Annotated in this window: 57 protein-coding genes and 1 pseudogene (2 of these 58 running past the window's edge); 27 read left to right on the top strand and 31 right to left on the bottom strand. The window is 70.4% G+C overall.

All coding sequences use genetic code 11. From position 1 onward, the window contains the following. Positions 1-625, bottom strand: partial view of an NAD(P)/FAD-dependent oxidoreductase gene (locus tag JOF40_RS09765; RefSeq protein WP_129185731.1) — the 5' portion only. It extends 560 nt beyond the left edge of the window; the window shows 625 of its 1185 coding nt (coding positions 1-625); the start codon lies at positions 623-625; the stop codon falls past the left edge of the window. A gap of 73 nt (positions 626-698) precedes the next feature. Between JOF40_RS09765 and zwf (JOF40_RS09770) the strand changes: the two genes are divergently transcribed. Both zwf (JOF40_RS09770) and JOF40_RS09775 read left to right on the top strand, forming a co-directional pair. Further along, complete coding sequence (gene zwf / locus JOF40_RS09770) at positions 699-2120, top strand: glucose-6-phosphate dehydrogenase (RefSeq protein ID WP_129185732.1); 1422 nt, start codon at positions 699-701, stop codon at positions 2118-2120. Continuing rightward, a complete protein-coding gene (locus JOF40_RS09775) occupies positions 2113-3927 on the top strand; it encodes a glycoside hydrolase family 15 protein (RefSeq protein ID WP_129185733.1) in 1815 nt (604 codons plus the stop codon). The genes zwf (JOF40_RS09770) and JOF40_RS09775 overlap by 8 nt, the downstream gene beginning before the upstream one ends. Positions 3928-3930: 3 nt before the next feature. On the opposite strand, the gene JOF40_RS09780 is transcribed toward JOF40_RS09775, so the two are convergent. After that, positions 3931-4638, bottom strand: a complete 708-nt coding sequence (locus JOF40_RS09780; protein ID WP_188111872.1) for a GAF and ANTAR domain-containing protein — start codon at positions 4636-4638, stop codon at positions 3931-3933. 103 nt (positions 4639-4741) lie between these two features. Here JOF40_RS09780 and JOF40_RS09785 point away from each other — a divergent pair, with 103 nt between their 5' ends. Both JOF40_RS09785 and JOF40_RS09790 read left to right on the top strand, forming a co-directional pair. After that, positions 4742-6259 (top strand): gamma-glutamyltransferase, encoded by a 1518-nt coding sequence (locus JOF40_RS09785; RefSeq protein WP_129185735.1) that lies wholly within the window; start codon positions 4742-4744, stop codon positions 6257-6259. Between the two features lie 7 nt (positions 6260-6266). Further along, positions 6267-7289: a glycerophosphodiester phosphodiesterase gene (locus JOF40_RS09790; RefSeq protein ID WP_246152884.1), complete on the top strand. Its 1023-nt coding sequence runs from the start codon at positions 6267-6269 to the stop codon at positions 7287-7289. On the opposite strand, the gene JOF40_RS09795 is transcribed toward JOF40_RS09790, so the two are convergent. The 3 genes from JOF40_RS09795 to JOF40_RS09805 are packed head-to-tail and all read right to left on the bottom strand — an operon-like array spanning position 7246 to position 8943. Beyond that, positions 7246-7500 carry a PspC domain-containing protein gene (locus tag JOF40_RS09795; RefSeq protein WP_129185737.1) on the bottom strand — a complete coding sequence of 85 codons (255 nt, stop codon included), beginning with the start codon at positions 7498-7500 and terminating at the stop codon, positions 7246-7248. The genes JOF40_RS09790 and JOF40_RS09795 overlap by 44 nt on opposite strands. Next, entirely contained in the window at positions 7472-7756 is a 285-nt protein-coding gene (locus JOF40_RS09800; protein ID WP_129185738.1) for a hypothetical protein, read from the bottom strand. The genes JOF40_RS09795 and JOF40_RS09800 overlap by 29 nt, the downstream gene beginning before the upstream one ends. After that, positions 7753-8943 carry a PspC domain-containing protein gene (locus JOF40_RS09805; RefSeq protein ID WP_188111871.1) on the bottom strand — a complete coding sequence of 397 codons (1191 nt, stop codon included), beginning with the start codon at positions 8941-8943 and terminating at the stop codon, positions 7753-7755. Before JOF40_RS09805 ends, JOF40_RS09800 begins: the two co-directional genes overlap by 4 nt. A gap of 140 nt (positions 8944-9083) precedes the next feature. On the opposite strand from JOF40_RS09805, the gene JOF40_RS09810 reads away from it, so the two are divergent. The 6 genes from JOF40_RS09810 to JOF40_RS09835 all read left to right on the top strand — a co-directional run bounded on the left by JOF40_RS09810 (position 9084) and on the right by JOF40_RS09835 (position 15825). Next, positions 9084-10394: an ATP-binding protein gene (locus tag JOF40_RS09810; protein WP_209674488.1), complete on the top strand. Its 1311-nt coding sequence runs from the start codon at positions 9084-9086 to the stop codon at positions 10392-10394. Continuing rightward, complete coding sequence (locus JOF40_RS09815) at positions 10391-11032, top strand: response regulator (RefSeq protein WP_129185741.1); 642 nt, start codon at positions 10391-10393, stop codon at positions 11030-11032. Before JOF40_RS09810 ends, JOF40_RS09815 begins: the two co-directional genes overlap by 4 nt. Before the next feature lie 230 nt (positions 11033-11262). Next, complete coding sequence (locus JOF40_RS09820) at positions 11263-12003, top strand: DUF2817 domain-containing protein (protein WP_129185742.1); 741 nt, start codon at positions 11263-11265, stop codon at positions 12001-12003. A gap of 63 nt (positions 12004-12066) precedes the next feature. Beyond that, entirely contained in the window at positions 12067-13770 is a 1704-nt protein-coding gene (locus JOF40_RS09825) for a cation:proton antiporter (RefSeq protein WP_129185743.1), read from the top strand. 58 nt (positions 13771-13828) lie between these two features. Next, positions 13829-15265: a glucose-6-phosphate dehydrogenase gene (gene zwf, locus JOF40_RS09830; protein ID WP_129185744.1), complete on the top strand. Its 1437-nt coding sequence runs from the start codon at positions 13829-13831 to the stop codon at positions 15263-15265. 41 nt (positions 15266-15306) lie between these two features. Continuing rightward, a complete protein-coding gene (locus JOF40_RS09835) occupies positions 15307-15825 on the top strand; it encodes a hypothetical protein (RefSeq protein WP_129185745.1) in 519 nt (172 codons plus the stop codon). A 6-nt stretch (positions 15826-15831) separates the two neighbouring features. Here the strand turns inward: JOF40_RS09835 and JOF40_RS09840 are convergent, their stop codons facing one another. From JOF40_RS09840 to JOF40_RS09850, 3 genes are read right to left on the bottom strand one after another with little or no spacing between them, the layout of a single operon-like run. Continuing rightward, positions 15832-15996 carry a hypothetical protein gene (locus tag JOF40_RS09840; RefSeq protein WP_188111870.1) on the bottom strand — a complete coding sequence of 55 codons (165 nt, stop codon included), beginning with the start codon at positions 15994-15996 and terminating at the stop codon, positions 15832-15834. A 41-nt stretch (positions 15997-16037) separates the two neighbouring features. Beyond that, positions 16038-16388 (bottom strand): GntR family transcriptional regulator, encoded by a 351-nt coding sequence (locus JOF40_RS09845; RefSeq protein ID WP_129185746.1) that lies wholly within the window; start codon positions 16386-16388, stop codon positions 16038-16040. Continuing rightward, on the bottom strand, positions 16385-16822 hold the full coding sequence (locus JOF40_RS09850; protein ID WP_129185747.1) for a GNAT family N-acetyltransferase: 438 nt from the start codon (positions 16820-16822) through the stop codon (positions 16385-16387). The genes JOF40_RS09845 and JOF40_RS09850 overlap by 4 nt, the downstream gene beginning before the upstream one ends. 72 nt (positions 16823-16894) lie before the next feature. Between JOF40_RS09850 and pcrA the strand changes: the two genes are divergently transcribed. Beyond that, the gene (gene pcrA / locus JOF40_RS09855; protein ID WP_129185748.1) at positions 16895-19264 is read left to right on the top strand and encodes a DNA helicase PcrA; all 2370 of its coding nucleotides are present in this window, start codon (positions 16895-16897) and stop codon (positions 19262-19264) included. 74 nt (positions 19265-19338) lie between these two features. Here the strand turns inward: pcrA and JOF40_RS09860 are convergent, their stop codons facing one another. Further along, positions 19339-20268, bottom strand: coding sequence for a putative endonuclease domain-containing protein (locus JOF40_RS09860; protein ID WP_129185749.1), 930 nt, complete (start codon positions 20266-20268; stop codon positions 19339-19341). 150 nt (positions 20269-20418) lie between these two features. Beyond that, positions 20419-21216, bottom strand: a complete 798-nt coding sequence (locus tag JOF40_RS20250; RefSeq protein ID WP_129185750.1) for a M23 family metallopeptidase — start codon at positions 21214-21216, stop codon at positions 20419-20421. A gap of 160 nt (positions 21217-21376) precedes the next feature. Here JOF40_RS20250 and JOF40_RS09870 point away from each other — a divergent pair, with 160 nt between their 5' ends. The 3 genes from JOF40_RS09870 (at position 21377) to sucD (ending at position 23830) form a co-directional block, all read left to right on the top strand. Then, on the top strand, positions 21377-21661 hold the full coding sequence (locus JOF40_RS09870) for a hypothetical protein (protein ID WP_129185751.1): 285 nt from the start codon (positions 21377-21379) through the stop codon (positions 21659-21661). Between the two features lie 96 nt (positions 21662-21757). Further along, positions 21758-22924, top strand: a complete 1167-nt coding sequence (gene sucC / locus JOF40_RS09875; RefSeq protein WP_129185752.1) for an ADP-forming succinate--CoA ligase subunit beta — start codon at positions 21758-21760, stop codon at positions 22922-22924. Positions 22925-22936: 12 nt separating this feature from the next. Further along, a complete protein-coding gene (gene sucD, locus JOF40_RS09880; protein ID WP_129185753.1) occupies positions 22937-23830 on the top strand; it encodes a succinate--CoA ligase subunit alpha in 894 nt (297 codons plus the stop codon). Positions 23831-24023: 193 nt separating this feature from the next. Here sucD and JOF40_RS09885 read toward each other — a convergent pair whose 3' ends face one another. After that, positions 24024-25838: a SigE family RNA polymerase sigma factor gene (locus tag JOF40_RS09885; protein WP_129185754.1), complete on the bottom strand. Its 1815-nt coding sequence runs from the start codon at positions 25836-25838 to the stop codon at positions 24024-24026. Between the two features lie 67 nt (positions 25839-25905). Here JOF40_RS09885 and JOF40_RS09890 point away from each other — a divergent pair, with 67 nt between their 5' ends. The 3 genes from JOF40_RS09890 to purH are packed head-to-tail and all read left to right on the top strand — an operon-like array spanning position 25906 to position 29228. Continuing rightward, entirely contained in the window at positions 25906-27120 is a 1215-nt protein-coding gene (locus tag JOF40_RS09890; RefSeq protein WP_129185755.1) for a cell division protein PerM, read from the top strand. Continuing rightward, a complete protein-coding gene (purN, locus tag JOF40_RS09895) occupies positions 27023-27676 on the top strand; it encodes a phosphoribosylglycinamide formyltransferase (protein WP_129185756.1) in 654 nt (217 codons plus the stop codon). Before JOF40_RS09890 ends, purN begins: the two co-directional genes overlap by 98 nt. After that, on the top strand, positions 27669-29228 hold the full coding sequence (gene purH / locus JOF40_RS09900) for a bifunctional phosphoribosylaminoimidazolecarboxamide formyltransferase/IMP cyclohydrolase (protein ID WP_129185757.1): 1560 nt from the start codon (positions 27669-27671) through the stop codon (positions 29226-29228). Before purN ends, purH begins: the two co-directional genes overlap by 8 nt. Positions 29229-29268: 40 nt before the next feature. On the opposite strand, the pseudogene JOF40_RS09905 reads toward purH, so the two are convergent. Both JOF40_RS09905 and JOF40_RS09910 read right to left on the bottom strand, forming a co-directional pair. Then, positions 29269-29508 (bottom strand): annotated as a pseudogene (locus JOF40_RS09905) (YbaK/EbsC family protein); the annotation flags it as partial. A gap of 22 nt (positions 29509-29530) precedes the next feature. Beyond that, positions 29531-30178: a TetR/AcrR family transcriptional regulator gene (locus JOF40_RS09910; protein WP_129185758.1), complete on the bottom strand. Its 648-nt coding sequence runs from the start codon at positions 30176-30178 to the stop codon at positions 29531-29533. Positions 30179-30293: 115 nt separating this feature from the next. On the opposite strand from JOF40_RS09910, the gene JOF40_RS09915 reads away from it, so the two are divergent. Together JOF40_RS09915 and JOF40_RS09920 are read left to right on the top strand one after the other, a co-directional pair. Then, the gene (locus JOF40_RS09915; protein WP_129185759.1) at positions 30294-31145 is read left to right on the top strand and encodes a bifunctional methylenetetrahydrofolate dehydrogenase/methenyltetrahydrofolate cyclohydrolase; all 852 of its coding nucleotides are present in this window, start codon (positions 30294-30296) and stop codon (positions 31143-31145) included. A gap of 16 nt (positions 31146-31161) precedes the next feature. Beyond that, entirely contained in the window at positions 31162-31431 is a 270-nt protein-coding gene (locus tag JOF40_RS09920; RefSeq protein WP_129185827.1) for a DUF3017 domain-containing protein, read from the top strand. A gap of 97 nt (positions 31432-31528) precedes the next feature. On the opposite strand, the gene JOF40_RS09925 is transcribed toward JOF40_RS09920, so the two are convergent. From JOF40_RS09925 to JOF40_RS09945, 5 genes are all read right to left on the bottom strand, one after another. Continuing rightward, positions 31529-32518 carry a malate dehydrogenase gene (locus JOF40_RS09925; RefSeq protein WP_129185760.1) on the bottom strand — a complete coding sequence of 330 codons (990 nt, stop codon included), beginning with the start codon at positions 32516-32518 and terminating at the stop codon, positions 31529-31531. Between the two features lie 42 nt (positions 32519-32560). Next, the gene (locus tag JOF40_RS09930; protein ID WP_129185761.1) at positions 32561-33016 is read right to left on the bottom strand and encodes an SCO6045 C-terminal-like domain-containing protein; all 456 of its coding nucleotides are present in this window, start codon (positions 33014-33016) and stop codon (positions 32561-32563) included. Further along, positions 33013-33891: an MbnB/TglH/ChrH family RiPP precursor modification enzyme gene (locus tag JOF40_RS09935; protein WP_129185762.1), complete on the bottom strand. Its 879-nt coding sequence runs from the start codon at positions 33889-33891 to the stop codon at positions 33013-33015. The genes JOF40_RS09930 and JOF40_RS09935 overlap by 4 nt, the downstream gene beginning before the upstream one ends. After that, on the bottom strand, positions 33891-34160 hold the full coding sequence (locus JOF40_RS09940) for a hypothetical protein (protein WP_129185763.1): 270 nt from the start codon (positions 34158-34160) through the stop codon (positions 33891-33893). Before JOF40_RS09940 ends, JOF40_RS09935 begins: the two co-directional genes overlap by 1 nt. A 99-nt stretch (positions 34161-34259) precedes the next feature. Beyond that, complete coding sequence (locus tag JOF40_RS09945) at positions 34260-34901, bottom strand: hypothetical protein (RefSeq protein ID WP_129185764.1); 642 nt, start codon at positions 34899-34901, stop codon at positions 34260-34262. Between the two features lie 187 nt (positions 34902-35088). Here JOF40_RS09945 and JOF40_RS09950 point away from each other — a divergent pair, with 187 nt between their 5' ends. The 3 genes from JOF40_RS09950 to JOF40_RS09960 all read left to right on the top strand — a co-directional run bounded on the left by JOF40_RS09950 (position 35089) and on the right by JOF40_RS09960 (position 39380). Further along, positions 35089-37314: an NADP-dependent isocitrate dehydrogenase gene (locus JOF40_RS09950; protein ID WP_129185765.1), complete on the top strand. Its 2226-nt coding sequence runs from the start codon at positions 35089-35091 to the stop codon at positions 37312-37314. A 106-nt stretch (positions 37315-37420) separates the two neighbouring features. Continuing rightward, positions 37421-38083 (top strand): hypothetical protein, encoded by a 663-nt coding sequence (locus tag JOF40_RS09955; RefSeq protein ID WP_129185766.1) that lies wholly within the window; start codon positions 37421-37423, stop codon positions 38081-38083. A gap of 76 nt (positions 38084-38159) precedes the next feature. After that, complete coding sequence (locus JOF40_RS09960) at positions 38160-39380, top strand: MFS transporter (RefSeq protein ID WP_246152876.1); 1221 nt, start codon at positions 38160-38162, stop codon at positions 39378-39380. Positions 39381-39503: 123 nt separating this feature from the next. On the opposite strand, the gene JOF40_RS09965 is transcribed toward JOF40_RS09960, so the two are convergent. The 5 genes from JOF40_RS09965 to JOF40_RS09985 form a co-directional block, all read right to left on the bottom strand. After that, entirely contained in the window at positions 39504-40475 is a 972-nt protein-coding gene (locus JOF40_RS09965) for a sulfate/molybdate ABC transporter ATP-binding protein (protein WP_129185767.1), read from the bottom strand. Positions 40476-40499: 24 nt separating this feature from the next. Beyond that, on the bottom strand, positions 40500-41330 hold the full coding sequence (locus tag JOF40_RS09970) for a sulfate ABC transporter permease (RefSeq protein ID WP_129185768.1): 831 nt from the start codon (positions 41328-41330) through the stop codon (positions 40500-40502). Continuing rightward, entirely contained in the window at positions 41323-42177 is an 855-nt protein-coding gene (cysT, locus tag JOF40_RS09975) for a sulfate ABC transporter permease subunit CysT (RefSeq protein ID WP_372440727.1), read from the bottom strand. Before cysT ends, JOF40_RS09970 begins: the two co-directional genes overlap by 8 nt. After that, positions 42174-43208, bottom strand: a complete 1035-nt coding sequence (locus tag JOF40_RS09980; protein ID WP_129185769.1) for a sulfate ABC transporter substrate-binding protein — start codon at positions 43206-43208, stop codon at positions 42174-42176. The genes cysT and JOF40_RS09980 overlap by 4 nt, the downstream gene beginning before the upstream one ends. Before the next feature lie 128 nt (positions 43209-43336). Beyond that, positions 43337-43948, bottom strand: coding sequence for a DedA family protein (locus JOF40_RS09985; RefSeq protein ID WP_245343118.1), 612 nt, complete (start codon positions 43946-43948; stop codon positions 43337-43339). Positions 43949-44083: 135 nt separating this feature from the next. On the opposite strand from JOF40_RS09985, the gene ppk2 reads away from it, so the two are divergent. Beyond that, entirely contained in the window at positions 44084-44989 is a 906-nt protein-coding gene (gene ppk2 / locus JOF40_RS09990; RefSeq protein ID WP_246152874.1) for a polyphosphate kinase 2, read from the top strand. Here the strand turns inward: ppk2 and purU are convergent. From purU to JOF40_RS10025, 7 genes are all read right to left on the bottom strand, one after another. Beyond that, positions 44986-45846 (bottom strand): formyltetrahydrofolate deformylase, encoded by an 861-nt coding sequence (gene purU / locus JOF40_RS09995; protein ID WP_129185770.1) that lies wholly within the window; start codon positions 45844-45846, stop codon positions 44986-44988. The two genes, ppk2 and purU, sit on opposite strands and share 4 nt — an antisense overlap. A 48-nt stretch (positions 45847-45894) precedes the next feature. Continuing rightward, complete coding sequence (locus JOF40_RS10000; RefSeq protein ID WP_245343119.1) at positions 45895-47451, bottom strand: MFS transporter; 1557 nt, start codon at positions 47449-47451, stop codon at positions 45895-45897. Next, positions 47430-47996, bottom strand: a complete 567-nt coding sequence (locus tag JOF40_RS10005) for a PadR family transcriptional regulator (protein ID WP_129185772.1) — start codon at positions 47994-47996, stop codon at positions 47430-47432. The genes JOF40_RS10000 and JOF40_RS10005 overlap by 22 nt, the downstream gene beginning before the upstream one ends. A 144-nt stretch (positions 47997-48140) precedes the next feature. Beyond that, complete coding sequence (locus tag JOF40_RS10010; RefSeq protein ID WP_129185773.1) at positions 48141-49250, bottom strand: GNAT family N-acetyltransferase; 1110 nt, start codon at positions 49248-49250, stop codon at positions 48141-48143. Continuing rightward, positions 49247-50092 carry a prephenate dehydratase gene (locus JOF40_RS10015; protein WP_129185774.1) on the bottom strand — a complete coding sequence of 282 codons (846 nt, stop codon included), beginning with the start codon at positions 50090-50092 and terminating at the stop codon, positions 49247-49249. Before JOF40_RS10015 ends, JOF40_RS10010 begins: the two co-directional genes overlap by 4 nt. Then, positions 50089-51210 (bottom strand): galactokinase, encoded by a 1122-nt coding sequence (gene galK / locus JOF40_RS10020; RefSeq protein WP_129185775.1) that lies wholly within the window; start codon positions 51208-51210, stop codon positions 50089-50091. Before galK ends, JOF40_RS10015 begins: the two co-directional genes overlap by 4 nt. Positions 51211-51220: 10 nt before the next feature. Further along, positions 51221-52069, bottom strand: a complete 849-nt coding sequence (locus JOF40_RS10025; RefSeq protein ID WP_129185776.1) for a DUF3592 domain-containing protein — start codon at positions 52067-52069, stop codon at positions 51221-51223. Positions 52070-52111: 42 nt separating this feature from the next. Here JOF40_RS10025 and trpS point away from each other — a divergent pair, with 42 nt between their 5' ends. Both trpS and JOF40_RS10035 read left to right on the top strand, forming a co-directional pair. Further along, positions 52112-53131 carry a tryptophan--tRNA ligase gene (gene trpS, locus JOF40_RS10030; protein ID WP_129185777.1) on the top strand — a complete coding sequence of 340 codons (1020 nt, stop codon included), beginning with the start codon at positions 52112-52114 and terminating at the stop codon, positions 53129-53131. Beyond that, complete coding sequence (locus JOF40_RS10035) at positions 53128-53640, top strand: 2'-5' RNA ligase family protein (RefSeq protein ID WP_129185778.1); 513 nt, start codon at positions 53128-53130, stop codon at positions 53638-53640. Before trpS ends, JOF40_RS10035 begins: the two co-directional genes overlap by 4 nt. Here JOF40_RS10035 and JOF40_RS10040 read toward each other — a convergent pair. Beyond that, complete coding sequence (locus JOF40_RS10040) at positions 53637-54542, bottom strand: LysR family transcriptional regulator (protein WP_129185779.1); 906 nt, start codon at positions 54540-54542, stop codon at positions 53637-53639. The genes JOF40_RS10035 and JOF40_RS10040 overlap by 4 nt on opposite strands. An 86-nt stretch (positions 54543-54628) precedes the next feature. Between JOF40_RS10040 and JOF40_RS10045 the strand changes: the two genes are divergently transcribed. Both JOF40_RS10045 and JOF40_RS10050 read left to right on the top strand, forming a co-directional pair. Further along, positions 54629-55351 (top strand): succinate dehydrogenase cytochrome b subunit, encoded by a 723-nt coding sequence (locus tag JOF40_RS10045; protein WP_281286528.1) that lies wholly within the window; start codon positions 54629-54631, stop codon positions 55349-55351. Further along, positions 55348-56016: the start of a fumarate reductase/succinate dehydrogenase flavoprotein subunit gene (locus tag JOF40_RS10050; RefSeq protein WP_129185780.1), read on the top strand. The gene runs 1296 nt beyond the window's last position; only the first 669 of its 1965 coding nucleotides appear in the window; it begins with the start codon at positions 55348-55350; its stop codon lies beyond the right edge, outside the window. Before JOF40_RS10045 ends, JOF40_RS10050 begins: the two co-directional genes overlap by 4 nt.

Consider the following 56016-nt stretch of genomic DNA (forward strand, 5'->3'; position numbering starts at 1 on the left):
CGACCTTCGCGCCGCCGTGCACCGTCACGCCGGCGTCGACGAACATCGCGTCGATCTCGTCGGCGATGGCGGCGGGGAAGGTGCGCGACCCCAGGACGTCGTCGGGGTGGATCAGCGTCACCTGGCTGCCGTTCTGCACCAGCGCCGCCGCGATCTCGGTGCCGATGTAGCCGCCGCCGACCACCGCGACGTGCGGGTGGTCGCCCACAGCCGCCCGCAGGCGGTGGTAGTGCTCGAGCGTGCGGTAGTAGATGACCCGGTCACTGGGTGCGAGGCCGGAGATCTGGCGCGGGTGGCCGCCCGTCGCGATCAGCAGCTTGCCGTAGCCGTACGCGTCGCCCGTGCTGGTCGTGACCCGCTTGGCCTCGCGGTCGATCGTGTCCACCCGTGAATCCAGGTGCAGCGTGGCACCCGTCTCGTCCGCGGTGTCGAGGGCCGCGTCGTCCTCGGTGAACTCGTCGTCGGTCCACAGCTTCTTCGACAGCGCCGGACGCGGGAACGGCGCGGTCGATTCCTCGCCGAGGATGCCGATCGTGCCGTCGGCGTCCTTCTCGCGGATGCCCTTGGCGGCGGTGTCGGCGGTCATGCCGCCGCCGATGATCAGGTAGTCGTAGTCAGCGCTCATCTTCGGCGAGTACCCCCGCGACGGGCCGACAATCTCCCGTTGCGGCTCAGGCGCAGGTGCCTACGCTGGCAACGTGTCCACAGACTCCACGACCACCACCCCCGCCCCGCACGTCTTCGTCCTCTTCGGCGCCACCGGCGATCTGGCCAAGCGCAAGCTGTTCCCGGGCATCTACCGCCTTGCCGCGGCGTCGCGCCTGCCCGAGGACTACGCGATCATCGGGTCGGGTCGCCACTCACCGGGCTCCGACGACGAGTTCCGGCAGAAGATCCGCTCCTCGCTCGAGGAGTTCGTCGACGACCTTGATGACGCCGTCGCCGATGACGTGCTCGGCCGTCTGACCTTCCAGACGTCGGACGCCGACGACGGCAAGGATCTCGCGGCGGCGGTCGAGAAGGCGCTGAAGGACCTCGGCGACGACGCGGAGAAGCTCATCTACCTGTCGGTGCCCCCGTCGGCGATGGAGCCCATGATCGGGATGCTGGGCCGCGAGGGGCTGGCCGACGGTGCCCGCATCGTCATCGAGAAGCCGTTCGGCACCGACCTCGAGACGTCCCGCGAGCTCGACGCGACGCTCAAGGACGTCGTCAGCGAGGACCAGGTCTTCCGCATCGACCACTTCCTCGGCAAGGAGGCGGTGCAGAACATCCTCGCGCTGCGCTTCGCCAACGGCCTGATCGAGCCCGCGTGGAACCGCGACCACATCTGCTCGGTGCAGATCGACGTCCCCGAGGAGCTGACGGTCGAGGGACGCGGCAGCTTCTACGAGTCGACGGGCTGCTTCCGCGACATGATCTCGACCCACCTGTGCCAAGTGCTGGGCTTCGTCGCGATGGAGCCGCCCGTGCACCTCGACGCGCTCGCGCTGCGCAACGAGAAGTCGAAGGTGTTCGCGGCGATGCGACCGCTCGACCCCGAGCGCGTCGTGTTCGGCCAGTACGAGGGCTACCGCGACGAGGAGGACGTCGCCGACGACTCCGAGGTCGAGACGTACGTGGCCCTGGAGGCGTACGTCGACACCGAGCGCTGGCAGGGCGTGCCGTTCTACCTGCGCACCGGCAAGGCCCTCGGCGCGACCCGCCGCACGATCACGCTGACGTTCCGCACGCCGCCCATGGGCCGCTTCGGCGACAACGGCTACGGGCCCAACGAGCTCGTGCTCGAGCTCACCGACTCCCCGAAGATCACGGTCGACCTGCACGCCAAGCGTCCCGGCCCGACGATGGAGCTGATGGACTCGTCGCTGCACCTCGACCTGTCCGAGGACGACCCCGACGACAAGCCGCTCGAGGCCTACGAGCGCCTGCTGCTCGACGTCATGCGCGGCGACCAGACGCTGTTCACGCGCTCCGACGAGGTCGACCGCCTGTGGCAGATCTGCCAGCCCGTGCTCGACGCGCCGCCGACGACGCAGCCGTACGAGAAGGGGTCGTGGGGCCCCGACGACGCCCTCGAGCTGCCCGGCGAGCGCGGCTGGCGGCTCCCGGATGCCTGATGCTGATGGCTGGCCCGCGATCGCCGATCACGGGTTGATCGGCGATCTGCGCACCGCGGCGCTGGTCGGCACCGACGGGACGATCGACTGGTTCTGCGCCCCGCGGTTCGACTCTCCGAGCGTGTTCGCGTCGATCCTCGACCGTGAGCGCGGCGGGGCGTGGAAGATCTCTCCCGTCGGCGAGACCGTCCGCACCCAGCAGTTCTACTTCCCGGAGTCGGCGGTGCTGGCCACGCGGTTCCTCACCCAGGACGGTGTCGTCGAGGTGCACGACTTCATGCCGGTGCTCGAGGCCGGCGACCAGGACCACCGGCAGAGGATCGTCCGCCGGGTCATGGCCGTGCGCGGGTCGTCGACCGTGCGCATGCGGCTCGACGCGCGTCCCGACTACGCGCGGGCCTCGTGCACGGCCGAGGCTGTCGAGCACGGCGTCGTCCTGACCGGCGACGGCATGCGACTCGGCCTCAGTGCGACGTCCGAGGTCGACATCGACGGGGGAGTGCTGACGTCCGACGTCGAGCTGACCGAGGGGCAGACGGCGCTGTTCGTCCTCGAGGTGCTCGAGGAGGGGGACGAGCTGCCCGACGCCGACGTCGACGACACCGCGGCACTGTTCGAGGCCACGCTGGCCTTCTGGCGGGGCTGGCTCTCGCAGTCGACGTACCGCGGGCGGTGGCGTGAGACCGTCAACCGCTCGGCCATCACGCTCAAGCTGCTGACGCACGAGCCGTCCGGCGCGATCGTGGCGGCAGCCACCACGAGCCTGCCCGAGCTGATCGGCGGCGAGCGCAACTGGGACTACCGGTACGTATGGATGCGCGACGCCGGCTTCAGCCTCTACGCCCTGCTGCGGCTGGGGTTCACCGAGGAGGCCAAGTCGTTCATGGTCTGGCTGTCGGAGCGCCTCGGTGAGGACAAGGACCACGGGCTCGGCCCGCTGCGCGTCCTCTACGACATCGACGGCAACCAGCCGCAGGACGAGACGACGCTCGACCACCTCACGGGCTACCGCGACTCCGGACCGGTGCGGGTCGGCAACGCCGCGGTCGACCAGCTGCAGCTCGACATCTACGGCGAGCTGATCGACTCGGTCTACCTGTTCAACAAGTACGGCGACGGCATCAGCAGCGATGCGTGGGCCGACGTCACCCGCGTCGTCCAGTGGGTCTGCGACAACTGGGACCGCGAGGACGCCGGCATGTGGGAGACCCGGGCCGGCGAGCAGGCCCACACGACGTCGCGCCTGATGTGCTGGGTCGCGATCGAGCGGACGATCCGCATGGCGCGGCAGCGGGGCCTGCCCGGCGACATCTCCGCCTGGTCGGCGGTCCGCGACGAGATCTACGAGCGCATCATGACCAAGTCGTGGAACGCCGACCTCAAGGCGTTCACGCAGGTCGAGGGCGGTGACGCTCTCGACGCGGGGCTGCTGCTGATGCCGATGGTCAAGTTCCTGTCGTCGGCCGATCCCAAGTTCCTGTCGACGCTCGACGCGATCGAGGACCGGCTCGTCGTCGACAGCCTCGTGTTCCGGTACGACCCGAAGCTCAGCCCGGACGGCCTGGACGGCGAGGAGGGCACGTTCTCGCTGTGCTCGTTCTGGTACGTCGAGGCGCTCACCCGGGCCGGACGGCTCGAGGAGGCGCGCCTGGCGCTCGAGAAGATGTTCACGTACGCCAACCACCTCGGCCTCTACGCCGAGGAGGTCGGCGCGACGGGCGACCAGCTCGGCAACTTCCCGCAGGCGTTCACGCACCTGGCGCTGATCAGCGCGGCCATCAACCTCGACCGGGCGCTGGACGCCTGAGGGTCAGTCGGGCGACCTCGGGACGTCCTGCCCGAGGCCGAGGCGACCGTCGATGACGGCTCGCGCAACGGCTCCGAGATCTTCGCCGCGCGAGAACGCCAGGACGCGCAGCAGCGCGAGGGCGTCCTCGTAACGGACGCTCGCCTCCAGCCCGAGGACGTCGGTGGCACGGTGGACGACATCTCGATCGGTCAGCACTTCGGCGAACACGTGGCTCTGCGCGCCGATGACGGGATTCTGCAGCACTGCGGTGCCGACCACCGAGCCGAGGAAGCGGGCATCGGCGTCATCGGTGTCGCGCGGCTCTCCCTCGCGGTGCGCCAGCAGGACGCCGCGCAAGTCCAGGTCCGAGCGCAGGGGGATGGCGACGAGCGTCCCGGTGAAGCCGAGCACTGTCAGCTCGGCGCGAAGGGCGGGCCATCGCTCGTCGGCCGGGTTGGAGAAGTCGCCGATGACGACCTGGCCGGTCGCGAGCGAGTCGATCAGTGGTCCCTGGCCGGTGACGTCCTGGATCGACTCGAGTCGGCGGGACAGCAGCTGGGTCCAGCCCACCGTCGTGCGGCCGTCGGGCACGGTCTCGCTGGTGATCACCACTCCGTCTGCGGCGAGCATGACTCTGCACGCCTCGCACAGGCGTTCTTGCAGGGTCTCCAGCGATCTAACTGACGCGAGGACGGCGGTGAAGCGTGTCAGCGCGTCGCTGAACGTCATCCGCGGGTGTGCCCCCGCCGGTGATCGCCAAACAATCCGACGTGACGCCGACGTGCGCCGGCGTCCGACGTGCGCCGGCCGCGCTGACAGATAGCCTTCGCGGGTGCCTGACGTCTCGATCGCCGCCCCCAACGAGGCCGCCGCCGACGCGGGCGAGCAGATCGCCCGCGCGGGAGGCAACGCGGTCGACGCGGCCATCGCGGCATCGCTCGTGACGATGGTCAACGAGGTCGGTCTCGTGTCGCTCAGCTCGGGCGGCTTCGTGACGGTGCAGCCGCCGGACGGCAGCGCCCCGCAGACCGTCGACGGCTGGATGGACATGCCCGGACGGGGCCGTGCCCTCGGCGGCGGCACGTGGGACGTCGACACCGAGTACGGCGGCGGCGTCACGGTGACGATCGGCGCCGGATCGGTCGCGACGCACGGCTCGGTTGCCGCGTTCGAGGAGACCCATCGCCGCTGGGGGAGCCTGCCGTGGCGCGAGCTGGTCACCCCGGCGATCGACGTCGCCCGACGAGGGTTCCACCTGAGCTCGGCGTCGCGCTACTACCTCGACTACGTCCACGACGACATCTTCGGCTGGGACGACGAGAGCCGTGCGGCGGTGCATGACGCCGACGGGGCCGTCACCACGGGTCTGGTCGACCTGCACGACCTGGCGGCCTCGCTCGAGCTCATCGCCGCCGACGGTGCCGCTGCGTTGCACACCGGCGAGATCGGTCGCCTGATCAGCGACGACGTCATCCGCCGGGGCGGCATCCTCGGTGCCGACGACCTCGCCGACTACCGCCCGGTCGTGCGACCGTCGCTCATCAGCCGGGTCGGCGACTGGACGTTCGGCACCAACCCGCCGCCGTCCGTCGGTGGGGTGTGCGTGACCGCGATGCTCCGCCTGCTCGACGGACGGCCGTACGGCCCCTGGGACGCCGACGACGTCGCCCACCTCGTGCGGGTGCAGCGAGCGGTGCTGGGTCACCGGCTCGACGTTCTCGACGTCAGCGCCGATCTCGTCCACGACGCCGGGGCGTTCCTGGCGCTGGTCGACCGCGACCACCTCGCGGTGCTGGAGTCGGGCTCGACGGCGCACGTGTCGGCGACCGACAGCGACGGCGGGGCCTGCTCCGTCACGGTGTCGTCGGGCTACAGCTCGGGCATGATCGCGCGCGGCACGGGCATCTGGCTCAACAACTGCCTCGGCGAGCAGGAGCTCAACGCCCGCGGGCTGCACGGGCTCGCCCCCGGCACCCGGCTGCTGTCGAACATGGCACCGACGGTGGGGCACCACGTCGACGGATCGGCCCTCGCGATCGGATCGCCCGGGGCCGACCGCATCACGACCGCGATCGTGCAGGCCCTCGCGGGCTTCGTCAACGGCGGGCTCGGCCTGCAGGAGGCGATCAACCACCCCCGCGTGCACGTGCACCGGGCGGGGCGTCCCGACGAGGTCGTCAAGACCGAGACCGAGCTGTCGATGTACTACGGCGGCGTCGCCGCCACCCTGCGGCGGCCCTCGGCGAGCGCAGGCAGCGCGGGAGCGATGGTCGCGGCGGCCGATCCGCGCCGCGATGGTGCCGTACGTCTCGTCCACGGTCCGACGCCAGGACCTCCGACTGCGGTTTGATGGTCGGGTGTCCAGCCCAGCGGCGCCCATCGTCATCGGCCATCGCGGCGTGCCCGGCGAGCGGCTGGAGCACACCCGCCCGTCCTACCTCCTCGCGATCGAGCAGGGGTGCGACTACATCGAGCCCGATGTCGTCGCGACCCGCGACGGGGTGCTGGTCGTCCGCCACGAGAACGAGATCAGCGGCACGACCGACGTCGCGTCACACCCCGAGTTCGCCGATCGCAAGGTCAGCAAGGTCATCGACGGCGTGCCCTACACCGGGTGGTTCACCGAGGACTTCACGCTCGAGGAGCTCAAGACGCTGCGCGTGCGGGAGCGCCTGCCCCAGCTGCGGCCGCAGAACATCCGGCTGGCACGCACCGAGCAGATCCTGACGTTCGACGAGGTGCTCGACATCGCCGAGCAGGCGAGCGCCGACGGCCGGGCCGAGCCGATCGGCGTCTACGTCGAGACCAAGCACCCCACCTACTTCGCCGGCATCGGGCTCGACCTCAACGACCTGCTGATCGCCGTGCTGGAGCGGCGCGGCGTCAACCACGCGGGCGCCAAGATCATCATCCAGTCGATGGAGACGGCCAACCTGAAGGCGTTGCGCGACCGCACGCCGCTGACGATCATCCAGCTGCTCGACCGCCAGGGCGCGCCCTACGACCTCGTGGCCGCGGGCGATCCCCGCACCTACTGGGCGATGCGCAAGCCGCCTGAGCTGCAGAAGATCGCCGCCTACGCCGACGGCATCGGGCCCAACAAGAGCCAGGTCATCAAGCGAGACCTGCGCCAGCGGCTGGCCAAGACCACCAAGCTCGTGCGGCGGGCGCACGACCTCGGGCTGCTGGTGCACATCTGGACGATGCGCAGCGAGAACAACTTCCTGCCCACCGATCTGCGCCTCGGACGCGACAAGGCCGCCCACGGCGACGCCGTGGGCGAGTACCTCGCCTTCTTCGACGCGGGCGTCGACGGGGTGTTCTCCGACTTCTCGGCTACTGCGGTGCTGGCGCGGCAGCTGTGGCTGGAGAAGCAGTAGGCGTCGTCCACACCGGCTGCTGCCGGTCGCGCTTCGGCATCAGGGCCCAGGCCACGAGGTAGCCGACGACCAGCGAGCCGGCACCGAGGAGCGTGCACACGACCAGGACGATCCGGACGATCGTCGCGTCGATGCCGAAGTGGTCGGCGACGCCGCCGCACACCCCCGCGATCCACTTGTCGTCAGGCGTTCGGGTGAGCTGCTTGGTCATGGCTGTCTCCTTCGTAGGTCGGTGCGGGGCCGGGCGTGTGGTCGGCGGCCGGGGACTGGCGCGGCGGCGTGGGACGGGACTGCCACAGGGTTGCGGCGACACCGAGCACGCCGAGGACGATCAGCACTGACGCGGCAGTGAGACTGAGCTGGCGCGGAGTCAGCAGGTCCTCCCGCCACACCGCCCACTGACCGATCGCGGCCAGGAAGAACAGGGCGGAGCCGAAGCTGCCCCAGCGGAACGGATGGCGGTTCATCGGGTGATCACCTCGATCTGTCCGAGCTTCTGGTGGATGTCGATCGACAGCGTCGTTCCGTCTGGCTCGTCGGGCACGTCGGCCAACGAGACGTCGGTGCCGTCCTCCAGACGACCGAAGAGGTCGATCTGGCCGGCCCGCACGTCGGCGTCGACGGCGACCTTCAGTTCGTCGGGCACGATGACTGTCGTCTGGCCGATGCCGGCGTCGATCGTGATGGTGCGACCCTGCAGGCGCTGTGGGTCGCTGACGCGGGTGAGGTCGAGCTCGAGCTCACCGATGCCGTGGCGGTAGGTCCGCTGCACGTCCGCGGCGACGGTCGGGGCGGGCTTCTGCGAGCCGATCTGACCGCTTGGAAAGACCGATCCGATCGCCAGGGTGACGACCAGCAGCAGCCCGATGCCGATCAATGGCCCGCCGTCTCCGACGAATGTCCCGACGAGCAGGCCGAGGGCGACGACGCCGAGCGCCACGGCGATGTACGCCGTCCAGTGCAGGTCCCGCTGCGTCTCGTCGTAGATCCACGTCGCTGCCAGCCCGATCGCCGCGACCGACGCCGTCAGCGCCAGCAGGGCGGGGGACCGCGGCGGGCGCTTGGCGCGGGGCGGGGCCGCGGGCCGCGCGAGCGGCATCGTCGGCGCGGAGTCCCCGGCCGTCCCGGCTGCGGCTGAGTGGACGACGGTCGGGTCACCGACGTCCGGCGTGGCTGTCGCCGCCGCGGCATCGCGGCGACGTCGCGGGCGCAGCCAGGCGAAGTAGAACCCGAAGCCCACGGGGACGAGCCACCAGGCGGTGTCGCCCCACCAGGCCCAGCTGCTGTCGCCGACGATCGAGAGCGCGGCGAGGATCAGGGCGCCGACGAGGCCGGCGACCCGCACCTGCGGCTCGTTGCGGTCCAGCTTGAACCAGTCGGCGACGATGCTCCGGTCGGCGGCGTCGGCCGGCAGCAGCAGCCACGCCGCGACGTAGAGGATGACACCGGCGAAGCCCGCCACGGCCAGCACGGCGACGACGACGCGCACGACGACGGGGTCGACGTTGAGGTACCTCGCGGCACCGGCGCAGACGCCGGCGACGATGCGGTCGTCGGACGAGCGCTGCATGTCGGTCATCGTGCGGAGGCGGTGCGGATCGAACTCGTCGTCCGCTCCCGGAGGTGGCGGCGTGGCCTGCTGGGTGTCGTTCATGTCCCCATCGTCACGCGTCGACACCTTCTCGCGCATCGGGCGGAACCCTGATCTCGACCCTGGGCTGCGCCGCGACCTCAGGGTCTGCCCGGGGTCATGCCCGGTGGCGGGTGGGACGACGCGCGTGTGACGATCGTCCCGTGACCTCCTACCGCCGCGCGTACCGACCGGCCGAGCACCGGCTCGTCGGCGGCGTCGCGACGGGTCTGGCCGAGCACCTCGGCGTCCCCGTCGTCTACGTGCGCGTGGCCTTCGTCGTCGCCACCTGGTTCCAGGGCGTCGGCGTGCTGGCCTACCTGCTGCTGTGGCGGCTGCTGCCCCTTCGGCGTCCGGAGATGTCACCCGGTCTGGAGTCGGCCACGCGCCGCGGGCTGCGCGGTGGTGCGGGCGGCGTGCGCGGCGGGGCACGCGAGGTCGTCCAGACGGTGGCCCTCGGCGCCGTCGGCATCGGCGTGCTGCTCCTCATCCAGTCGACGGGGCGGGGCATCGACGACGGCCTGTTCGCGCCGCTGCTCGTCGCGATCGTCGGCGTCGCCGTGGTGTGGCGGCAGCTCGACGACGTCGCCTGGGCACGCTGGATGCGACAGACCAGCGGCTGGGCGTTCGCCTCGCGGGTCGCCGCCGGTGCCGGGCTCATCGCCGTCGCCGCGATCTACTTCTTGACCAAGGAGGGCGGCTGGGGTGCCGCGGTCAACCTCGCCTCGGCGCTGGTCATCGCGGTGCTGGGGCTCGGCCTGATCCTCGGGCCGTGGATCGCCCGGCTGTCGGGCGACCTGTCCGAGGAGCGCCGCGAGCGGGTGCGGTCGCAGGAGCGGGCCGACGTCGCCGCCCACCTGCACGACTCGGTGCTGCAGACCCTGGCGCTGCTTCAGAAGAACGCCGGTGACGCCGCCGCCGTCGCAACGCTCGCCCGTCGCCAGGAACGTGAGCTGCGCGACTGGCTGTACGGCAATGACGAACGTCCCGGCGACTCGCTGCTGGCCGCACTGCGGGCCTCGGCCGCCGAGGTCGAGGACGCCCACCACGTGCCGGTCGAGGTCATCTCGGTCGGTGACACGCCGCTCGACGGCGACATGACGGCACTGGCGCGGGCTGCCCGCGAGGCGATGGTCAACGCCGCCAAGCACGCTGGCGTCGATCGCATCGACGTCTACGCCGAGACCGACGGACGCACCGCCACGGTGTTCGTGCGCGACCGCGGGGTGGGGTTCGATCCCGAGACGATCGCCGACGATCGCATGGGCGTCCGCGCCTCGATCGTCGCCCGCGTCGAGCGGCACGGCGGCACCGCCACGATCCGCAGTCGACCCGGCGAGGGCACCGAGGTCGCGCTGAGCGTCCCGATCCGCGCCGACACGACCTCCACGCCCACAGCCTCCACGCCCACGACCTCCACGCCCACAGCCTCCACGCCCACGACCTCCACGCCCACAGAAGGGGCCCTGCCATGACGACCCTCCGCGTCGTGATCGTCGACGACCACGCGATGTTCCGCACCGGGGTGCGCTCCGAGATCGACGGCACCGTCGACGTCGTGGGCGAGGCCGAGGACGTCGAGTCCGCCGTGGCGGTCATCGTCGAGACCCGCCCCGACGTCGTGCTGCTCGACGTCCACATGCCCGGCGGTGGGGGACTCGAGGTCATCCGGCGGCTGCACGTGCGGCATCCCGACACGCGGTTCCTGGCGCTGTCGGTCAGCGACGCCGCCGAGGACGTCATCGGGATCATCCGGGCCGGGGCCCGCGGCTACGTCACCAAGAACATCTCGGGCACCGAGCTGCTCGCCGCGATCGACCGGGTCGCTGCGGGCGATGCGGTGTTCTCGCCGCGGCTCGCCGGGTTCGTGCTCGACGCCTTCGCCGGCACGATCGAGATCGCGCAGGTCGACGAGGACCTCGACCGCCTGACCGAGCGGGAGCGCGAGGTCATGCGCCTGATCGCCCGCGGCTACGCCTACAAGGAGGTCGCCAAGGAGCTGTTCATCTCGATCAAGACCGTCGAGACCCACGTCTCCAGCGTCCTGCGCAAGCTGCAGCTGTCGAGCCGCCACGAGCTGACCCGCTGGGCCAACGACCGCCGCCTCATCTGACCCGCGGTCCGCGAGCCGGTCCGCGAGCCGGTCCGCGAGTGGCGCAGTTTCGCGTTCTTGAGACGGCGAGTCTCGCGGAATTGCGCCACTCGCGCACCGGTTTGCGCCGCTCGGCGACCGTCGTCGGCTTCCACGACCAGGCCCATCCGATCCGGCACTTCCGCCGCACCCTCGGCGTGACCCCGGTGCCTACACCGGCAGGGCCGCCTGACCTTTGTCATGATGGCTCGATGAAGTCTCTCGGGGTCCTCGCGCTGCTCTCGGCGGTCGTCGCGGTATCGCTCGTGCCGGCCCCGGCGACCGCGGCCACAGAGCGTCCCGCGGTCGTCGAGAAGCGCGTCATCGGCCACAGCGTCAAGGGTCGGGACATCGTCGCCTGGCGGCTCGGCGACCCGACGTCGTCCACCAAGGTGCTCCTGCTGGCGGCGATGCACGGCGACGAGAAGGGGTCCGTGACGACGCTGCGGACGCTGCGCGACGGCCGGCCGATCAAGGGGGCCGACATCTGGGTCGTCCCGGTCGTGAACCCCGATGGCTACGCGAGCAACCGCCGCCAGAACGCCCACGGGGTCGACCTCAACCGCAACTTCGGTGCCAAGTGGCGCAGGATCCGTGGGGCCACCGATTCCGGCCGCCGTGCCTTCTCCGAGCCCGAGACCCGTGCGATCCGCGACTTCGTCGACGAGATCCGGCCGACCCACACCGTCAGCTACCACCAGCCCCTCGACGGCATCGACATCCGCGACACCGGCGACCGTGCGTGGGCCAAGCGCCTCGCGTCGCGGGTGCGGCTGCCGCAGAAGGCGTTCGACTGCTTCTCGCGCTGCTTCGGCACGTACTCGATGTGGTTCCGAGCGAAGCATCGCCGCGGCGCCGTCGTGACCGTCGAGCTGCCGCGCAGGCCGTCCGCGGCCTACCTGCGCACGGTGGCCCCGCGCGCGATCCTGGGGAGCCTGGGCGCGAAGCGCTGACGCCCGGCTCGCGGCACGCGCGCTGCCAGCGACGTCTCAGCAGTCAGTGGCACGATCGACGCCATGGACCTCACGATCCTCGGCGTGCTCGCGCTGACCGTCATCGTCGCCGCATCCGCGCTAGCCCCGAAGGTCGGGGTCGCCGCACCGCTGGTGCTCATCGCGTCCGGGGTCGTGCTGGCCCTCGTGCCCGGCGTGCCGCGCATCGAGCCGGAGCCCGAGCTGATCCTGGCGGGCGTCCTGCCGCCGCTGCTGTACGCGGCCTCGGTCAACATGCCCGCGATGGACTTCCGCCGCGACCTCAAGTCGATCGGCTGGCTCTCGATCGTGGTCGTCGTCTCGTCGGCGCTCGCGATCGGCTGGGTCGTCGACGTCTTCGTGCCCGGCCTCGGATTCGCCCAGGGCGTCGCCCTGGGCGCGATCGTCAGCCCGACCGACGCCGTCGCGACCTCGATCGTGAAGCGCACCGGCGTCGCGCCACGCCTCGTGACGGTGCTGGAGGGCGAGAGCATGATCAACGACGCCTCGGCGCTGGTGCTGCTGCGATCGGCCGTCGCCGCGACCGGCGTGTCGGTGTCGGTGCTGGATGTCTCGGTCGACTTCGTCGTCGCGATCGCGGTGGCGGCCCTCGTGGGGCTGCTCGTCGGCGCCGTCAGCGTCGCGGTCCGTGCCCGGCTGCACGACGCGACGCTCAACACGGCGATCTCGTTCGCGGTCCCGTTCATCGCGTACGCCCCTGCCGAGCACCTTGGGGCGTCCGGGCTGGTCGCGGTCGTGACGACGGGTCTCGTGACGGGCTACTGGGGTCCGTCGGTGCTGCGGGCCCAGGACCGGATCGCCGAGGCCGCCAACTGGCGCACCATCGCCTTCCTGCTCGAGGGCGGCGTGTTCCTGCTGATGGGGCTCGAGCTCGGGCCCCTGCTGGAGGACTTCAGGGCCGAGGACGGCGACGTCAGGCGGCTGGTCGTGCTCAGCGCGATGTGTCTCGGCATCCTGCTGCTGGTGCGGGGGCTGTACGTCGTGGTGCTGCTGTGGAGCCTGGTGCTGGACCGCAAGGACATGCGCCGGCGAGAACCCCGCATCAACCGCGTCCGTGACTACCTCGCATCGGACGAGTCGAGCTCGCTGTCGGACCGTCGCCTGCAGCGCATCCACCTCATGGTCGCGCGCCGCGAGGCCGACATGCGCTTCTACGAGGAGGAGAGGCTCGACCGCAGGGCCGGGGCGATCCTGGTGTGGGCGGGCATGCGGGGCAGCGTCACGCTCGCGGCGGCACAGACGCTGCCGACGGGCTTCGCGCAGCGTGAGCTGCTGGTGCTCGTGGCGTTCACCGTGGCCGTGGCGTCGCTCCTGATCCAGGGCGGGACGCTCGCGTGGGTCGTGCGAAGGCTCGGGGTGCAGGTCGACCGGCGCGAGTCGGACGCGCAGCAGCTGGCGGCGCTGGCGGCGATGCTGGCCGATGTCGCCACGTCGCGGTGTGCCGAGGTCACAGACGACGGGATCGACGGCCGTGCGCTGGAACCCCTGGTGGTCGATCGCGTGCAGGACGACAGCCACGTCGACCGGTCGACCCGGTGGGCGGGTGCCGACGGCGACGAGAGCCGCCGGCGGCTCCACGACTACGTCGAGCTGCGACGCGCCGTGCTGGTCGACCAGCGGGACGCCCTGATCGACGCGCGCTCGTCCGGTCGGTTCGACTCCGAGAACCTCACCCGCATGCTCCGCCGCGTCGACGCCGGCGACATCGCGATGGACCGGCTCGACTGAGGGGTCCGAGCCCCTTCGCGTTCACCCGCCCGCAACGAACCGGGTCTAGCCTGAAGCCATGAACGAGCCTCACCTGATCGTGCTGTTCGGTGCCACCGGCGACCTCGCCCGCCGCAAGCTCCTGCCGGGCATCATGCACCTGCTCCAGTCGGGGCTCGTGCCCGACTCGCGCATCATCGGGGTCTCGCTCGACGACTTCGACGACGACTCGTTCCGCGACTTCGCCGAGAAGGCCTACCGGGAGTTCAACACCCGAAAGGTGGATGACGCGCAGTGGGCCGAGTTCGCCCCCAAGCTGTCGTACATCAACGTCAAGGCCGGGCCCGACGCGCTGGCCTCGGCCGCCGCGGCGCTCGAGGACGAGCTGGGTGGCAGCCCCCGCCGCCTGCACTACCTCAGCGTCCCGCCCAAGGCCGCGCTCGACGTCATCCACACCCTCGACCAGGCGCACCTGGTCGAGCGGTCGCGCATCATCATGGAGAAGCCGTTCGGCACCGACCTGGCCAGCGCGAAGGCGCTCAACGCCGAGATCCACGAGGTCTTCGACGAGCAGCAGATCTTCCGCATCGACCACTTCCTGGGCAAGGAGGCGGCGCTCAACATCCTGGCGTTCCGCTTCGCCAACGGATTGTTCGAGCCGATCTGGAACCGCAACTTCATCGACCACGTGCAGATCGACGTCCCCGAGACGCTGTCGCTCGACGGTCGGTCGGGCTTCTACGAGGGCACCGGCGCGTTCAAGGACATGGTCGTGACGCACCTGTTCCAGGTGCTGGCGTTCATGGCGATGGAGGCGCCGACGTCGCTCGACTCCGACTCGATCTCGGAGGAGAAGAACAAGGTCTTCCGCTCGATGCTGCCGCTCGACCCGAAGTTCGTCGTGCGCGGCCAGTACCAGGGCTACCGCGACGAGAAGGGTGTCGCGGCCGACTCCGAGACCGACACCTTCGTGGCGCTCAAGGCCGAGATCGACAACTGGCGGTGGGCCGGCGTGCCGTTCTACCTGCGCACCGGCAAGCGGATGGCCGAAGGCGCGCGGATCATCTCGATCGCGTTCCGGGAGCCCCCCAAGAGCATGTTCCCGGCCGGCTCCGGCGTGGGGCTGCAGGGTCCCGACCACCTGACGTTCGACCTCGCCGACGCCTCGCGGATGTCGCTGTCGTTCTACGGCAAGCGCCCCGGCCCCGGCATGCGGCTCGACAAGCTCAGCATGCAGTTCGCGATGCAGGAGACCGAGCGCGCCGGCGAGGTGCTCGAGGCGTACGAGCGGCTCATCTACGACGCGATGCGCGGCGAGCGGACGCTGTTCACGACGGCCGAGGGCATCGAGCGGCTGTGGGAGATCTCCGAGCCGCTGCTGGCCGACACCCCGCCGGTGCGCCCCTACTCGCCGGGCACGTGGGGGCCCAACGCGATCCACCAGCTCATCGCGCCCAAGGCGTGGCGGCTGCCGTTCGAGCGCAGCTGGCGCAAGCCCAACCCGTCGGCGGAGTAGCGACCTTGCGAGCGGTCCGCCGAGATGGTCAGAATGTGTTCGTGACTCCCTGGCACAGACGGTTGACAGATGCGGTCGCCCTTGCGGCTGTGGTCGTCGTGACGACCAGCGCGTGCGCCTCGGGATCGGACCCGGCGACCGTGGCCGGTGACGGTCTGACCACCAGGGGGCCTGCCTCCGCACCTGCGGATACCGGGGCGTCCGGGACTGGTGCGGTCGAGGCCTTCCGGGCGTGGCTCAAGGCATCCCGCGAGCCGGAGGCTGCAACAGCGTGTGCAGGCCTCGCGCCTGCCCTGCAGAAGCGGATGATCGCCGAGCTGAACAGCGCCGGTCCGGTCCGGGTCGACAGCTGCGAGCAGATGATCACCGCCACGGCCCAGCTGTACAAGGCCGCGGGCGACCGTGGCGACGTCGACATCTCCGTGCAGGACGAGACCGCTACCGCGGCGACGCTGTTCGCGACCTACCGGGCATCGGGGGACTGCGGCACCGTCGTGATGGATCGCGCGCGCGGGGACTGGATCATCACCGAGCAGTCTCAGGAGTGCGGCAAGAGCTGAGGCTGGCTACGCCTGCTCGTCCCGTCGCTTCAGCTGCTCCTCGATGTCGTGGCCGGGCATGCGCGGTGGCTTCTCGTGCGAGCGGTCGGGGCTGCCGTAGCCGCTCAGGGCGAGGCCGATGAGGGCGACGCCGGCGATCAGCAGCAGGAGGAGGACGATCTCGAAGGGCACAGCGCCACGCTAGTCCGTCCTGCCAACCCGGTGTGCGGGTGTCAGGCCCAGTGCGTGTCGACCAGCCGGACGGCCTCGTCCTTCGACAGTCCCTGGCGGCGTGCCTCGAGCACGAAAGCCTGAGCCGCCGCCTCGGTGGCACCGTCGGCGGTCGTGCGCGAGGCGACGAACGTCCCGGCGCGGCCCCGGGTCTCGATGACGCCGTCGACCTCGAGCGCCCGGTAGGCCTTGGCGACGGTGTTGGTCGCGAGGTCGAGCGCCTCGGCGAGGGCCCGGACGGTCGGCAGCTTGTGGCCCGGGGGGAAGGACCCCGACGCGGCACCCTCGGCGACCTGGCGTCGTACCTGCTCGAACGGCGGCTCGTCACTCAGTGCGTCGATCTCGAGCCTCATCGCTTCAACACCACCATCGGGTAGTGACGCCCCGCGGCGTCGGTCTCACGGCGCAGCACCTCGATGAAGCCCTGCGACCGGTAGAAGCCGACGCCGACGGTGTTGTCGGCGTAGACCTCGACGCTGTGCGCCCCGTCCGGTCCGACCTCGGCCAGCAGTCGGGTGCCGAGGCCCCGCCCGTGCATCGGTGGGTCGACGTACAACAGCTCGACGTGATCATCGCTCGACCCGACGAAGGCGACCGCCTCGCCGTCGGACTCGGCCAGTCGCACGTCCATCGAGGGCAGATACGCATCGCGCATGAACGGTCGCAGCTCGGCGAAGTCGTCGGGGTCCATGAACCCGTGGGACGAGCGTGCCGCGCGCTCCCAGACGTCGGTCAGGGCGTCGAGATCGGCCTCTCCGGCCGTCCGGATGCTGACCGTGGGCTCCATGGGAGGGCAGTCTACGGCGCAGATGAACCGCTGGGCCCGATGTCTGCTGCGGCAACTAGGCTGGAGGGCACGATGACGCTGCCGTTCCCCGTTCCTGCCACCCCCGCCACGTCGGCCGGCTCAGCCGCCGCTCGTCGGCCCCGGTCCGACTCGCTGCTCGACGGCCTCAACGACGCCCAGCAGGCCGCGGTGTCCCACCCCGGCGGGCCGCTCCTGGTCGTCGCGGGTGCCGGCTCGGGCAAGACACGGGTGCTGACGCGTCGCATCGCCTGGCTGATCGCCGCCCGTGGAGCACATCCCGGGTCGATCCTGGCCATCACGTTCACCAACAAGGCCGCCGCCGAGATGCGCGAGCGCGTCGCCGACCTGGTCGGTCCGCGGGCCCGCATGATGTGGGTCTCGACGTTCCACTCCGCGTGCGTGCGCATCCTGCGACGCGAGGCCACGCGTTTCGGGTTCACGTCGTCGTTCACGATCTACGACTCCGCCGACCAGCGCCGGCTCGTCACGCTGATCTGCCGCGACATGGACCTCGACCCCAAGAAGATCAACCCGCGGGCCGTCCTCAACTGGATCTCCAACCTCAAGAACGAGCTCGTCGACCACGAGGCGGCTGGCAGCAAGGCGCAGAACCCCACCGAGGAGATCTACGCCGAGGTCTACACCGCCTACCAGGCACGTCTGTCGGCCGCCAACGCGATGGACTTCGACGACCTCATCATGAACACGGTGCACCTGTTCCAGGCGTGGCCCGACGTCCGCGAGACGTACCGGCGCCGGTTCCGGCACATCCTCGTCGACGAGTACCAGGACACCAACCACGCGCAGTACCAGCTGATCCGCGAGCTCACCGACCCCGAGTCCGACCTGCTCGTCGTCGGCGACTCCGACCAGTCGATCTACGCCTTCCGTGGTGCCAACATCCGCAACATCCTCGAGTTCGAGGACGACTTCCCCAACGCCGCGACGATCCTGCTCGAGCAGAACTACCGTTCGACGCAGACGATCCTGTCGGCGGCCAACGCCGTCATCAGCCGCAACGAGGGGCGCAAGGACAAGCAGCTGTGGTCGGCCGAGGGCGACGGCGAGAAGATCGTCGGCTACGTCGGCGACGACGAGCGCGATGAGGCGCAGTTCATCGCCGACGAGATCGACCGGCTCGTCGACGACGGCGGCATCGCGTCCAAGGACGTCGCGATCTTCTACCGCACCAATGCGCAGAGCCGGGTGTTCGAAGAGGTCTTCATCCGCGTCGGCCTGCCCTACAAGGTCGTCGGCGGGGTGCGCTTCTACGAGCGCAAGGAGGTCAAGGACGCGCTGGCCTACGTGCGGGTGCTCGTCAACCCGCGTGACACGGTCTCGCTGCGCCGCATCATCAACGAGCCCAAGCGAGGCATCGGCGACCGCGCCGAGGCGTCGATCCAGCGACTCGCGACGATGCACGACCTCAGCTTCTGGGACGCGTTGATGCGCGCCAGCGAGGCGACCGACCTCGCGACACGCTCACTGAATGCCATCCAGGCGTTCACGACCTTCATGTCCGACCTCATGGCGATGGCCGACTCGGGTGCCGCGGCCGATGCGGTGCTCGAGGCGGCGCTGACCCGCAGCGGCTACCTGTCGACGCTCGAGCAGAGCACCGATCCGCAGGACGAGACCCGGGTCGAGAACCTCGCCGAGCTCGTCGCCGTGGCCCGCGAGTTCGTCGTCGGTGCCAGCACGGTCGACGACGAGGAGATTCCTGACGAAGCTGAGTCCGACGAACCCGTGTCCGAAGCGGTCGCCGCCATCCCCGACGAGCCGGCCCTCGGCGCCGGATCGCTCGCGGCGTTCCTCGAGCAGGTCGCGCTGGTCGCCGACGCCGACCAGATCCCCGACGACGGCGACGGCGTCGTGACCCTCATGACGCTGCACACCGCCAAAGGGCTGGAGTTCCCGGTCGTGTTCCTCACGGGGCTCGAGGACGGCGTCTTCCCGCACATGCGCTCGCTGGCCGACGTCAAGGAGCTCGAGGAGGAGCGCCGCCTGGCCTACGTCGGCATCACCCGCGCCGAGAAGCGGCTCTACGTCACGCGGGCCACGACCCGTTCGGCCTGGGGTGCGCCGTCGTACAACCCGGCGTCGCGGTTCCTCGACGAGCTGCCGGAGCCGCTCGTCGACTGGCGACGGCTCGCGTCGCCGCCGACCCAGTGGACCCCGAGCCAGCCGTCGGCCACGGCGCAGTCGTCGTTCCGGGCCTCCAACGTCGCGGCACGGTCGAAGAAGGCCGACCGCGCGGTCGTCTCGCTGTCGCCCGGCGACCGGGTCGTCCACGACAGCTTCGGCATGGGCACCGTCGTCTCGGTCGAGGGGCAGGCCGAGAAGTCCGTCGCGTCGGTCGACTTCGGCTCCCAGGGCGTCAAGCGACTCCTCCTGCGCTACGCCCCCGTCGAGAAGCTCTGACCGTGTCCCTCCCCGCGGGTCCCCGCGATGTGTGACGTTTCAGGCGCTATCCGGGCCACGTGACGCCGTGTGCGTCACATATTGCGGGCCAAGAGACGCCACGTCCGGCCGAGCTCGGGCGGTGGGCCGCGGTAGCCGCGCCGCACCAGCGCCTCGTGCACGCGCGCGACGATCGAGATCGGGTGCGCGAAGTCGGCCTGCGTCACGACGATCAGCGTCCACCCGCCGGCCTCGAGCCGCTCGCGCCTGAAGTGGTCCTTCTGACGCTGCGCGGCATCGCGCTCGTGGTGCCAGCCGTCGTGCTCCACCACGATGCGCCACCGTCTGAGCACGAGATCGCCCTTGGCAAGCCATCGACCAGCGTCGTCGTGCACGTCGAGGTTGACGGACGGCTCGGGCAGACCGGCGGCCACCAGCAGGAGTCGGACATCGGTCTCTCGCGGCGAGTCGACGCGTTCCCGCACGAGCAGCGCCGCCTCGCGGGCACGGACCACGCCGTCGAGATGCGATTCAACGGTGTGGTCGAGCAGGGCGGAAAGGGTCGTGAGCCCTGCCCGCACCATGGCGTCGCCCGCACGCACCAGGTCGCGAAGCCCGAGCAGCGTCGCGCTGTCGATGAATGACCGCTCGGGTGCCAGGACTGGCACGCCTCGGACGTCATGTGGCGAGATGCGGCGGTGCCGACGGTGGAGGACGAGGTCGGCGCGGGTCTGGGCTGCGCCGGTGACCGAGAAGTGGATCGGGAACGGCCGCCCTACCGGAACTCCCATCCAGCGCAGGGCCGACATGTGGCTGAGCGCGGCATGGGCTGGTAGCGCCAGAACGCCAGCGCGGACACCGAGGTCGAAGTCCAGCTCTGTCGTGGCGAGTCGCCAGACGCCACGATGCACCTGGATGACGTGGGCTCCTCGGCGCATCGACGAGGTCAGGCCGGCAGCATCGGCCTCGGCCGAGGTGAAGACCCGTCCATGCAGAGCATCCGGGACGTGAGGAGTTCGGGCCATCTCAGCACCCTGACGAAACGCCGTCCTCGGGGAAACCCTGTGGGGCGGCCCTGTGGACGAAGCCCGCGATCTGTGACGTCGAGAGCGTCATGGTGCAGCGGAGACTCCGAGAGCGTCACACTTCGGGGGGACCGGGGGGACCGGGAAGGGTTACGGGGTGACGCCGTGGGCTTCGAGCTGCGGGATGGGGTCGACGGCCGCGCCGCCCCCCGGGTGCACCTCGAGGTGCAGGTGCGGGCCGGTCACGTTGCCCGTGGAGCCGGTGTAGCCGATGGTGTCGCCAGGCCCGACCTTGTCGCCGACCTTGACGCCGAAGCGGCTCTGGTGGCAGTACCAGATCGTGGTGCCGCTGTTGTCGTCGAGCTGGATGACCGTGCGGTTGCCGTAGGCACCCTCGTAGTCGGCGGAGACGACGGTGCCACCGGCGACGGCGACGATCGTGGAGCCCGAGGGGCCGGCGAAGTCGAGTCCGGTGTGCACCGTCGACCACAGGCCGCTGCGCTGGCCGAAGCGTGCGGTGAGGTTGTAGCCCGTCACGGGGATGATCCACTGGTTGGCCTTGAACTCGTCGGCCGACTTGTCAACCTTCTTCGCGAGGCTCTGCTGGGCGAGCCTCATCTGATCTGCCTGCTGCTTGGCCTGGCGGTCGAGCGTCGCGCGGTCGATGCTGCGGCTGACGTCGACCTGCGAGGCGGCCTGTCCGGGACCCGTGTAGCTCTGGTTCACGGTCTGGTACTTGTCGGCCTGCAGCGAGTTGTCGTCGGTGTTGCCGCCGATCACGGCGGAGCCGAAGGCCGCGAGGATCAGCGCGAAGGCACCGGCCATGGCGGGAGTCGGGGTGAACGAGCGGACCCGGCTGCGGCGACGCTGCGCGGCCCGCTTGCCTGCCACCCGCTGCGGGGTCTGCTGACGTACGTCGAGCCGGCGTTTGGGCGCAGACGAAGACACGCAGATGACCTCCGGAAGGGGTACGACAGGACCTCACGAGACTAGCCGAGGAACACACGCGGGAGAAACCGAATTCGAATACTCGCTGACGTCAGGACGTCGGTCCCGTGGCAGATCGCTGCAGGATGTGACGGTATTCACGTGTGGCAGCATCGACGTCATGGGTAGCGAGCGTGTCGTCGTGGGTGCCGTGGACGACGACGTCCGCGCCCGTACGGCAGCCCGCCGGCTCCGCGACGCAGGCCTCGAGGTGATCTTCGTGGGAGGCGGGCAGACTGTCGAGCAGCTGGCCCGCACGGCCGTCGCCGAGGACGCGGCGCGGATCGTCGTCGACGCCGGTCCGGATGACGTCCGCGGGCTGGGGGAGGCGTGCGCCGCTCTCGACGCCGCTGACATCGCCGTGGACCCCGTCGAGTCATGGTGTGACGTATCCGACGCGACTTAACAGCGCGTTAACGGATACAGTCGCAACGGCCTGTTCGTGGCGGCCTCGAGGCCGGACCCGCGCAGAGCTGAACTCCAACCGAGGACGGACACCACCGTGGATTTGATGGAATACCAGGCGAAGGAACTCTTCGCCAAGCATGGCGTAGCGACGACGCTCGGCGTCGTCGTCCAGACCGCCGAAGAGGCCAAGGCAGCAGCCGAGCAGCTCGGCGGTGCCGTGATGGTCAAGGCGCAGGTCAAGGCCGGCGGCCGCGGCAACGCGGGCGGTGTGAAGTTCGCCAAGACGTCCGACGACGCCTTCGAGCACGCCTCCAACATCCTGGGCATGGAGATCAAGGGCCTGACGGTCAACCGCGTGCTGATCACGCCGGCGACGCCGCCCGTCGAGGAGTACTACTTCTCCTTCCTGCTCGACCGCTCCAACCGCAGCTACCTCTGCATCGCCAGCGTCGAGGGCGGTGTCGAGATCGAAGAGGTCGCCAAGACCAACCCCGAGGCCGTGCGCCAGATCCCGATCGACGCCGGCACCGGCGTCGACGAGGCCAAGGCCCGCGCGATCGTCGAGGAGGCCAAGTTCCCGGCCGAGCTCGCCGACCAGGCCGTGCACATGGTCCTGGCGCTCTGGAAGGTCTTCGTCGAGGAGGACGCGACGCTCGTCGAGGTCAACCCGCTGGCGCGTCTCGAAGGCGACAAGCTCGAGGCCCTCGACGGCAAGGTCTCGCTCGACGAGAACGCCTCCGAGGTGCGTCACCCCGAGCACGAGGACTTCGTGATCCACGAGGAGGCCGACCCGCTCGAGGCCAAGGCGAAGGCCAAGGGCCTCAACTACGTCAAGCTCGACGGTGAGGTCGGCATCATCGGCAACGGCGCGGGTCTCGTCATGAGCACCCTCGACGTCGTCGCCTACGCCGGCGAGAAGCACGGCAACGTCAAGCCGGCCAACTTCCTCGACATCGGCGGAGGAGCGTCGGCCGAGGTCATGGCCAACGGCCTCGACGTCATCTTGAACGACCCGCAGGTCAAGAGCGTGTTCGTCAACGTCTTCGGCGGCATCACGTCGTGCGACGCGGTCGCCAACGGCATCAAGGGCGCTCTCGAGCTGCTCGGTGACGAGGCCTCCAAGCCGCTGGTCGTCCGCCTCGACGGCAACAACGTCGAGGAGGGGCGCGCGATCCTCAACGAGCTCAACCACCCGCTCGTCACCCAGGTGGACACGATGGACGGTGCGGCCGACAAGGCCGCCGAACTGGCGAACGGCTGAGGGGCTAACGACATGGCAATCTTTCTGACCAAGGACTCCAAGGTCATCGTCCAGGGCATCACCGGCGGTGAGGGCTCCAAGCACACGGCCCGCATGCTGGCTGCCGGCACCCAGGTCGTCGGCGGCGTCAACGCGCGCAAGGCCGGCACGACCGTCACGCACACCGACGCCAACGGCGCCGAGGTCGAGCTGCCCGTGTTCGGCACGGTCGCCGAGGCCATCGAGAAGACGGGCGCCGACGTGTCGGTGGCCTTCGTCCCGCCGGCGTTCACCAAGGACGCCGTCGTCGAGGCGATCGACGCCGAGATCGGCATGCTCGTCATCATCACCGAGGGCGTCCCCGTGCAGGACAGCGCCGAGTTCTGGGCCTACGCCCAGGGCAAGAAGACGCGCATCATCGGCCCCAACTGCCCCGGCATCATCACGCCGGGCGAGGCCCTCGCCGGCATCACGCCGGCCAACATCGCCGGCAAGGGCCCCATCGGCCTGGTGTCCAAGTCCGGCACGCTGACCTACCAGATGATGTTCGAGCTGCGCGACTTCGGCTTCTCGACCGCCATCGGCATCGGCGGCGACCCGATCATCGGCACGACGCACATCGACGCCCTCGAGGCGTTCGAGAACGACCCCGAGACCAAGGCGATCGTCATGATCGGCGAGATCGGTGGAGACGCCGAGGAGAAGGCGGCGGCCTACATCAAGGCCAACGTCACCAAGCCGGTCGTCGGCTACGTGGCCGGTTTCACCGCTCCCGAGGGCAAGACGATGGGCCACGCCGGCGCCATCGTGTCCGACGGTGCGGGTACCGCGCAGGGCAAGAAGGAAGCCCTCGAAGCTGCGGGCGTCAAGGTCGGCAAGACGCCGTCCGAGACCGCCGAGCTCATGCGGGCCATCCTCAACGGTTGATGGGCCTGAAGGGTCTGTAGACCTCAGTCAGCGAGGCCCCACCACGGTTCGTGGTGGGGCCTCGTCGTCTTCCTACGAACGCTGACGAGTCGGCTGCGGCCCTCCGACGAGCAGCTTCGTGAGGACTCTGACGTCAGCTCTTGGCTCCTCGGAGGGCCGCAGCGACGACTCCTCAGCTACTCCCGGGGGCGCGTCAGTCGGTGGCGTACTGGAGGCGGGTCGCGGCCCGCTGCGCGATCGCCCGGAACTGCTCCTGCGAGATGTCGTACTGCCCGGCGGGCGTGAACGTCACCTGGGCGACGTCGGCACCACGCCGCACGATCGCCGTGCGGTAGTAGACCTTCTGGCCGCCGTCGAGCTCGAAGCCGACCCGCCACACGGTGCCGGACGCATCGGGCACCGACACCTTGCGCTTCTGGTCGATCGTGGCGGTCAGGATGTCGTCGGCACAGCCGTCGATGCGTTGCGTGACCTTCTTGACGAATGCCTTGGCCTTGTCCTCGGACGTGAAGCGTGCCGCGGTCTCGGCGACGCCGAACTCCGGCGGCAGCTCGGTGGCCTCGTAGAGCACGTAGACACGGGAGCCGGCCTTGGCCACCGAGTCGCTCGTGTAGGTGGCCTTGTCGCACGCCGTGGCCGCCGGGTTGGTCTCGGCGGAGAACTCCGTGCCGGCCCAGACCTTGTCGATCGCGGCGATGGGCGGCAGGTCGACGATGCCCAGGAAGGACGGTGCCTCCGTGGTCGGCGGCGGGTCGGACGGCAGGACCTCGATCGTGTCGGAGCACTCGCCCCCGCTGTCCTTGCACACCTTCGACACCGAGGCGTTCAGGGTCTTGGCGAATGCCTCGATGCTGGGCCCCTCGGCGCCGTCGACCTCGTGCACGAGGGTGCTCGTGATGGTGCCCGAGTGGCTGAACCCGACCGTGAACGTGCGCTCGGGGGAGCGGTTGGACCGCAGCGACAGGATCTGGAAGTCACCGAACGGACGCTTGACGGTGTACGACGCGACGAGCTGGGTGCGGGGGTGCTCGCAGTCGGAGTACCACTGCACGAGCCGCTGGTAGGCGGCCGTGGCGACCTTGTCGCTGCGCGAGACCTCGATCGCCTGGGCGACGCGCGCGTTGCCGATGCCGTCGGCGGTGAACGTGCGGACGAAGACCTTGAGCGGGTCCTTGTCGGCGAAGCGCTTGGTGGGGCACGTCGCATAGGGCGCGGTGTTGGCGACGTCGTCGTCGGTGCTCTCGGTCGTCCAGGTGCGGCCCGTGTCGAGCGTCGACAGCTGGGTGGGTGCCAGCAGGTTGCCGGCGTCGATCTTCTGCGCGTCGAGGACGACGTCGGGACGTTCGGCACCGATCTTCTCGCGGCGGGGCAGGTCGCTGCTGGTCGCGAGGGCGTCGCCGTCGGTGGCGACGAGGCCGCCGCCGAAGATCAGCGCGATCGCCGCGACGACGAGCAGGACGGTGTTGCGCTGGCGGCCGCGGCGGGCGGCCGTGCGGACGTCGGCCGCCTCGGGCATGTCGAGCGGGTCGGTGGCGGCCGACAGCGCGTGCATGCGGCGCTCGATCGCGTCGATGCTCTCGCCGAGCGCGGTCTCGAGGGCGGCCAGGGCGGTCGTGACGTTCTCGATGCCCTCTTCGGCGGGCAGGCCGACCTCGCGGGACGCCTCCTCGAGGTCGGTGTTGCCGAGCGTCATGAGCACGATCAGGCGGCGGTCGTCGACCGGCAGGTCGTGCAGCGCACCGAGCAGCTCGGTGTCGCCGTCCTCCTCGTGACGTCGCCGCAGAGGGTGCGCGGTGCGGCTGAGGGCCGTGATCTTCCAGGCCTCGTTGCGGACGTACGACAGCGGGCGGCGGTCGCGGATCTTGGACCAGTCGCGCCAGGCCCGGCGATAGGCGTCGACCGTCGACTCGAACGCGACCTGTCGATCGCCGCACAGCGCGTACGTCACCTGCACGGCATCGGAGAAGGTCGAGGAGTAGAAGCTGTTGAACTCGTCGACGCGGGTCATGTCCAGCCTCCTTCGACGTCCGGCGTGCCTTGGTGCAACGCGACAACCCTACTGGGAGGATGAAGCGGTGCCCGCCCCCGTCGAGACCTCCTACCTGCGGCCGGCGTTCCTGACGGCGGCCGTCGCCGCGGTCCTCTCGTGGGGCGTCGCCGCGCTGGTCGTCCTGGTCGCCCGCGGCGCCGCGGGCGTCGAGGTCGGCCCGCTGGCCCGCACCGCGACCCGCGCGTGGCTGGTGTCGCTCGGCTCCGGCATCGACGCGGGTCCGGTCTCGATCGGCCTGGTGCCTCTCGGTGCGATGGTGCTGTGCATCGCGCTGGTGTCACGTGCGGCGGTCTGGGTCGTGGCCGACCCGCTCGACGAGCTGGCCGCCTTCGCGGCGGCCTCGGCAGGTGCCTACGGCGTGATTGCCGCGATCGCCGCGACCGTGACCAACGTCGGCGACGTCCACACCTCGGTCGTGCGGTCGGCGGCCGCGGGGTTCGTCGTCGGGGGGCTGGGGGCCGTGTGGGGCGTCATCCAGCGACACGGCGAGGCCGACCGCTGGTGGTTCACGGCGTCCGACGACGTGCGGGCCGTCGTGCGCGCCGCGGTGCCGGGCGCCGTGCTCGTCCTGGCCGCCGCTGCGGTGATCGTGGTCGTGCTGCTGGTCACCAACGTCGAACAGGCCGGTGACCTGTGGGCACTGCTCGACCCCGGCATCGGTGGCGGGCTGGCCCTGGCGATCGGCTCGGTCCTGGCCGTCCCGACGTTGGTCCTGTGGACCACCTCGGCGCTGCTGGGCCCGGGGTTCGCGATCGGCACCAGCACCTCGGTCGACCTGACGGGCTCGCAGCTCGGGCAGGTGCCGGGCTTCCCGCTGCTGGCGGCCCTGCCGTCCCCGGGGGAGTTCCCGCAGTGGGTGTTCGTGCTGGGTCTCGTGCCCCTGGCGGGTGGAGTCGTCAGCGGCTGGCGGCTCGACCCGGGTGCGCGGCAGACCCTGCTGGAGCGGACCGGCCTCGGCGCGGCCGCCGGAGCCGTGGCCGGGGTGGCTCTCGGCGTCGCCGTGGGGCTGTCGGGCGGCGCGATCGGGCCGGGACGCCTGTCCGACGCGGGACCGCCCCTGCTGACCCCGTTGCTGGTGGCCGTGCCGGTCATGGCGCTGGGCGGTGCCCTGGGTGCGGTGCTGTCCAACTATCGTTGGGCCCGTGCCTCCCGCCCCTCGGACACCAGCGCGCCTGGTCGTCCTCGTCTCTGGAAGCGGCACCAATCTGCAGGCGCTGATCGACGCGTCGGCGACAGCTGACTACGGCGTCGACATCGTCGCGGTCGGGGCCGATCGCGACGGCATCGAGGGCCTGGCCCGCGCGGAGCGCCACGGCATCGAGACCTTCGTGCTGCGCACGGCCGAGTTCGACGACCGGGCGGCCTGGGACATCGCGCTGGCCGAGAAGGTCGCGTCGTACGATCCCGGCCTCGTGGTGCTGGCCGGGTTCATGAAGCTGACGGGGCCCGCGTTCCTGGCGCTGTTCGGCGGCCGCACCCTCAACACCCACCCTGCCCTCTCGCCGGCCTTCCCCGGCATGCACGGCCCGCGCGACGCCCTCGCCTACGGCGTCAAGATCACGGGGGCCACGCTGTTCGTGGTCGACGAGGGCGTCGACACCGGCCCCATCGTCGCCCAGGTGCCGGTGCCCGTGCTCGAGGACGACGACGAGTCGTCGCTGCACGAGCGCATCAAGACCAGCGAGCGGGCCATGCTGGTCGAGTGGGTCGGCACCCTCGCCCGCCACGACTTCCATCTCGACGACCGGGCCGTTCGGCTCGGTGCCACGCCCACGACCAAGGATCCGCATGACTGACGCCACGAACACCCGCCCGCTCCAGCGCGCGCTCGTCTCGGTGTACGACAAGTCCGGGCTCGACGAGCTCGCACGTGCGCTGCACGCGGCGGGCGTCTCGATCGTCTCGACCGGCTCGACGGCCAAGACCATCGAGGCGGCGGGAGTCCCCGTCACCCCCGTCGAACAGCTCACCGGATTCCCCGAGTGCCTCGACGGCCGGGTCAAGACGCTGCACCCGCGCGTGCACGCCGGCATCCTGGCCGATCTGCGCCTCGACGACCACGTCGCCCAGCTCGCCGATCTCGAGATCGAGCCGTTCGACCTCGTGATCGTCAACCTGTACCCCTTCGTCGAGACCGTGGCCTCCGGCGCCACGCCCGGCGAGATCGTCGAGCAGATCGACATCGGCGGCCCGTCGATGGTGCGCGCGGCGGCCAAGAACCACCCCAGCGTGGCGGTCGTGACGTCGACGGCCCAGTACGCGGACGTCACGGCGGCGCTCGCCGGCGGGGGCTTCACGCTGCAGCAGCGCAAGCAGCTCGCGGCGGCGGCCTTCGCCCACACCGCGGCGTACGACGTCGCGGTCGCGTCCTGGTTCGCGGGCGACTACGCGGGCGACGGCGGCTGGCCGGAGTTCGGCGGCGCGACGTACACGCGTCAGGCCGTCCTGCGCTACGGCGAGAACCCGCACCAGGAGGCCGCGCTCTACACCGACGGCACGGGTGGTCTCGCGGCCGCCGAGCAGCTGCACGGCAAGGAGATGTCGTACAACAACTACGTCGACACCGATGCCGCGCGCCGCGCCGCGTACGACTTCGACCGGCCGGCGGTCGCGATCATCAAGCACGCCAACCCCTGCGGCATCGCGGTGGGTGCCGACGTGGCCGAGGCCCACGCGCGGGCCCACGCCTGCGACCCCGTCTCGGCGTTCGGTGGCGTCATCGCGACCAACCGTCCCGTCAGCGTCGCGATGGCCGAGCAGGTCGCCGAGGTCTTCACCGAGGTCATCGTCGCCCCCGACTACGAGCCCGGTGCCGTCGAGGTGCTGCAGGGCAAGAAGAACATCCGCATCCTGCGCTGCGACGCCGACGCCGAGCCCGTGGGCCTCGAGTTCCGCCGCATCTCCGGCGGCGAGCTGGCCCAGCAGCGCGACCACGTCGACGCCGAGGGCGACGAGCCCACGACCTGGACCCTCGCCGCGGGCGACGCGGCCGACGAGGCGACGCTGGCCGACCTGGCCTTCGCCTGGACGGCGACGCGTGCGGTCAAGTCGAACGCGATCCTGCTGGCCAAGGACGGCGCGTCCGTCGGCGTCGGCATGGGTCAGGTCAACCGGGTCGACTCGTGCCGGCTCGCGGTCGAGCGCGCCGGTGCCGAGCGGGCGACGGGATCGGTCGCGGCCTCCGACGCGTTCTTCCCGTTCTCGGACGGTCTGCAGGTCCTGCTCGACGCCGGCGTCACTGCCGTCGTGCAGCCCGGCGGGTCCGTGCGCGACGACGAGTCGATCGCGGCGGCGAAGGCTGCCGGCGTGACGATGTACTTCACCGGCACCCGGCACTTCTTCCACTGACCGGTCGCCGGGCCGGGGTCGTGAGCACGATCCCGGAAGGCTAGACCGGCATGCCGAGCTCGTCGAGCACCTGGACGCCCGGCACGAGGGTCAGCGCCCCGCCGGGCAGCACGAGCTTCGACCGGCGCAGCCCGCTGCCCACGACGAGCCAGGGCTGCTCGGTCACGGCACGGTCGACGAGGACGGGCCAGGATGCCGGCAGCCCGACGGGGGTGATGCCGCCGTGCTCCATCCCGGTCTCGCCGACGGTCCAGTCGTGGGGCGCGAACGAGCACTTGCGGACGTCGAGCGTGCGCCCGCGGTCATGACGCCGCCGGCTTCAGCCCGGACAGCGCGGTCGTGACGGCCTCGGGGCCGATGGCGTGGGCAGCGACGACGCCGCGGATCGCCGTGCTGAGGAACCGGGCCTCGGTCTCCTCGGGGTAGACGCCCGACTGGCGGCGCAGGGCGGTGCCGGCGATCAGGGCGACGACCGCGGCGGCCACCTCGTCGCTGCCCTCGACCCCGACCTTGGTCAGGACGACGGTGGCCAGTCGCTCCAGCGACCGCAGCGCGTCGCCTGCCACGTCGCAGAGACGGGGATCGCGCGCGGTGGCCAGGAAGATCGACAGGTGGAGCGCCGCGACCTCGGGTCCACGGCGCTCGAACACCCGGGCGATGAAGTCGGCCGCCTGGTCGAGGCTCACGTCGGCGCTCATGTCGACGGCCGACAGGGCGTCGAGCTCGCTGCTCCACTTGCGCACATGGGCGCCGAGCGCCTCGCGGATCAGCTCGTCGATCGACTCGAAGTAGTACGTGGTGGTGGCCGAGGGCAGACCCGCGCGGGCCGCCACGGCACGGTGGGTGATGGCTCGTGCGCCCCCGTCGGCGAACAGGTCGATCGCCGCCGCGAGCAGCTCGTCGCGGCGCAGGCGGCTCCGCTCCTGGGACAGCTGTGCGCGGGTGACCATGAACCCTCCGTCGTGTCGTCGTCCGTACCGATCGGGCCTGGTGGCCAAGCGCCCCCCGCCGGAAGTCTATGCGCCTGTGGCAGGGCGACTCCGGGGACGTGAAAGACTCGGCACCGTGACTGCGCAGATCCTCGACGGCAAGGCGGCTGCGGCCGCGATCAAGGGCGAGCTCCGCGAGCGGGTGACCGCACTGCGCGAGCGCGGGATCGTCCCCGGCCTCGGCACGATCCTGGTCGGCAGCGATCCCGGCAGCCAGTGGTACGTCGCGGGCAAGCACCGCGACTGCGCCGAGGTCGGCATCGAGTCGATCCGCGTCGACCTGCCTGAGACGGCCACGCAGGCCGAGGTCGAGGCGGCGATCGACCAGCTCAACGCCGACCCCTCGTGCACGGGCTACATCCTGCAGCTGCCGCTGCCCAAGGGCCTCGACGAGAACGCGGCGATCGGTCGCATCGACCCGCTCAAGGACGCCGACGGCCTGCACCCGACCAACCTCGGCTGGCTCGTGCTGGGCCGGGAGGCACCGCTGCCCTGCACGCCCCGCGGCATCATCGAGCTGCTGCGCCGCCACGACGTCCCCATCGCCGGCCAGCACGTCGTGGTCGTGGGGCGCGGCATCACGGTCGGACGTCCGATGGGCCTGCTCCTGACCCGCCGCAGCGAGAACGCCACCGTGACCCTGTGCCACACCGGCACGACCGACCTCGCCGCCGAGGTGCGCCGCGCTGACATCGTGATCGCCGCGGCCGGCGTGCCGGGCATCATCTCGGCCGACATGGTCAAGCCGGGTGCCGCGCTGCTCGACGTCGGTGTCAGCCGCGACGAGAACGGCATCGTCGGCGACGTCGATCCCGCCGCGCACGAGGTGGCCGGCTGGATCTCGCCCAACCCCGGGGGCGTCGGTCCCATGACGCGCGCCTTGCTGCTGGCCAACGTCGTCGACACCGCCGAGCGCCTGAACCCGTGAGGTGCCGCCGGTGAAGATGCCCCGCAGCCGAGGCTCGCAGTTCTACCTGGTGCAGCTCGTCGCCGTCGTCACGGGCCTCGTGCTGGTCGCGCTGGGTCAGTGGCGCGTCGGCGTCGGCGGCATCGGGGTGGCGTTCGTCGTCGGTGCCTTCGCCCGATCCGTCGTGCCGATCGACCACACGGGCATGCTGCGGGTGCGCGGCAAGGCCTTCGACATCGTGTGGATGACAGTGCTGGGCGTCGCGCTGGTCGTGCTGCCCTTCCTCATCCCCGACCAGCCGGGCTGAGCGCAAGAACGCCCCTTCACCGACGAACGCCCCTTGAGCTTGTCGAAAGGGCCTTTCGACAAGCTCAAGGGGCGTAGCGGCTCAGCCGGCCGAACTGTCAGATCAGGCCGAGCTCGGTGACGGCGTCGCGCTCCTCGACGAGCTCCTGGGCCGTCGCGTCCATCTTGGCGCGGCTGAAGTCGTCGATCTCGAGCCCCTGGACGATCTCCCAGTCACCGTTGCTGGTCGTGACGGGGAACGAGTAGATCAGGCCCTCTGGGACGCCGTACGAGCCGTCGGAGCGCACCGCCATCGACGCCCAGTCGCCCTCGGGCGTGCCGGTCAGCCACGTGCGGGCCGCGTCGATCGTGGCTGACGCCGCCGAAGCCGCGGACGACGCGCCGCGCGCCTCGATGATCGCCGCGCCGCGCTTGGCGACGGTGGGGATGAAGTCGTTCTCGATCCACGACTGGTCGCCCACGACCTCGGCGGCGTTCTTGCCACCGATCTCGGCGTGGAAGATGTCGGGGTACTGGGTGGCCGAGTGGTTGCCCCAGATCGTCATCTTCGTGATGTCGGAGACCTTCGAACCGGTCTTGGCGGCCAGCTGCGAGATCGCCCGGTTGTGGTCGAGGCGGGTCAGGGCGGAGAACCGCTCCTGCGGGATGTCGGGAGCGTTGGTCATCGCGATCAGGGCGTTGGTGTTGGCAGGGTTGCCGGTCACGCCGATGCGGACGTCGTCGGCGGCGTGGTCGTTGAGCGCCTTGCCCTGGCCCGTGAAGATCGCACCGTTGGCCGAGAGCAGGTCACCGCGCTCCATGCCCTTGGTGCGCGGGCGAGCGCCGACCAGCAGGGCCAGGTTGACGCCGTCGAAGATGTGGTTGGGGTCGTCGCCGATCTCGACGGAGTCGAGGGTCGGGAACGCGCAGTCGTCGAGCTCCATGACGACGCCCTCGAGCGACTTGAGCGCCGGCGTGATCTCGAGCAGCCGCAGCTGGATGGGGGTGTCGGGGCCGAGCAGGGCACCGCTGGCGAGGCGGAAGAGGAGGCTGTAGCCGATCTGGCCGGCGGCACCGGTGACGGCGACCTTGACGGGGGGTGTGCTCACGAGATTGTTCTCCTTCGGCGACGCTGCAGAAAGTGACGGGCTTCACTTCGAAACTAGCGCAGACGAGGCTGGAGGACTCGCCGGGGCGACGCGCGGCCCGGCGTGCCAGACCCATGGGCCGACGGCCAGCACCCACGGACGTGCACCGGGCCGGCGGTCACGCGCCCATCGCGCCCGTCGCCGGTAGACCCGTTCGACCGACCGGATCGACGCGAGCGGCTCGGGCAGCACCCCGTCGTCGTCGGTCACGAAGTCGACGACGTCGTCATGCGCGCAGCCGCTGCGCGGGTGGCCGGCTGCCCAGCGGTCGAACCGGGCGGCGAGGTCGGTGACGTCCCGCAGGTGCGGGACCGCCTCGACGGCGTCGCTGCGGCGCTTGGTGCGCAGCACCCGCGCCGTCAGCTCCGCCGATCGCGGGTCGAAGCCGCCCGGCACCTCGCCGCGCAGCAGCGCGCCCAGGACGTCCTCCTGCCGTTGTCGCAGCGCCTCGCGGGTCATGTGCGGACGCCTGCCCGGTCGACCGCCCGTTGGACGCGCTCGAGCTCGGCGCGGACGACCGCGCCGTCCACGTCGGTGTCGCGTTCCAGCAGCACCGGCGGACCGCCGGGTCCGAGCACGTCGACGACGTGGGTCAACAGCGCCAGGACGTCGTCGGTCAGGTCGTGCGCGTGGGTGTCCCAGTAGATGCCGTCCGGGTCGGTGAACCCGCCGGCGACGTGGACGTATGCGACGTGGTCGAGCGGCATGCGGTCGAGCAGTGCGCGGGGGTCACCGCCGAGCGCCGAGCACGTCGCGTGCAGGTTGGCGACGTCGAGCAGGAACAGGCACCCGGTGGCCTCGACCAGCGCGGTGAGGAACTCGGCCTCGTCCATCGACGTCTCGGGCCACGTGAGCGTCGCGGCGATGTTCTCCAGCGCGAGTGGCACCCGCAGGGCGTCCTGGGCGATGCGCACGTTGTCGACCAGCACGGCCAGCGCGTCGGGGGTGCGGGCTCCCGGGACCAGGTGGCCGGCTTCCAGCACGTCGGCGTGCAGCCCGTCGGTGCCGCTCTCGGCCGGACCAGCACGGACGAAGGCCACGTGCTCGCTCACCAGGGGCGAGCCGGTCGCGACCGCGAGGGCCGACAGGTGGCGGAGCCGCGCCGGGTCCGGCGGTGCCCCGCCGGCCAGGCCCAGCGTCACCCCGTGCGGCACGACCGTCAGGCCCGCGCGCAGTGCCTCGACGAGCCGGGGAGGGAGGTCGTCAGGTCGGACGTTCTCGGCGACGACCTCCGAGAACGACATGCCGTGGCGGGCCAGGTCGAGCAGGTCGTCGGCGATGGCGGATCGCCATCCGGCACCCACCCCGAGGCCGGCCACGGGGGAGCGGGTCATCAGCTGCCGCCGCCGCAGCCACCCCCGCCGCCGCAGCTGCTGCTGCCACCGCACGAGTGACCTCCGCCGCAGGAGTGGCCGCCGTGATGCCCTCCGCCTCCACCGCCCTCGCCGCCGCCGAAGTAGGTTCCGCCGCCGGCGGCCCCGTAGTACCCGCCGCGGCGGCGCTGCTTGCCCCACTCACCGGAGCGGTCGCGGGAGAAGAAGGCGACCCTGAACAGACCCGCGAGCACGAGCACGAGGGCGATGATGACAGCTGCTGCAACCATGGGAACCTCCAGGATGCCGGTGAACCGGGGTCCGTCGCCGTTGACGTGACGTCTGACCGTGATCGTGACAGATCGTCGGGCCGTGCGGAAGGGGTCGGCCTACTTCGTCAGCTGGCCCGTGAACCGGCAGGTGTTGCCCGTCTCGTGCGTGCCGAACAGCTGCAGGCTCACGCTCTCGTGGGTCGTCTGGTTGGTGATGAGCCAGTCGACCCAGACCGAGTCGGAGTGCTGGAGGCCCGGCATGAACGCGGCGGAGCTCGCTCGGTCGGACACGGGTGTTCCGGTGCCGACTGCATGCGTGCCCGACAGGCGGATCGCCGAGCTGTTGGAGAAGCCGAGCAGGTTGACCTGCCCTCCCGTGCAGTGCGCGGTGAGGGAGATGTCGCCGAGCTGCAGCACCGTGACGCCGGACGTGTTGTTGGAGACGTAGTCGATGTCGGTCGTGCCGGGCCCGGCAGCGCCCGTGGCACCCGGAGCACCTGGTGCACCGGACGGGCCGGGCACCCCGGCAGGTCCCGCTGGGCCTGCCGCGCCGGCCGGCCCCTGCACCACGACGGTCCTCTTGACCGTCTTCTTGGGGCACGTGCCGTTGGCCGCGGCACCGCGCACGAGTCCCTTGGACGTCGTGCAGACCTTGACCGACGAACCCGCCCCGGCGGCGACGGCCACGGTCCCGCCGCCGACCAGGAGGCCCGCGACGACCCCGACGGCGACGAGGACGGACGAACGTGAGGGGCGCATGCCCCCAGTGTCACCGCGGCCGTCCCCGAGGGTGGGCGATCGCGGCAGGAAGGGGGAAAACCCCACCACCCGGGCCGCAGGACGCCCCATCGCCACCCGGGGCCCGTGGGTTATCTTGATGTCAAAGGATTTTTTCGCCCGTCCCGATGCGGGAGTCGGGCACCCACACGTAGGAGCTGCCGCACTCATGGCCAAGATCATCTACACCCACACCGACGAGGCGCCCGCGCTGGCGACCTACTCCTTCCTGCCCGTCATCGAGGCGTACGCGTCGACGGCCGGTGTCGAGGTCGAGACGCGCGACATCTCCCTGGCCGGGCGCATCATCGCCCTGTTCGGCGACCGCCTGACCCCCGAGCAGCAGATCGGCGACGCGCTGGCCGAGCTCGGCGAGCTGGCCAAGCAGCCCGAGGCCAACATCATCAAGCTGCCCAACATCAGCGCCTCGGTGCCGCAGCTCAAGGCCGCGATCGCGGAGCTTCAGGGCCAGGGCTACGACCTGCCCGACTACCCGGACGACCCGCAGAGCGACGCCGACAAGGACGTCCGCGCACGCTACGACAAGGTCAAGGGCAGCGCGGTCAACCCCGTCCTGCGCGAGGGCAACTCCGACCGTCGTGCGCCGCTCTCGGTCAAGAACTACGCCCGCAAGCACCCGCACTCGATGGGTGCGTGGAGCGGCGACTCGAAGACCAACGTCGCCACGATGGGCGAGAACGACTTCTTCTCCAACGAGAAGTCCGTCGTCATCGACGCCGACACGACGATCTCGATCCAGCACGTCGACGCGAACGGCACCACGACCGAGCTCAAGGCGGCCTTCCCGGTGCTCGCCGGCGAGATCGTCGACGGCACCGTGCTGCGCGCCGCGGCGCTCGACGCCTTCTTGACCGAGCAGGTCGCCCGGGCCAAGGCCGAGGGCGTGCTGTTCTCGGTGCACCTCAAGGCCACCATGATGAAGGTGTCCGACCCGATCATCTTCGGCCACGTCGTCAAGGCGTTCTTCCCGGACGTCTTCGCGCGCTACGGTGCCGACCTCGACGCCGCCGGGCTCAGCGCCAGCAACGGCCTCGGCGGCATCCTCGCCGGTCTCGACAAGCTGCCGAACGGGGCCGAGATCAAGGCCGCGTTCGAGCAGGGCATCGCCGACGGCCCGGCCCTCGCGATGGTCGACTCCGACAAGGGCATCACCAACCTGCACGTGCCGAGCGACGTCATCGTCGACGCCTCGATGCCGGCCATGATCCGCACGTCGGGCCACATGTGGGGCCCCGACGGCAACGAGGCCGACACGCTGGCCGTCATCCCCGACAGCTCGTACGCGGGCGTCTACCAGACCGTCATCGACGACTGCCGCGCCAACGGCGCCTACGACCCCACCACGATGGGCTCGGTGCCCAACGTCGGCCTCATGGCCCAGGCGGCCGAGGAGTACGGCAGCCACGACAAGACGTTCGAGATCGCGGCCGCCGGCACCGTCCAGGTCGTCGACGCCGCCGGAACCGTGCTGATCGAGCACGCCGTCGAGGCCGGGGACATCTGGCGCGCCTGCCAGACCAAGGACGTCCCGGTGCGCGACTGGGTCAAGCTGGCCGTCACGCGGGCCCGTGCCTCCGAGACGCCGGCGATCTTCTGGCTCGACGCGAACCGCGCCCACGACGCCAACCTGATCGCCAAGGTCGACGCCTACCTCCCCGACCATGACACGTCGGGTCTGACGATCGAGATCATGCCGCCGGCCGACGCCACGCAGTACTCGATCGACCGCATCCGCAAGGGCGAGGACACGATCTCGGTCACCGGCAACGTGCTGCGCGACTACAACACCGACCTGTTCCCGATCCTCGAGCTCGGCACCAGCGCCAAGATGCTGTCGATCGTCCCGCTGATCAACGGCGGCGGACTGTTCGAGACCGGCGCTGGCGGTTCGGCTCCCAAGCACGTGCAGCAGCTCGTCAAGGAGGACTACCTCCGCTGGGACAGCCTGGGCGAGTTCCTGGCCCTCGCGTCGAGCTTCGAGCACATGGCGACCACGACGGGCAACGCCCGCGCGCAGATCCTCGCCGACACGCTCGACCGCGCCACCGGCACGTTCCTCGACGAGAACAAGTCGCCGGGTCGCAAGCTCGGCACGATCGACAACCGCGGCAGCCACTTCTACCTGTCGCTGTACTGGGCGCAGGAGCTGGCGAAGCAGACCGAGGACGCCGCTCTGGCGGCCGCGTTCGCCGACGTCGCCGGCGAGCTGGCCTCGAACGAGCAGACGATCGTCGACGAGCTGCTGGCGGTCCAGGGCAACCCGGCCGACATCGGCGGCTACTTCCACCCCGACAGCGCCAAGGTCAACGCCGTGATGCGTCCCTCGGGCACCTTCACCCGGGTGCTGGCCGACCTGCAGTCACGCGTCGTCTGAGCCGCGGCGCGGCGGACGCGTCATAGTCCGCGAGCCACCTTCTCTCATGAGTGTGGACGGAACCTGACGGAACCGTCCGCGTCCGGCTCATGGATGAAGGTGGCTCGTGAAGAAGCTCGTAGGTGCGTTTGGAGTGACGGCCGTCGCGGCGGCCCTGCTGATCGGGCCGTCGTCGGTGACGCGGGCCGAGAGCGCGCAGGTGCCCAACGTGGCGGTGGCCGGGAGCCCGGCCGTCGGGTCGACGCTGCAGGTCGTCCCCGCCGCGTGGGGCACGCCGCCCACGCGGCGCGTCTACGAGTGGCTGCGCGACGGCGAGGGCGACGTGCTGAGCAACGAGCCCACCTACACGCTGACCGACGACGACGTTGGCCACACGATGGTCGTGGTCGAGCGGGTGTGGTTCGGCACCACCGAGGACGAGACCTCGTCCGCGCCGGTGGTCGCCGCCGAGCCGTCCGCGCCCGTGGCGGCACCTGCTCCGGCCGAGGTGCTCGCCTCGGCCGTCAACGTCCGCCGTCCCACGGTCAAGGGCTCGCCCAAGGTCGGCAAGAAGCTCGCCGTCCGCTCCAAGGGCACGTGGACGGCACCGGGTCACCGGTTCACGTACCAGTGGCTGCGCAACGGCAAGGTCATCAAGAAGGCGACGAGGACGACGTACCGGCTCACAGCCAAGGACCGCCGCAAGAAGATCAGCGTGCGGGTCTCGGCCAGCCGGGCCGGGCTGCCGACCGTGTCGGCCACGAGCTCGAGGACCAAGGCCGTCCGGTGACCTCGGCCGCGCGGTGTGACCCACTGCGCAGGCGCTCGATGGAAGGTTTCGCGGGTCCAGGCACTTGAATGAACGTGTGACCGCCCTCGACACGAACACCCGCCCGCGCACGCGCCACGTCAGCCTGGCGCTGATCGCCCTCGCCCTCGGCGGCTTCGCGATCGGCACCACCGAGTTCATGACGATGGGGCTGCTCGAGGAGATCGCGGCGGGCATCGACCGCACCAACGCCGAGACGGGGCACATCATCACGGCCTACGCCTTCGGCGTCGTCGTGGGAGCACCCGTCATCGTGTCGCTGGGTGCCCGTCTGCCGAAGAAGGAGCTGGCCATCGGGCTGATCCTGGCGCTCGGCGTCGGCAACGCGATCACGGCCGTCGCGAGCGGCTACCTGCCCGTCATGGCGGCGCGGTTCGTCGCCGGTCTGCCGCACGGTGCCTACTTCGGCGTGGCCTCGTTGCTGGCCGCGTCGCTGGTGCGTCCCGAGCTGCGCGGCCGGGCGATCAGCTCGGTCATGCTGGGGCTGTCGGTGGCGACGGTGGCCGGCGTCCCTGCCAGCACCCTCCTGGGCCAGACCCTGGGGTGGCGCAGCGCGTACTGGGCCGTGCTGGTCATCGCGATCGCCGCGGCCGTCATGATCTTCGTGTTCGTCCCGCACTCGCCGGCCAACACCGACGCGTCGGTGCGCGGCGAGCTCGCGGCGCTCAAGCGTCCCCAGGTGCTGTTCGCGGTCTCCGCCGGCATGGTCGGATTCGGGGGCCTGTTCGCGATGTACAGCTACATCGCGCCGATGGTCACCAAGGTCATGGACCTCTCGGACGCGTGGGTCGCCGCGTTCACGCTGGCCTTCGGCATCGGATCGGTGCTGGGCTCGTGGGGAGCCGGCATCCTGGCCGACTGGGACGTCGAGCGTTCGGTCGTCGGCGGGTTCATCGCCACGGCGCTGGTGCTCGTGGCCTTCTACTACTCGGCCCCCTACGTCGTCCCGGCTCTGCTGCTGGTCGTCGGGGTCGGTGCGCTCGGTTCGATCGTCGCGATCAACCTGCAGATCCGCCTGATGGACGCAGCGGGGGACGCCCAGATGCTGGGAGCGGCGCTCAACCACTCGGCCCTCAACATCGCCAACGGCCTCGGTGCCTTCTTCGGCTCGATCATCATCTCGGCCGGCTACGGCTACCGCGCCACCAGCTGGGTCGGCGTGGTGCTGGCGAGCCTTGGCCTGCTGATCTTCGTCGCGGGCATCGCCTTCCAGCGCCGGACGGCTGCGTCGTCGAGGCCGCTGACTCCTGTCGGCTGACGGGGTGACCCCGAAATCCGACACTCCACCCCGGATGCAACCGGGGTGGAGTGTCGGGTTCCTGTGCGAGGCCGTGCAGATTCCGGGGTGAACCTGGGAATCCACGCCCTCCCCGGAGCGGGGTCAGCTGCTGATGACGGTCTCGGCCCCGGCGCGGGGGCGCAGCCACACCTGGTCGCCCTCGTGCAGCTGCAGCGCCGTGGCCTCCGTGCGGGTCACGATGACCTGAACCGGGTCGGGGTGCAGCACGTCGTCCGGCGTGATCTCGAGCCGGATCTCGAAGCCGACCCGCGTCCACCGGGTGATGCGTCCCGTCGCCGTGGCGGCGTGCTCGTAGCGCGTGATGTCGATGTCGTGCGGCCGGATGAGCTTGTTGCCGAGACGGGTGACAGGTCCGAGGAACGACAGCACGAACTCGCTGGCCGGACGGTCGTAGAGGTCGTCGGGCGTGCCGATCTGCTCGATGCGGCCCTCGTTGATGACCACGAGGTTGTCGGAGACCTCGAGGGCCTCCTCCTGGTCGTGCGTGACGAACACCGTCGTGACGTGCACCTCGTCGTGCAGGCGGCGCAGCCACTCGCGCAGCTCCTTGCGCACCTTGGCGTCGAGCGCGCCGAACGGCTCGTCGAGCAGCAGCACGCTGGGCTCGATCGCGAGCGCCCGGGCCAGGGCCATGCGCTGCCGCTGCCCGCCCGAGAGCTGGGACGGCAGCCGGTGCGAGAACTGCTCGAGGTGCACGAGGCGCAGCAGCTCGGCGACCCGGCGCTTGACCTCGTCCTTGGGCTTCTTGCGGATCTCGAGGCCGAAGGCGACGTTCTTCTCGACCGTCATGTGCTTGAACGCGGCGTAGTGCTGGAACACGAAGCCCACGTTGCGCTTCTGCGCCGGCAGGCCGGTCGCGTCGAGGCCCTCGATCTCGATCGTCCCGCTGTCGGACGTCTCGAGGCCCGCGATGATGCGCAGCAGCGTCGACTTGCCGCCGCCGCTCGGACCGAGCAGCGCCGTCAGCTGTCCGCTGGGGATGCTGAGGTCGATGTCCTGCAGCGCCACGAAGTCGCCGAAGTTCTTGTTGACGCCCCGGATCTCGATGCTCATCGGTGATCAGTCCCCATCAGTGCTTCAGTCCCCATCAGTCTCGTCCTTGGGTCGAAGGATGGTCACGACGACGAGCGCCGCGACCGCGATCAGTGCGAGCAGGAACGACGTCGCGTACGCGGAGCCCTGCTCGAAGTCCTGGTACTTCTCCTCGACGACCAGGGTGGCCGTCTGGGTCTGCTGGGCGATGTTGCCCGACACGACCTTGACCGCGCCGAACTCGCCGAGGGCGCGGGCCAGGCTCAGCACGACGCCGTAGACGAGCGCCCACTTGATCGACGGCAGCGTGATGCGCCAGAACGTCTGCCACGGGCCGGCGCCGAGGCTCGTGGCGGCCTGCTCCTGCTCGGTGCCGATCTCCTGCAGCACCGGCACGATCTCGCGGATCACGAGCGGCAGGCTGACGAACGCGGTCGCCATGACGATGCCGGGGGTCGCGAAGGCGATCTGCAGGCCGGCGTCCTCGAGGGCCGGGCCGAACGTGCCGTTGTTGCCGCCGTAGGCGAGCAGCAGGGCCAGGCCGACCACGACGGGGGAGACCGACAGGGGCAGGTCGATCAGGGCCGACAGGACGCGGCGTCCCGGGAACTCGTAGCGCACGAGCAGCAGCGAGATGCCGACGCCGAAGACGGTGTTGATCGCGACGGCCCACAGGGCGACGACGACGGTGAGCTGCAACGCGTCGGTGACCACCGGATCGGTCAGGGCGGTCTGCAGGTTGTCGAGGCCGCCCTCGAACGTCTTCTGCACGACCAGCGCGACGGGCCAGATGACCAGCAGGAACAGATAGGCCACGACGATCAGCCGGCGGACGTACGTGCCGGCGGTGCGGGGCTCTGCGGCGCGGCTAGCCACGACGGGCCACCCAGCTCGACAGGACCTGGAGCAGGACGATCGCGGCCAGGGCGACCAGCAGCAGGATCGTCGCGACGGACGCGGCGGCGGCCTCGTTGCCGTTCTCGATGTAGGTCAGGATGCGCACCGACGCGACCTCCGTCTTGAGCGGCAGGTTGCCCGACAGCAGCACGAACGATCCGTACTCGCTGATCCCGCGCGCGAACGACAGCGCGGCACCGGCGGTGATCGCCGGCGCGAGGCTCGGCAGGATGATGCGGCGCAGCGTCGTGAACCGGCTGGCCCCGAGCGACGCGGCGGCCTCCTCGACGTCCCGGTCGAGCTCCATCAGCACGGGCTGCACCGTGCGGACCACGAAGGGCAGCGTCACGAACAGCAGGGCCAGGAACACCGAGCGGCCCGTGTTGGCGACGTTGATGCCCAGCGGGCTGTCCGGCCCGTAGAGGCTCAGCAGCACGAGGCCGGCGACGATCGTCGGCAGGGCGAACGGGATGTCGATGACGACCTCGAGCAGGCGCTTGCCCGGGAAGGTGTCGCGCACGAGCACCCACGCGATGAGCGTCCCCATGACGACGTTGATCGCCGTCACGTACAGGGCCTGCAGCACCGTGAGGCGCAGTGCCGCCGCGGTCTGCGGGTTGGTCAGCGTCTGGCGGAATGTCTCCCAGCCACCGTCGACCGACTGGATCACGACGAGGCACAGCGGGATCAGGACCAGGATGCTGAACCATGTCAACGCGATCCCCAGGCCGATGCCCGAGGACCGCGTCAGCGTGGACTGTCGCCTGCCCCGGGCACGGCGCCTACGCGCGGTGCCCGGGGCGAGGGAGGGTGCGTCGATCGTCACGACTTGCCGGAGGCCGCGATGATCTTGGTGATGATGCCGTCGTTCTCGTCGAAGAACTTCTTGTTGGTGGCCCCCCAGCCGCCGAAGGTCGTGTCGATCGTGGCGAGGTCGTCGATCGCCGGGAAGGGGTCGGACGGGTCGTTGGCGCCCTCGACGTCACCGACGTCGACGCCGCTGACGCCCTCGACGGGGCGGAAGCCGAACTGGGCGAAGATCTTCTGCCCGGCTGCGCTCTCGCCGAACGCCAGGAACTTCTTGGCGGCGGCGGGGGCCTTGGTCGTCACGGCACCCGGGTTCTGGATCAGGAGGTTCTTCTTCGGCACGACGTAGTCGATGTCCTCACCCTGCTGACGCGCGAAGATCGCCTCGTTCTCGTACGACAGCAGCACGTCGCCGGTGCCGCCCTGGAAGGCGGTGGTGGCGTCGCGACCGCTGCCCGGCAGCGCCTCGACGTTGGCGAAGACCTTCTTGAGGTACGCCTCGGCGTCGGCCTCGCTGGCACCGTTGGCGATCTGCTCCTGGTAGGCCGCCAGGATGTTCCAGCGGGCCGATCCCGAGGAGCCCGGATTGGGCGTCACGATGCCGATGCCGGGCTTGGCGAGATCGGCGAAGGACTGGATGTTCTTGGGGTTGCCCTTGCGCACGATGATCGACACGACCGAGGTCGACAGGATGCCCTTCGTCGCGGTCTGGTCCCAGTCCTTGGCGACGAGGCCCTCGTCGACGAGGCGCGTCGTGTCGGGGGTCAGTGAGAAGTGCGTGACATCGGCCTTGAGCCCGCTGACGACGGCGCGGCTCTGGTCGCCCGAGGCGCCGTACGACTCCCTGAACGTGATGCCCTTGCCGTCGGCCGTCTTCTCGAACGCCTTCTGCAGGGCACCGTCGGCCGCCTTGGGGACGGAGTAGGCGACCAGGGACAGCTGCGTCGAGCCGCCGGTGGTGTCGCTGCCTCCACCACACGCGCCCAGCACCGCGGCGCTCAGGGACACGGCGACGGCGGTCGCGACACGCTTGCGGGAGAAGATCCTCATGGTCGTTCCTCGGGGGGTCCAGGCACGCCACCGTGGCGCGCTTCGCACCTCAAACTAAGGGAGTCGCGGAGGCACTTCGGACGATCTCACGATGTGGGACATCCCGACACATCCTGAGATGGCGTCGCTCAGGAGGCGTTCGCCGCGCGCTTGCGGTGCCGGGCCAGCAGCTTGTCGATGACGATGCCGGCGAGCAGGGCGAAGACGATCGCACCCGCTGCACCCAGCAGCGGCTGGTCCTTGACCCACGAACCGGCGAGGAGCCCGACCAGCACGCAGTACGTCGCCCACGCCGTCGCGGCCATGACGGCGAGCGGGGCGAACCGGTGGTAGCGGAACCTCGTGGCACCCGCGGTGACGTTGACCGCGACGCGTCCGACCGGGATGAACCGGGCCGTCAGGATCAGGCTCGCGGCCCGCTTGTCGAGCTCGGCCTCCGCGCGCTCGATGAGCTCGACCGCCGCGGGGCGACGCAGGATCGCGAACCGGTCGGTGCCCAGCCACCGACCGACGCCGTAGGCGGCGTGGTCGCCGATGAGGGCACCGCCCACCGCGGCGAGGCCGAGCAGCACGAGGTCGGGTTGGCCCGACGAGGCCGAGAAGGCGGCCAGCGCCACGATCGCCGACTCGCTCGGGATCGGCGGGAAGAACGCGTCGACCGCCGCGAAGGCCAGCACGACCAGGTACACCCAGGGCGAGCCGGCCAGGCCGAGCACGAAGTCGCTGATGCCGTCGATCATGCGGTCCTCTCATCGGCTGCGGACCGGAGAAGGGCCCTCGTCGAGCCTACGGAGATCTGGAAACCGCGCGACTCAGGAACGGGTGAGGCCGATCTCGTTCACCGCGGGTTCACCCGGCTGCCCTACCGTCCCAGCGTGAGCACCGACTTCCTGGCACCCATCGGCATCGACCTGGCCAAGCTGCACGGCTACACCGTGGTCGACGTGGAGGACGACGATCCCGTCCTGCTCGACACGACCGGCCGCCCGGTCGACACCTGGCGCGACGGCTACCCGTACCCCTCCCGCATGGACGTGCGCGAGTACGACCTGCAGAAGCGGATGCTGCAGATCGAGCTGCTGAAGCTGCAGAACTGGATCAAGACCCGCGGTGAGCGCCTGGTCGTGGTCTTCGAAGGTCGTGACGCGGCGGGCAAGGGCGGAACGATCAAGCGCTTCACCGAGCACCTCAACCCTCGCGGGGCGCGGGTCGTGGCGCTCGAGAAGCCCAGCGAGCGCGAGTCGACCCAGTGGTACTTCCAGCGCTACGTGCAGCACCTGCCCGCCGCCGGCGAGATCGTGATGTTCGACCGGTCCTGGTACAACCGCGCCGGTGTCGAGCGGGTCATGGGCTTCTGCTCCGACGACCAGTACGACGAGTTCATGCGGCAGGTGCCGCAGTTCGAGCGGATGCTCGTCGGCGACGGCGTCCACCTCGTCAAGTTCTGGTTCTCGGTGTCGTCGGCCGAGCAGCGCACCCGCTTCGCGATTCGGCAGGTCGATCCCGTGAGGCAGTGGAAGCTGTCGCCGATGGACCTGGAGTCGCTCGACAAGTGGGAGGCGTACACCGCGGCGAAGGAGGCGATGTTCACGTTGACCGACACGCCCGACGCGCCGTGGACCGTCGTCAAGAGCAATGACAAGAAGCGCGCCCGGGTCGAGGCGATGCGGCACGTGCTGGCCCAGTTCGACTACGACAACCGTGACGACGAGATCGTGACCCGGGCCGATCCGCTGATCGTCGGTCCTGCGGCCGAGATCTTCAAGAACGCCGCGGACTAGTCGAAGACGACGGTGCGGCGGCCGTTGAGGAGCACGCGTGACTCGGCGTGCAGCTGCACGGCCCGCGAGAGGGTCTGCGCCTCGACGTCGCGGCCCGCGCGGGCCAGGTCGGCCGACGTGCGACGGTGGTCGACCCGCAGCACGCCCTGCTCGATGATCGGCCCCTCGTCGAGGTCGGCCGTGACGTAGTGGGCGGTCGCGCCGATGAGCTTGACCCCGCGGTCGTGCGCCTGCTGGTAAGGCCGCGCGCCCTTGAAGCTCGGCAGGAAGCTGTGGTGGATGTTGATGGCGCGGCCGTCGAGGCTGCGGCACAGGTCGTCCGACAGGATCTGCATGTAGCGCGCCAGCACGACCAGGTCGACGTCGAGCTCGGCGACCAGCTCGAGCAGCCGGGCCTCGGCGGCCGGCTTGTCGGCTGCGGGGACGTGGTGGAACGGCACGTCGTAGGACGTCGCGAGCCGCTCGAGGTCGCGGTGGTTCGACACGACGGCGGGGATCTCGATGTTGAGTGCCCCGGTGCTCTGGCGGTACAGCAGGTCGTTGAGGCAGTGCCCCTCCTTCGAGACCATGACGAGCGCCCGCAGCGGCTGCTCGGCCACCGTGAGGCGGTACATCATGGCGAGCTCGGTGGCCACCGGCTCGAAGCCGGCGCGTACCTCGTCGAGCCCGCGGGGCGCGGCGAAGTCGAAGTGGACGCGCAGGAAGAACTCCGCCACTTGGTCGGGCACTGGAGTCGTGTCGCTGAACTGCTGGCTGTCGAGCAGGTTGCCGCCCGACTCGGCGATCCAGCGGGTGACGGCGTAGACCAGACCGGGACGGTCGGGGCACGAGAGGGTCAGGACGAACGACGAGGGCACCCGACCACTCTAGGAGAGGGCCGGGTGCCCCCGCGGGCGGCTGACTGACTAGCGCTGCGGCTCGGCGACGGCCTCGGCGTCCTTCGTCGTGTTCCCGACCGGGGCCCCGCCGTGACCCGCGTGCGACGGCTTGGCCAGGAACAGCACCAGCACGATGCCGATCACGAACGCGACCACGGGCAGGTAGAGGGTCTGCGACATGGCATCGGAGAACGCTGTCTGCACGGGGGCCGGCATCGCGCCGGTCGCGCCCTGGCCGGCCTCGGTCGCGCCCTCGAGGCCGTTGGCCGTGAGGCGGGCCTGGATGAGGGCCGCGATCGCGGCGCTGCCGAGCACGGCACCGATCTGCCGGGTCGTGTTGTAGACGCCGGCACCCGATCCGGCCGACGACATCGGCAGGTTGCGGGTCGCGGTGGCGCTGAGCGGTGCCCACAGGCAGGCGTTGGAGACGCCGAACAGCGCCATCGGGAGGCACAGCTGCCACACCGGTGTCTCCGGCGCGATGAGCTGCGACAGCCAGAACATCGCGATCGCGGCGGTGCCGAACCCCACGACCGTGATGTTGCGGGGGTGCGTGCGGTCGACGAGCTTGCCGACGAACGGCGACAGCACCATCAGCACGACGGCCATGGGTGCCATCAGCAGGGCCGACTCCGTGGGGCTCCAGCCGCGGACGCCCTGGGCGTAGAAGAAGAACGGCAGCGACATCGACGTGATGGCGAGCGACACGAGCGCGATGCCGCCGTTGCCGAGAGAGAAGTTGCGGTCGCGGAACAGCCCGAGAGGTACGAGCGGCTCGGCCTTGATGCGGCTCTGCCACCAGATGAAGATGCCGAAGACGGCCACGCCGACGGCGATCAGCAGCGGGACGCTGATGATGCCCGTGATGGTGCCCCAGTCGTACTTCTCGCCCTCCTGGATGCCGAACACCACGAGGAACACGCCGACACCGCTCAGCGCCACGCCGAGCCAGTCGAAGGTGTGGCTGTGCGTCGGGAGCACCGGCACGAGACGGACGGCCAGGACGAAGCCGATGATGCCGACCGGGACGTTGACGATGAAGATCCACTCCCAGCCGAGCGAGTCGACGAGCACGCCGCCGAGAATCGGTCCGACGAGCGTCGCGACGCCGGCCGTCGCGCCCCACAGCGCCATAGCACTGCCCCGCTTGGCAGCGGGGAAGGTGCGGGTGATGACCGCCATGGTCTGCGGTGTGATGAGCGCGGCTCCGAAGCCCTGGACGACGCGGGCGACGATCAGCATCTCGATCGACCCGGTCAGACCGCACCAGAGCGAGGCGAGCGTGAAGATCGTGAGTCCGAGCAGGTACATGTTCTTGGGGCCGAAGCGGTCACCCAGTCGTCCCGTCACGAGCAGCGGCACGGCGTAGGCGAGCAGATAGGCGCTCGTGACCCAGATGACCGAGTTGTAGTCGGTGCCGAGGTCGTCGCGGATCGCCGGCGTCGCGACCGACACGATCGTGTTGTCGACGAGGATCATGAAGAAGCCGATGACCATGGCCCAGAGGGCGGGCCACGGGGACCGGTCGATGGAAGAGCCGGTGCCGGGGGGGAGGTCGGTCGTCATGGATGGTCGGGTTGCCATGTGAATTCCTTGGTCTCGATGCGGGTGACGAGGGTGCGGATCCAGTCGCGCTGGGTCGTGGTGGTGTGCAGCAGGTAGTCGCCGGCGAGGAGGTACGTCGGCTCGACGCCGCGGTCGCGGGCAGCGGTGAGCAGGCTGCCGAGGTCGGCGATCTCCTCGTCGAGCCTGTCGGCGTAGGTCGTGAGTGCTGCGGCAGCCTCGTCGGCCGGGATGTTGTGGGCCTCGCTGAGGGCGTGGGTGAACAGCGGGTACTCGCGGACGGGGGTCGTGATGAGCTCGGTGACGCGTTGCCGAAGGGCCGCCCTGCCCGGCTCGGTCAGCGCGTAGGTGGTGCGCTCGGGCCGGTTGCCCTCGCGCTCGGTGCCGGTGACCTCGACGAGCTCGTCGGCGTGGAGACGCTCGACCGCGTGGTAGAGCGAGCCGGGGCGCACCTTGACCATGCGGTCCTCGTGACGTTCCAGCAGCAGCTGGTACATCTCGTAGGGGTGCATGGGTCGCTCGGCCAGCAGGGCGAGGGCGGCGACGCCGAGCGGTTTCAACGTCATGCACCATCCTCGATGTTCCGAACGAACTATTCCAGCTGGAATATACGTGATGTGGTCTCGCGCTGCAACTATCGCGGCCGGGGACGACAGAATCGGGTCCTGTCCGCACCGGCGCGGACAGGACCCGATTCTCTCGTCAGCGCCTCAGCGCACGAGCTCGTAGCCGTTCAGGTCGTCGAACGATCCGTCACCGAGACGCTCGGCCACCCGCTGCGTGCCGAACAGCGTGAACCCGGCGGCGACCGCGACGGCGTTGCTCGCCGGGTTGTCGACCGCGGCGTGCAGGGCGAGCCGTCGGCGGTCGAGGCCGGCGGGGTCGAGAGCATGTGCCACGACCGTCCTGACGGCCTCGGTCATGAGTCCCCGGCCGCGCGCATCGGGGTGGAGCCAGTAGCCGATCTCGCCGTGGTCGCCGGCCAGGCCCAACAGGTCCATCACGGCGATGTTGCCGAGCAGCTGGTCGGTGGAGCGGTCTGCCACGGCCCACGTGGCCTTGGCGCCGGTCGCCGCCTGCCACGTGCAGTCGTCGACGTATCCCCGGGCCGTGGCCGTCGTGTACGGCTGGGGGAGGTTCGACAGGAAGTGCCGGCTCAGCGGGTCGGAGCACGCCTCGGCGATGCGCGGCAGATCGGCGTCGGTGAACGGACGCAGGCGAAGACGCTCGGACTCCAGGACCGTCGCCTCGGCCCACGGGCGGTGCGCGTAGGGGGCGTCGCCGAAGCGCAGCGAGCCCGTCCAGGCGTCGATGACCTGTCCGCGTTCGAGCAGCATGCCGGGCGTCGTGCCGTGCAGCGTGAAGCCCGTCGCGTGCGCGACCCGCAGCGACGGCTCGTTGCCGACGTGCGATCGCCAGTGCACGATCTCGACCCCGCCCTCCGTGAAGGACCAGTCGACGGCCAGCCGCACCGCGCGCGCCATGATCCCGCGGCCCCGCGCCCAGGGGTGCAGCGCGAAGCCGATGTCGGCGATGGGCTTCTGGCGCACGTCGACGTTGCCGGCGAACCGCGCGCGCCCGTCGTCGTCGATCGCCTCGATCGCCCAGCCGCGGTGCGTCCCGTCCTCCCAGCCGCGGGGCATCGCCGTGAACGCCAGCTGCTCGCTCATCGCGCGGGTGTGCGGATCGGGCACCGCGGTCCAGCGGACCATGTCGGGATCGGTCGCCATCTCGAACAGGCCGTCGACGTCGGACGGGACGTGTGCCCGGATCGTCACCTCGCCGTCGCTGAGGACGGGGACGACCAGGGGCCACCTCATCGGCTGGCGGCGCGGAACGGATCGGCGCGGTACACCCCGAGCACCGTGACGTCGGTCGTGAAGAAGGCGAGCTCCTCGAGCGCGCGCGCGAGCGGCAGGTCGTCGGGGTGGCCGTCGACCTCGGCCAGGAACTGCGTAGCGATGAACTCGCCACCCACCATGTAGCTCTCGAGCTTGGTCATGTTGACGCCGTTGGTCGCGAACCCGCCGAGCGCCTTGTAGAGCGCCGCGGGAAGATTGCGGACGTTGAAGATGAAGCTCGTGACGACCGGGCCGTCGTCGCTCGGGGCACGGACGGGATCGCGCGACAGCACGACGAAGCGGGTCGTGTTGTGGTCCTCGTCCTCGATGTCGGAGGCCAGCACGTCGAGGCCGTAGATGCTGGCTGCCAGCGGCGGGGAGATCGCCGCCTGGGTCGGGTCGCCGGCGTCGGCGATCTCGCGCGCCGCCCCCGCCGTGTCGCCGGCGATGACGGTAGTGAGCCCGTGCTGCTTGATGATCTTGCGGCACTGGCCCAGCGCGTGCACGTGGCTGCGCACCGTCGTGATCTGGTCGATCGTGGCACCGGGGACGCCCAGCAGGCTGAACTGGATGCGCAGGAAGTGCTCGGCGATGATGTGCAGGCCCGAGGTGGGCAGGAAGTGATGGATGTCGGCGACGCGACCGGCGATCGAGTTGTCGATCGGGATCATCGCGAGCTCGGCATCGCCGCCGGTGACCGCCGCGAAGACGTCCTCGAAGGACGCGCACGGCACGGTCTGCCAGTCGGGGTAGTGCTGCTTGCACACCAGGTCGGAGTTGGCGCCGGGCTCACCCTGGTAGGCGATGCGTCGAGAGGTCACGCGTCCAGTCTGGCACCGTCGGGACCGGCCCGGTGCGCGCCGTCTGCCGCATGGACCACGAAGACCTCGGGGCGCGTCCACTGGTGCAGGGCGTAGCGCGCCTCGACCTTCTCGCGCAGGGCCTGCACCTTCTCGGGAGCGACCAGCGCGATCGCGCTGCCCCCGAAGCCGCCACCCGTCATGCGGGCGCCGAGGGCACCTGCCTCGAGCGCCGCCTCGACCGCGACGTCGAGCTCGGGGCAGCTGACCTCGAAGTCGTCGCGCAACGAGGCATGCGAGGCCGTCAGGATCGTGCCGAGCTGCGGCCACGCGCGCCGGTTGACGGCCGTGAGGGCGCCGCGGACGCGGGCGGTCTCGGTGAGGACGTGCCGGGTGCGTGCCTTGAGGGTCTCGTCGGCCAGCATCACGGTGGCGTCGAGACCGGCCTGCGCGAGCCACTCGAGCCCCAGCTCGGCGGCGGCGCGCTCGCACTCCTCGCGCCGGGCTGCGTACTCGCCGTCTGCGAGGGCGTGGTGCGCACCCGTGGCGATGACGGCCAGCACGAGACCGTCGGCCTCCCACCCCAGCTCGACGGACGTCGTGGTGTGCGGCGTGACGGCGGTGTCGATCAGGACGCCGTGCGCCTCGGTGCCGTGCAGCACCGCCAGCTGGTCCATCAGGCCGACTGGCGCGCCGACGAAGCCGGCCTCGGCGTGCTGGGCGACCAGGGCCACCTCGGTGCGGTCGAGGCCCAGGTCGAACAGGTCACCGATGGCCGAGGCGACGCCGCACGTCGTGGCCGCCGACGACGACAGCCCCGCGCCCGACGGCAGGCGCGACTCGAGTACCAGGTCGGCGCCGGGTACGGCGTGACCTCGATCGAGCAGGGCCCAGATCGTGCCGGCGACGTACGACGCCCAGCCGTCGACGTCGCCCGGCTGCACCGTCACCGCGAACGACACCTTGCTGGCTCCGGCCAGGTCGCTCCACACGTTGACCGCGCCGTCGTCGCGGGCTCGGGCCTTGACCGTCACGCTGCGGTCGATCGCCAGGGGCAGCACGGGGCCACCGTTGTAGTCGAGGTGCTCGCCGATCAGGTTCACCCGGCCGGGCACGTCCCACCGGCACACGTCAGTCACTTGCGTGACACTACCGAGGCGTGCGCGGGGCGAAGCGCTCCATCCACCCCTGCGCCGCGGTGGAGCGCCGCGGCAGGGCCACCTCGAGGGGCAGCTTCGCGTCGGGAGCGAAGACGATCAGACGTCGGCGGGTGCCCCGGCACATGCGGCCCGGACCGTCGAAGCGCTTCAGGGAGCGGCTGCGGACCCACGAGCCCTCCGTCCACCGGCGTGGGCCCGACAGGCGGGTGACGACGTCGAGCGGCGCAGGTCCGCCCCTGCTGATGCGCAGGAGAAACCGGCCGTTGCCGTCGTCCCCCGGCAGGTTGGACGAGGAGCGGAGGTGGACGTCGGTGGTGCCGTGCGCGAGCAGCCACCCGCGCCAGCGTCGGGCGGCGACCCCGCCCCACACGCCCACCGCCAGCGCGACGAGCGCACCCATCGCCACCATGAACAGGGGGAAGTCGACCCAGAACGGGTGGTTGGCGTTGGAGGGGGTGCGGAACTCGCTGGGAGAGTCGGGGTCGTAGACGACGGTGATCCTCGATCCCTCGGGGTGGTGCTTGGGCGACTCGCCCTCCAAGGTGCCGCCGAACCGCTTCCCGTCGACCTCGTAGCTGACGTACAGGGTGTCGGGAAACTGGCGCATGCCGTTGCCGACGTAGCCACCCGTGACCGTCGCCGACGTCTCGACCCCGTCGCGCAGGGCGGCGTCGTCCTGGCGCAGGAGCACCGTCCAGATCGCGCCGACGACCAGCATGACGACGACCGCGCCGACGACCAGTCGGGACGCGCGGCGGACGTGAGCTCGCCACGCGGCCCGAACCGCGGGGTCGTGCCACGCGGCCATGTCGACGTCGTCCGAGGAGGGAACCGGCATGCGCACACGCTACGGCTCGCAGCGGCTGGCAGAATCGTCCCCATGCCTGCCGACCGTCGACCACGCGTGCTGTCCGGGGCTCAGCCCACGGCCGACTCGTACCACCTGGGCAATTACTTCGGCGCGTTCAAGCAGTGGGTCGCCCTGCAGGACGAGTTCGAGGCGTTCTACTTCGTGCCCGACCTGCACGCCATCACCGTCGAGTACGACCCCGCGCTGCTGCGCGAGCGCACGTACATCGCCGCGGCCCAGTTCCTCGCGGCGGGCGTCGACCCCGAGCGCAGCGCCCTGTTCGTGCAGAGCCATGTGCCCGAGCACGCCCAGCTCGCCTGGGTGCTGGGCGGCATCACGGGCTACGGCGAGGCCAGCCGCATGACGCAGTTCAAGGACAAGAGCGCCAAGGGCGGGCAGGACGTCTCGAGCGTCGGGCTGTTCACCTACCCGATCCTCATGGCCGCCGACATCCTGCTCTACCAGGCCGACAAGGTCCCCGTCGGCGAGGACCAGCGCCAGCACGTCGAGCTGACGCGCAACCTCGCGCAGCGGTTCAACCACCGCTTCGGCGAGACGTTCACGGTGCCCGAGGCACACATCGTCAAGGCGACCGCCAAGATCTACGACCTGCAGGACCCGACCAAGAAGATGAGCGGCTCCAACCAGTCGCACGCGGGCGTCGTCGACCTGACCGACACCCCCAAGCAGGTCGCCAAGAAGCTGCGCTCGGCCGTGACCGACTCCGGCACCGAGATCTCGTTCGACCCCGTCGAGAAGCCCGGCATCTCCAACCTCCTGTCGATCTACTCCGCGCTCACCGGTGAATCGGTGGAGGCGATCGTCACGGAGTTCGAGGGACGCCAGTACGGGCACCTCAAGGTCGCCCTGGGCGATCTGCTGGCCGAGTTCGTCGGCGCGTTCGGCGACCGCACGCGTGAGCTGCTCGACGACCGCGGCGAGCTCGACCGCGTCCTCGCCCGCGGCGCCGAGCAGGCCAGCGAGGTCGCGTCCACGACGCTCGACCTCGTGTACGAGCGGTCGGGGTTCGTGCGGGGCATCCGGCCGTGACGATCATCGGCGTCGCGATCCCCGTGCCCGACCCCTTCGGGTCGCTGCTGCGGGAGAAGCGCGCCGACTTCGGCGATCCCATGGCCGAGACGGTTCCGAGCCACGTCACGCTGATCCCGCCGACCGAGGTCGCCGACGCCGAGCTGGAGGTCGTCTGCGACTCGCTCGAGCGGGCCTCCGCAGCCCTGCCCGCGTTCCCGATGCGGCTGCGGGGGACGGGCACGTTCCGTCCGGTGTCGCCCGTCGTGTTCGTCGCCGTCAGCCAGGGCATCTCCTACACCGAGATGCTCGCCCAGTGCGTCCGCGAGGCCCTCAACAGCCCCGAGCCGGAGTTCCCGTTCCACCCGCACGTCACGGTCGCGCACAACCTCGACGACCCGAGCCTCGACCGCGCGTACGAGGACCTCGCCGACTTCGAGTGCGAGTTCACGGTCAGCGAGTTCGCCCTCTACCACCACGAGGACGCCTCCGGCTGGGTGCCGCAGCGAGCGTTCTCGCTCGGCAGCTAGACGACTTCGAGATCGCTGCCGCCGACCGTCGTCAGGTGGTCGAGCAGCTCGGCCTTGAACGCCTGGGCCGCCAGGGGGAGCGCCTCGGAGCTGCGGTGGGCCAGGGCGACGACCCGGTCGAGCGGCGGGTTGCCTAGGTGCGACACCTTGAGCTGGGGTCGGGTCGACAGCACCATGCTGGGCACGACCGCGTGCCCGAGCCCGGCTTCGACGAAGCGCAGGACGGCCGACATCTCGCCGCCCTCGACCGCGAGCCGGGGCTCGAAGCCCGCCTGTGCGCAGGCGCGGAGCGTGACGTCGCGCAGGTCGTAGCCCTCGCGGAACATCACGAGGGGGAGGTCGCGCAGGTCGCTGACGTCCATGCGGTCCGGCACGTCGGACGACGCGGGGCTCGCCAGCACGAGCCGTTCGCGCAGCACGGGTGTCGTCTCGATGTCGGGCTCGTCGCTGTGCAGCGGGACGATCAGCAGCGCGACGTCGAGTCGTCCCTGCGCGAGCTCGCGGGTCAGCACGCGGGAGCCGGCCTCCTGCACCTCGAGGTCGATCGCGGGATACATCTCGTGGAAGCGGGTCAGCGCCTGCGGCAGCAGCCCGTCGCACAGCGATGGCGTGGCACCGAGTCGCACGCGGCCACGTCGCAGGTTCGCGACCTCGTGCACCGTCCGCTCGGCGCTCTCGACGTCGATCAGGATGCGCTGCGCGTGGGGGAGCAGCGCCTCGCCGGCACTCGTCAGCTCGATGCCGCTGCGTCCCCGGACGAACAAGGGAGTGCCGAGCGAGTTCTCCAGGACCCTGATCTGCTTGGACAGCGTGGGCTGCGAGACCCCCGCCAGGTCGGCGGCCCTCGTGAAGTGCCGGGTGCGGGCGACGGCCACGAAGTAGGAGAGCTGATGTATCTGCACTGGTCAAGTGTGTCATAGCCAACGGCTATGAAGGATGCCCTCAACTAGACTTAGCGCGAATCGCCGAACCGTCCTACTGTGTGATCGTGGCAACTACCCAAACTGCGAAGCGGCCGTCAGCGAAGCGTTCGACCGTCGCCCTGAAGTATTCGATGGCGGTGTCGGGGCTCATCATGTTGGGCTACCTGCTCGTCCACATGTACGGCAACCTGAAGTTCTTCCAGGGTCCTGAGAAGTTCGACAGCTACCTCGAGGGTCTCGACGACATCCTCTACCCGTACCTCCCGCACGAGGGCGCGCTCTGGATCATCCGGGTCGTCCTGACGACAGCCCTGGTCGTCCACGTCTACGCCGCGATCACGCTGTGGCGTCGCAACAAGGCAGCAGCGGGCTTCGTCGGCAACACGCGCTACCACACCAAGCAGAACAAGACGGGCGTCCAGCGCAGCTACGCCTCCTTCACGATGCGCTGGGGCGGCATCATCCTGCTTCTGTTCATCATCGGCCACGTCGCGCAGATGCTGCCCAACTGGCTCTCGCCCGGCGGCGCGTCCGACAGCAAGTACGACCGCGTCGTCAACGGCTTCGAGCTGTGGTGGGTCGTCCTGCTCTACACGATCGGCCTGGTCGCGGTGGGCTTCCACCTCGCGCACGGCTTCTGGAGCGCGCTCACCACGCTGGGTCAGAACCACAGCTCGACCCGCAAGTCGTCGCGCATCACCGCGGTGTCGATCGGTCTGGCCGTCATCATCGCCGGCGGCTTCCTGACCGTCCCCTTCGCCGTCTTCTTCTTCGGAGCTGGATCATGACCATCACTGAGCCGTACAAGAACCCGTCCGAGCAGTTCCACGCCATCGGCGACGACATCCACGACGCCAAGGCGCCGAGCGGACCCATCGAGAAGCGCTGGGACGACCGCAAGTTCAACGCCAAGCTCGTCAACCCGGCCAACCGCCGCAAGATCAGCGTCATCATCGTCGGCACCGGTCTGGCCGGTGCCTCGGCGGCCGCGACGCTGGGCGAGGCCGGTTACCACGTCAAGAGCTTCTGCTACCAGGACAGCCCGCGCCGCGCGCACTCGATCGCCGCGCAGGGTGGCATCAACGCCGCCAAGAACTACCGCAACGACGGCGACAGCATCTACCGGTTGTTCTACGACACGGTCAAGGGCGGCGACTTCCGCGCCCGCGAGTCCAACGTCTACCGCCTCGCGCAGGTGTCGGTGAACATCATCGACCAGTGCGTCGCGCAGGGCGTCCCGTTCGCCCGCGAGTACGGCGGACTGCTCGACAACCGCTCGTTCGGTGGCGTGCAGGTGTCGCGCACGTTCTACGCCCGCGGCCAGACCGGACAGCAGCTGCTGATCGGTGCCTACCAGGCGCTCGAGCGGCAGGTCGGTGCCGGCACGGTCGAGATGAACACGCGCCACGAGATGCTCGAGCTGATCATGGTCGACGGCCGCGCCCGTGGCGTC

The organism is Aeromicrobium fastidiosum (genome assembly GCF_017876595.1).
Classification (GTDB): Bacteria; Actinomycetota; Actinomycetes; order Propionibacteriales; family Nocardioidaceae; genus Aeromicrobium; species Aeromicrobium fastidiosum.

Bases quoted from the DNA above. Each gene is read 5' to 3' on its own strand.
- JOF40_RS09940 (WP_129185763.1), bottom strand. From the start codon at position 34,160: ATGGTTGCAGCAGCTGTCATCATCGCCCTCGTGCTCGTGCTCGCGGGT.
- trpS (WP_129185777.1), top strand. From the start codon at position 52,112: ATGCCTGCCGACCGTCGACCACGCGTGCTGTCCGGGGCTCAGCCCACG.
- JOF40_RS09780 (WP_188111872.1), bottom strand. From the start codon at position 4,638: ATGACGTTCAGCGACGCGCTGACACGCTTCACCGCCGTCCTCGCGTCA.
- JOF40_RS09950 (WP_129185765.1), top strand. From the start codon at position 35,089: ATGGCCAAGATCATCTACACCCACACCGACGAGGCGCCCGCGCTGGCG.
- JOF40_RS10000 (WP_245343119.1), bottom strand. From the start codon at position 47,451: ATGGCAACCCGACCATCCATGACGACCGACCTCCCCCCCGGCACCGGC.
- JOF40_RS09775 (WP_129185733.1), top strand. From the start codon at position 2,113: ATGCCTGATGCTGATGGCTGGCCCGCGATCGCCGATCACGGGTTGATC.
- JOF40_RS09935 (WP_129185762.1), bottom strand. From the start codon at position 33,891: ATGACCCGCTCCCCCGTGGCCGGCCTCGGGGTGGGTGCCGGATGGCGA.
- JOF40_RS09945 (WP_129185764.1), bottom strand. From the start codon at position 34,901: ATGCGCCCCTCACGTTCGTCCGTCCTCGTCGCCGTCGGGGTCGTCGCG.
- JOF40_RS09805 (WP_188111871.1), bottom strand. From the start codon at position 8,943: ATGAACGACACCCAGCAGGCCACGCCGCCACCTCCGGGAGCGGACGAC.
- JOF40_RS09845 (WP_129185746.1), bottom strand. From the start codon at position 16,388: ATGAGGCTCGAGATCGACGCACTGAGTGACGAGCCGCCGTTCGAGCAG.
- JOF40_RS09920 (WP_129185827.1), top strand. From the start codon at position 31,162: ATGCCCCGCAGCCGAGGCTCGCAGTTCTACCTGGTGCAGCTCGTCGCC.
- JOF40_RS09930 (WP_129185761.1), bottom strand. From the start codon at position 33,016: ATGACCCGCGAGGCGCTGCGACAACGGCAGGAGGACGTCCTGGGCGCG.
- JOF40_RS09885 (WP_129185754.1), bottom strand. From the start codon at position 25,838: ATGACCCGCGTCGACGAGTTCAACAGCTTCTACTCCTCGACCTTCTCC.
- JOF40_RS10010 (WP_129185773.1), bottom strand. From the start codon at position 49,250: ATGAGGTGGCCCCTGGTCGTCCCCGTCCTCAGCGACGGCGAGGTGACG.
- JOF40_RS09795 (WP_129185737.1), bottom strand. From the start codon at position 7,500: ATGACCAAGCAGCTCACCCGAACGCCTGACGACAAGTGGATCGCGGGG.
- JOF40_RS09800 (WP_129185738.1), bottom strand. From the start codon at position 7,756: ATGAACCGCCATCCGTTCCGCTGGGGCAGCTTCGGCTCCGCCCTGTTC.
- JOF40_RS09825 (WP_129185743.1), top strand. From the start codon at position 12,067: ATGGACCTCACGATCCTCGGCGTGCTCGCGCTGACCGTCATCGTCGCC.
- sucD (WP_129185753.1), top strand. From the start codon at position 22,937: ATGGCAATCTTTCTGACCAAGGACTCCAAGGTCATCGTCCAGGGCATC.
- zwf (WP_129185744.1), top strand. From the start codon at position 13,829: ATGAACGAGCCTCACCTGATCGTGCTGTTCGGTGCCACCGGCGACCTC.
- JOF40_RS09815 (WP_129185741.1), top strand. From the start codon at position 10,391: ATGACGACCCTCCGCGTCGTGATCGTCGACGACCACGCGATGTTCCGC.
- pcrA (WP_129185748.1), top strand. From the start codon at position 16,895: ATGACGCTGCCGTTCCCCGTTCCTGCCACCCCCGCCACGTCGGCCGGC.
- JOF40_RS09980 (WP_129185769.1), bottom strand. From the start codon at position 43,208: ATGAGGATCTTCTCCCGCAAGCGTGTCGCGACCGCCGTCGCCGTGTCC.
- JOF40_RS09965 (WP_129185767.1), bottom strand. From the start codon at position 40,475: ATGAGCATCGAGATCCGGGGCGTCAACAAGAACTTCGGCGACTTCGTG.
- JOF40_RS09860 (WP_129185749.1), bottom strand. From the start codon at position 20,268: ATGGCCCGAACTCCTCACGTCCCGGATGCTCTGCATGGACGGGTCTTC.
- JOF40_RS09870 (WP_129185751.1), top strand. From the start codon at position 21,377: ATGGGTAGCGAGCGTGTCGTCGTGGGTGCCGTGGACGACGACGTCCGC.
- JOF40_RS10005 (WP_129185772.1), bottom strand. From the start codon at position 47,996: ATGACGTTGAAACCGCTCGGCGTCGCCGCCCTCGCCCTGCTGGCCGAG.
- JOF40_RS09820 (WP_129185742.1), top strand. From the start codon at position 11,263: ATGAAGTCTCTCGGGGTCCTCGCGCTGCTCTCGGCGGTCGTCGCGGTA.
- JOF40_RS09985 (WP_245343118.1), bottom strand. From the start codon at position 43,948: ATGATCGACGGCATCAGCGACTTCGTGCTCGGCCTGGCCGGCTCGCCC.
- JOF40_RS09910 (WP_129185758.1), bottom strand. From the start codon at position 30,178: ATGGTCACCCGCGCACAGCTGTCCCAGGAGCGGAGCCGCCTGCGCCGC.
- purH (WP_129185757.1), top strand. From the start codon at position 27,669: ATGACTGACGCCACGAACACCCGCCCGCTCCAGCGCGCGCTCGTCTCG.
- JOF40_RS09850 (WP_129185747.1), bottom strand. From the start codon at position 16,822: ATGGAGCCCACGGTCAGCATCCGGACGGCCGGAGAGGCCGATCTCGAC.
- JOF40_RS10025 (WP_129185776.1), bottom strand. From the start codon at position 52,069: ATGCCGGTTCCCTCCTCGGACGACGTCGACATGGCCGCGTGGCACGAC.